The following is a 57,671-nucleotide window of genomic DNA, read 5'->3' on the forward strand; positions in this document are numbered from 1 at the left end:
ACACAAATTCATTTACGGAATCCTTACATTATTGCTTGGTGGAGTGCGGCATTCCCGGGATTTGGTCATCTGCTTTTTTCGAAATATCTCCGGGGATTCGCTCTGTTTATATGGGAAGTACTGGTTAACCTGAAGGCAAACGTTAACTTGGCAATCATTTATTCTTTTCAGGGTAACATTGATATGGCAATTGATGTGTTGGATACAAGATGGCTGTTGATATATACCCCTGTTTATTTTTTTGGCATCTGGGACAGCTATCGAACAACAGTGGATATGAATAAAATATATTTGCTGGCAGAACGGGAAGCGCATCGTTTCAATTCATTTAGTATAGGCGCGTTGGAGATTAACTACCTTGATAAAAGAAATCCTTTGATTGCAGTGCTTTGGTCACTATTTGTCCCGGGCCTGGGGCAGCTTTATATACATCGATTAGGAACAGCATTCTTTGTCATTGCCTCTGCTATAACGATATTCTATTATTCCCATGCCTTGGAGGCCCTCACACTGTTGATCTTGGTACAAGTTCAACAAGCAACTTCTGTTCTGAATGCTCAATGGTTTTTATTTTTACCTTCCGTTTACGGATTTTCCATGTATGATGCCTATATGAATACTGTCGAAAATAATAAGCTGTTCGAAAAAGAACAACGACGATTTTTAAAGGGTAATTATCAAAAACCTGGATTTGAACTGCTAAAAAGCCAAAAAGTGAAGTGATGATGTGCAGCTTTTTTCAACGTTTGATAATAATATTTTCTTGGAAATGGCGATCTCAACATTGGAAAAAAACAATATCAAACAAGACCGGATATATGCAGTGCCACTTGATAATCGGAAAGAATCACGCAAATTATTTGATAGCATTCATAAATCAGACGGTGTATCACTTATTGATTTGGGAATGGCCTTGGCAACGGCGTTTTCGGTTATTGGTGTCAGTGTAGGTTTCAAAATGGCATGGGGACCTATTTGGGTGGGAATCATTAGCGCATTAATAGGATTGATTATAGGGGTTGCCATTCGTTTGATTACGAACGTCATTCTTAAAAAAAGAAAACGATTGTTAAAAGGAAAACAATCGGAAGTTATCCTAATTGTAGATTGTGCGGAAGATCAAGGGGAACTGGTCGAAAATATTCTATGGGAACACTATGCTATAGGTGTAGCGAAAGTCAAATAAACGGATTAGCTTTGGGAACCCGTGAACGAAAAGGGCGTGCAGTTAAGTGCTTTTTATTATAATTTCGATCATCTTGTTCAGTATTATCATTTATTTTATGCCGAAACGTATGACATTTATGGAAATGTACACAACTGCCTGGTTTGCCTTAACTTTTGTACTGGCGGTTGATACATACCTTTCTATAAAACTTGGTCTTTATGGTTATTTTGAGAAAGGAATCGAATGGAAAACGTTAATTATTCATTTTGGTGTATTTCCAACATACAATGCCATTTATTTGAACTTTTTTCCAAGGAAACATCGGTATAAACTGGTGTACATTCTGGGACATTCACTCATATTAGTTGCCTATGAAAGCGCGACCGTTCTGGCAGGGGCGTTTTATTACAATCAATGGAATATCGTTTATTCCGCTATGCTTTATCCATTCATTTTGTTGATTCTTTATTCCAATTTGAAGATAATCAGAGCACTGAAAAAACGTGCGAAATAAGGGGTGTGAATGAGCCCGCCGAACAAAATCCGAAATGCGCCGAACACTAGCCCATAGCCGCCGAACAAAATCCGAAATGCGCCGAACACTAGCCCGCCACCGCTGAACAAAATCCGAAATGCGCCGAACATTAGCCCGCACCCGCCGAACAAAAGCCGAAGTGCGCTGAACATTGTCCCGCAGCCGCCGAACCCTGGCCTGTTTTCTTTTCCACGTTGGTCAGATTGATTAAAAATTTTTTGCCCACGATATTGACTTTTATTTTCACCGGCACTAAAATTCTAAAAGTATTATTTCAACGTTCGGATTGGAGGGTCATGCAATGCATCATCTTTATAAATATGCTGTGCTTTTTGTGTTTTCGATTGTTTTGGGATTTGCATTTAATATGTTTCTGCTGCCTCATGAAGTTTTATCAGGCGGTGTAACAGGTCTCGCGATGATTTTTGGGCTGCTTACTCCGATAAACTCCGGTATTTGGCTTGTTATCTTCAATATTCCGGTATTCATTATGGGATGGATGAGATTAGGCAAGGAATTTATTGCGAACAGTATATTTTCTGTTTTTATCACTTCTGTGTCCATGCAGTATATTCCCGTACTGAAGGTAACTGACGATGCATTGCTGTCTGCGGTATTTGGCGGAGTTATTGTAGGTATTTCCATCGGGTTTATTGTGCGATTTTACGGATCAACCGGCGGTGCTGATATCATTGGATTGGTTGTCACCCAAAAACGTGACATTCCGCTGGGGGTTTTAATTTTCGGTTTAAACAGTATTGTCGTATTTATATCCGGGTTTTTCTTCTCCTGGGACCTCGCATTATATACGATGGCTTCCATATACATTACCGGGGTTGTCGTTGATCGTGTGCACACCCGTCATGTGAAATTAAGTTTAATGGTCGTAACACAGCGGGGAGACCAGCTTAAGAATGAGCTTATCGCAAATTTGATTCGTGGAATCACCGTAATGAACGGGTATGGCGCCTATTCCAATCATGAAACAAAAGTTCTGTATACCGTAATTACCCGCTATGAACTGGCATTGGTAAAATCGCTGATCAAAAGTGTTGATCCGAAAGCGTTTGTCAGCATTAGTGAAACTGCTGAAGTGATGGGTAATTTTAGGAAATCATAGATAATAACAACTGTTATCGATAAAAGCGCCTGCCATCCGATTCCTATAACCTCGGACGACAGGCACTTGTGGTTAAGAAGGCTTTTTCTTTAATGCCAGTATAAAAATCATCCCTATAATACAAGCTGTACCAATCCACTGAAAGAATCCAAATGATTCATTCAACCAAAAAACTGTTGTTAAAACAGCTGATAACGGCTCTAAACTGCCCAACAGACTTGTTTCCTTTGGTGAAAGACTTTGTAAACTTTCGATATAAAACCAAAATGCTATCATTGTCCCTAAGATAATGACGAATATTAAGTATCCAACTACCTCTAGTGACAGGCTGGCAGCATCCACTTGCCAGGGCGGGTGGATGAAGCTTAATGCCAGGCCGCCGATGAACATAGCCCAGCCCACAATGACAAGGGAATCGTATTCCTTCAGCAAAGGAACAGCATATAACGTATAGAATGCCAGGGCTGCACCGGATAGAACACCCCAAACAATACCGAGTGCCGGCACAGACAGCCCGGAGATTGAGCCGTTTGTTAACAGGAAAAAAGTACCTGTTAAAGCAAGAAATACTGTTAGTAAATCATGTCCTGTTAGAATTGTTTGCCTGCGTAACAGCAAGTAAATAATAATCATAGCAGGTGCTAAATATTGTAATAGTGTTGCAACAGCAGCATTACCATGATTAATGGATGCCATGTACGTGTATTGAACCCCCAGCATGCCGAGCATCCCGAAGATGATCAGCTGAACAGCTGTCTTTCGTTTTTTCCAAACCCCAAGTATTTGCGAACGATCTTTTCCAAAAAATTGAACAGTTAAGAGTAAAAAACCAGAAATGAGCAAGCGTGTCGTGACAAGCCAGTCTACACTAATGGCGTATTCCTGAAAGAGCTTCTGTGCAACTGTTCCGCCTACACCCCAAAAGGTTGCTCCCGTTATAACGAGGAATAATCCTGTTCTTCTCGTGGGCTTATTCATGGTTACCCTCCATCTTTAAATATAATAATAGTGTTATAATAGTGGAGAATTCAATGAAATAATACGTGAATTAAATAAAAAAATATAACGATATTGAGGTGATCATGTGCAAATAGAAAGTATTGAGATTGATCATAACTTAAAGGAACTTACCCAGCATCGGACTGTCGTGTTGCCGATTGCATGTTATGAAACTAGGGTTAACCAAAATGTACTTGGCTATATACCCCTTCATTGGCATGATGAACTTCAATTTGTTTTTATTAAGAAAGGTGAAGCAACTTTTCAACTAAATGGAGAAAATGTCGTCGTTCGGGAAGGCGACGGGTTGTTTATCAATAGTGGAATACTGCACATGGCTGAAGAAAGGAATCAATCGGATTGTACATATATTTGTTTAAATGTTTCGCCTCATTTTGTTTTGTCACAGGAACTTTACACACGCTATGTAGCGCCTTATATTCAAGCGACTAATTTATCCTGTTTCCATGTTGATGCAAATGTGTCCTGGGGAAAATCCGTTTTGGATGCCATCGAACAAATCAATCAAAGCATTCAACAAAAAGCCCCATACTATGAAATGGACATCACGATACAGCTTACAGTTATTTGGAAAAACATTATCATGAACGGCTTTCCATTGAAATATGATCAAACGGCAATGTTAAAGGGGCAACGATTGAAACAAATGATAAATTGGATACATCTGCATTATTCGGAGAAAATCATGCTCGATGATATTGCAAGAGCTGGTCAATTAAGCCGTTCTGAGTGCTGTCGGTATTTCAAACGAATTTTAAAAACAACCCCGCTCAGCTATGTAATGGATTATCGCATTCAAAAAAGCCTAAGTCTGCTGCAACAAGCGGACTCCAATGTTACTGAAGTTGCCTATCAAGTAGGATTTAACAGTACAAGCTATTTTATTGAAAGGTTCAGAAACATGATGAATAGGACACCATTGGCATACAAAAAATTAAAAATGGATGAGGGTTATTAACAATGCAACATTGATTTTTAATAGGTATGCCGTTTATATTGGAAGTCATGTTTTATAAATTATCATGCAAGTAATCTTTGTGTTTTGATTATAAAAGGAAGATGATTGTTTTCGACCAGTAATCCCTATTTTTAAAGCAGTCCAAAAAGTTAATGCAGGAGTTGATTGTATATGTCAGGAACCCAAAGAAAAAATATAAAGCATGGACAAAAAGTACGTGTTGTACAAAAGCAGGACCAGCGCTCTGGAAAATTAACGGAAGGTGTGGTGTCAAAAATATTGACAAATTCTGCTTCTCATCCGCATGGCATCAAGGTTATGCTGGAGAACGGCACGGTAGGCAGAGTGAAAGAAATCGTTAACTAACTGAAACATAAGTGAATTACTCTTTTTTGCCACATTTATCATACATTTATTCCGGATTTTATGTGTATTATAACGGTGCAGGTGTATGAAGTAATGATATGCCTATAAAGAATAATATCTATCAGGTAACATAATATGATTAAAAAGGAAAGCTAATCGGAGAAGGAGCGGCATTCGATATGGAAAATAAGTGGGACATCGCAAGCGATTCGCTTTCCCAAATTACCGTTTTTTCAAATCCGGACAATAAGCCTGTCACTATATACGGTCATGCTGAAGAACTGAAGTGTGTTGGTGTTGGTACAGATGCAGCCGTTTTTCAGCATCTTTATGCCCCTTCATATGCATTTAAAGTTTATGCGGAAGATAAAGTATCCAAGATAGAGACAGAAAAAAATATTTATGACAAGTTGGATGGAACATCATATTTTCCGGCATGTTTTGCGGCAAATGATAGATACCTTGTTCTAAGCTATGAGGAAGGGATCACGCTCTTCGACTGCCTCTTGCAAGGTGTTCATGTTCCCGAACAGGTTGTAAAAGATGTGGAAGATGCGAGAGAACATGTGCGTGAAAAAGGTCTGAATCCCCGTGACATGCATTTGAAAAATATTATATTGCAGAACGGAAGGGCCAAAATCATTGATGTCTCTGAATATATACATCCGGGAAATGATTTTCGCTGGGAACATTTAAAAAAAGGATATCAAACATATTATCATTTAATTGATGGATATGCGATTCCGTTTTGGTTAATAGAAACAGTCCGTAAGTGGTACAATCAGCACCAAAAACGTTTTGCATCATTCGATGAGTTCATGAGAACCGTTATAAGGCTTACAACGTTTAAAAGTGAGAAAAAAACGAGGGAACATAATAAGGAAAGATAAAATAAGCAAATAATCTCTCACTGTCCAGATTGAACAGGTGGGGGATTATTTTTCTTGCTTGTTTTAGCAATACCGTACTATAAAATGTGGTAGAATAGTAATCTCTAAAACTATTCATTAAAGGAATTGAGCTATCATGATTAAACGTATAAAGTGGCCCGGTTGGATTATCATTATTTTGTTTCTTGCTGGAGTTGTTTTTGGAATAAATCAAGTTCTTGCCAAGGTTTTGGAAGAAACGTCTGAACCGGAAAAGAAGGTTGTAGATTCCAGTGTTTATCCGGGTTTGAACATCAAAACGGAGACGGAAAAAACAGACGTTTATACATTGTCGGTCAGTCAGCCATATACGAATAATAATCAGATTAATAAACCAATTGATACTTGGGTTGACAAGCAGAAAAAGGACTTTACTTCGGGGATTAAAGAATCGAAAAATATGCTTGAGAAGAATGGTTTCCGTGCGCACTTAAATATACAAGCGGAACCGGAAAAAATAGCTGATAAAATCTATACGCTTAAGTTCCAGGCGTATCAGATAACCGGCGGTGCAAACGGAATAACAAAAATGAAGTCATTCGTCATTGATCTGAATCAAAACAAATTGTTGCAAGCCGATGATGTTTTTCAGTTGGATAATGAAGCACAACAGGCTATCAGAAAGCTAATATTGGAAGAATTACATAGCAATAAAAAAATCAATACTTATCTCTTTGATGATATGGCCAAGAAAGCTTTAAAGGATCCGAAAAATTGGAAGTGGACTGTCAGCCGCAAGCATGTGACATTTTATTTTGACGAATATGAAATTGCAGCAGGTGCGGCTGGTGCGATAGAAGCAGAAATTCCCATGAAGCAAATGAAACCGTATCTTAATGAAACGTTTGCGAAAAAAATAGCTGTGAAGATTCCCGAAAAAGAAAAAAGCCGGAAAGAAGAACAGCATTCCGAGGATAACGCGAAACTTGATCCAGATGGAAAATATGTTGCCTTAACATTTGATGATGGTCCACTTCCGGAAGTTACGCCACGGGTTCTGGATGCACTGAAAAAGCATGATGCGAAAGCAACATTTTTCATGCTTGGAAGTCAGGTAAGGTATTACCCGACTCTTGCCAATGAGGTGGATGAGGCAGGCCATGAAATTGGAAACCATACGATGAATCATCAGGATTTAACTGTCCTGCCGCCGGATAAAATTAGGGAAGAAATCCAAAAATCCAGCCGTATCATTGAAAAAGCTATTGGCCGGACTCCAACATTATTGCGTCCGCCATATGGGGCGTCTAATGATGATGTTGAGCAGGTTGCCACCGATTTAGGGGTTCCTATTGTCATGTGGTCTGTTGATTCACTTGACTGGAAAAGTCTCAATGCAACAGCGGTAAACAAGGAAGTAATGTCCAATGTAGCACCGGGATCTATTGTGTTAATGCATGATATCCATCCCTCAACAGCTGACGCACTGCCACAATTGTTGACCTCACTGGAGGAGCGTGGCTACCAGATGGTAACTGTCTCACAGCTTCTTGAATTATGGGACGAAAATGGTGTTGGACCACATTATGGTAAATTAGGGTAAACAGAAGGGTTTGAACAGATCTTGCAAAAAGGAACTACACCAGTAATAAACCCTCGCTGAACAGCTCAGCGAGGGTTTATTTTTTCATATACTGATAAACTTTATCAATCTTTTCATCCAAAAGATCCAAATGTACAATCCGTGCATTCCGAATATATTCTTTTCCATCAACAAATAGCAACAAAACAGGTGCTGTAAAAATGGAAAGCATGCCGGCAATTTCGGTAACCTCATGGGCATTGACTAATCCGAGTGCGATATCAGGATATTTTTCCATTAAATCTTGAACCTGAGGCTTTAACCCGTGACAGACACTGCAATTAGGTGTTGTTATATACAAAAATGATAATGGCTGCTCATTAATGAATTCTTTTACTGCATCTATGCTTGTCAATTCGTTAAAATTTCTCATTGTCATCCCCGCTTAGTGAATCAATTTGGGTTAACTGTTTCAAGTTTGGTTAAGCTTAAACGATTTTATTCGTTTTGGATAGTCATATGCTTAAGCGGCTATTTAAGGGGGAGCAAACTGGTCAATATTTATTATGGCTGGGGAACCCCTTCCGTCATATATAAATCAAAGAAGGAATTTTAAGTTAAAATGTCGAATAATTGTGTAGTGAAAATTCCTGCTAACTTATCTTAATAAGGAGGGCAATTCGTGGCTGATCATAATAAAAAGTATTCAAAGATTGAGACGGAACAATTAAATATTGTTGATAAAAATGGGAAAGTAAAGCTTTCTCTATTTAACGAAGATAATATACCACCTGCTATAATGGATGGGATTGATATACTTCCGGGGCACCGGCAGGACCAGCCAATTTCCGGATTAATGTTTTATAACCGGGAAGGTGATGAATGCGGCGGTTTGATCTATGGGAATGAAGTGGATGAAGAAGGCAACTACAATGCCTTCGCTTCGTTAACATTTGATCAATATAAACAGGACCAGGTTGTTCAAATGCGGTATGAAGATGACAACGGTAAGCGCGGTTATGGTTTTGCTCTTTTTGACAGACCCAGTAAAAACCTTCGAAAAATGGTGAAGAACACAAATCAGATTAAAGATTCCAATCTGTCATCGGAGGAAAAAGATGCAGCAATTAAGAAAGAACTTGAGGGAAGCGTTCAACGTGCATATATGGGTAAAACTGAACAAGGCGATGTTTCCGTTCAGCTCATGGATAGTGCCGGGAACCAGCGCATTCGAATGGTCGTTGATGAAAATGATGTACCAAAGATGGAATTCCTTGATGAAAAAGGACATGTTACATATCGGCTTCCGCCTGAATAAAATGACATGCTTATATCCGCTGCCAATGCTCTTATTTTGGTAAAAAATGCAGTGAGGATTGGGGGGATTAAAATGGGTAATATTGATAAACGGAATCGATTGGATGATGCACCTTTCAGTTATCGGGTTAATAAGAAGAATACCGTTTTTTTGGAATATAAGGGAAAACAAGTGAAGATTTTAAAAGGGCAAGAAGCGGAAAAATTTATACGGAAAATCGAGGCGACAGTAACTGAAAAAGAATCGCAATTAATTATGGCTAAAGGTACCGGCAATTTTAAACCGGGAAATGAGCGGATATAACATAAAGGGACTAAGTTTACATGCAGTCTATAATTTCTTTAAGATTACCCGCTCCAACCATCTCCACGGCAGTAAATTTTTAAAACGAATTTGATTTTTAACGCCTTTACCAACAGGGTATCTTAGGTCGGGGTGATCATCTTGCGCCACTCTGGCAATCATTCGGATTACTTCTTCAGGGTCGCCGGCTGTTTTTGCGATGTGATTAACAATCTTCAGCAATCGTTCGTTTTTGTCTTTATATGGTGAGGAAGGGTCAGCTGTGAAATCCCCCATCCCTTTTGCCCAAATATCGGTTTGATAGGACCCGGGCTCTATTAATACGACATGCACACCATACGGCAGCATTTCCAGCCGTAACGATTCACTGAATCCTTCAACAGCATGTTTGGATGCAGAATATGGTCCCAGACCGGGAAGTGCCATTCGGCCGCTGATACTGGAAAGATTGATAATGGTTCCTTTTAGCCGCTTGCGCATGTGCGGCAGAACTTCCTTTGTCACGGCGACAAGTCCAAAAAAATTGGTTTCAAATTGCTGGCGCCATGCTTTAAGGGATACTTCTTCTGTATAACCGCCTGCAGCATAGCCCGCATTGTTAATAAGCACATCAATCCGCCCGTATAGATTGATAACCTCCGACATCACATCCTCAATTTCATCCTGTTTGGTCACATCCAATTGGATACATTTGATGGATGTTTCCACTTCTTTTACCTGTGCCAATTCGACCAATTTTTCTTTTTTTGCCAGGTTTCGCATTGAGGCCACAACAAAATAGCCAGCCTTTGCTAGGGCTATACTTGTCAAAAGACCAAATCCGCCTGAGGCTCCTGTTATGAATGCGATGGGTTGATTTTTTTTTGGTGGATTCATTTTATCATCACCTCAAGATTTTCTGGATATTATCAATACTGTGTGCTGGGTTCATGATAGCACATTTGGTATTGGAATGAGAGGCAGTTTGCATAAAAAAACCGGGAATCCAATTCCCGGTTTTTGCTGGTTTAATCCTTTTTTGATGTTTCAACAGATCTTGTTACTTCCTTTTCTTCGTCCTCGTCACTCATAAGTTTCGTGGCAGAGCCTTTGAATTCCGAAAGTGTCTGTCCAAGGGCACGTCCGATTTCGGGTAATTTTCTAGGTCCAAAAATAATTAGTGTAACTCCTAAAATAAGAATTAACCCGGGAATGCCGATATTGGTAAAACCCATTGGAATCTCTCCTTTCAATTAAAGGTTAGACTGTCTTGCTGTTATTTTTTCGCTTTACCAATTGTCCTTTTTCTTTCCGATATTTTAAAATACCTTCCGCAGCCCGATAGGCAAGGGCACCCACTGTTCCGGTCGGGTTGTAGCCGCCGTTATGGGCGAATGCGGATGCGCCGATAACGAATACATTATCGACATCCCACATTTGCAAATAGTTGTTCAATGCAGAGGTTTCAGGGTCTTTACCCATGATGACCCCACCGGTAATATGATCATTCTGGGCAGGAACAATGTTAAAGTGTTCCGTCAGTTCTTTCGGTTCAACAATCTCAGCACCCATTTCTTCCAAAATATCGGCGCATCTTGCCGTGATGTAATCGTATAACGCATGATCCTGTTCGGTAAAATCATAGGTCATGCGGAGCAGCGGTTTTCCGTAGCTGTCCTTGTATGTCGGATCAAGACTCAAATAGTTGTATCTGTGCGGCATGGAAGCGCCTTGGGATGTTACCGGAATAGAACGGTTGAACCATTTAATCGATTCTTTCTTAAATTCTTTGCCCCATCTCGGTGTACCTTCTGGCGCACCATTTTCATTGATCGGTCTTTTTCCGAGCTGCTTCATGGTAATAGAACCGCCATGGATAAAGTCCAGATCCGAATGGTCAAAGTTGTCATTGTTGTAGTCATCCAGTGTGGTGCCAAGTGCTCCTGCGCCCATCGCAGCATTAAACCTGTCTTTGAAAAATCCGGTTGCGACAGCGGTAATCTGATAACAGTAATTTTTTCCGATGACACCTTTTCCGGTTTTCGGGTCATACGGGCGGCCAAGCTCCGATTGAAGAAGCAGTTTACAGTTATTTATTGTATAACTTGTCAGCACAACGACATCTGCCGGCTGCTCAAATTCCTCACCGGTCTGGACGTCGACATACCGGACCCCTGTCGCTTTATTTCCATCATGGGTAATTCCTGTCACATTTGAATTGGTCCGCAGTTCAAAATTTCCCGTTTTTTGTGCGGTTGGAATTACTGTAACCGTTGGGGATGACTTGGCGTTATATTCGCAGCCGAACTTTTCACAGAAACCACAGTATTGACACTGGTTCAATGTTTCACCATCCGGGTTTGTATACTGTTCTGAGATATTGGCGGATGGCTGACGAAATGGGTGCAGACCCAGCTTTTTAGCCGCATCCATGTATTTATCCAGGATTGGTGTGCTTTTCATTGGCGGCGTTGGGTATTTCTCTTTCCGCTCTGGTCTGAGTGGATTAAGTTCTCCGCTGGTGCCGGCCATGCGCTCAAATTTGTGGTAATAAGGTGCCAGCTCTTTGTATGTAATCCCCCAATCCTGGAGCGTATACTCTTCAGGAAGCTTATTTTTGCCATATTTTTTATCGGTCATCGTTTTAATTTGAAAATCATATGGCGAAAAAAACCATGTGTCACCATTCCAATGAACCCCTGCACCGCCGACACCGGTTCCAATCAGAAATGCTCCGAATTGGCGCATCGGTAATGCGCGTTCGTCGATGTTGTTTCGAAAAGTAATGGTTTCTTTGGATAAATCCTGCATTAATTCGTATCGAATGGCATAACGATATTCATCATGAACCATTTGAAAATCTTCCACGTTGCGGTCATCGCCCCGTTCAAGACCAACGATTTTCAGTCCCGCTTTCGCAATTTCAGCAGCAATGATTCCGCCTGCCCAGCCGACACCGACCGTAACAACATCAACTTTGTCCAACTTTTTAACCATCTTAATCCTCCTTCGGCCATTGTTATTTTAAGAGTAATGATCACCTAATGACTTTGGTTTGATTTTGATAAACTTTTTGCTTCCGATTCGGTTCAGGTAACTCATCTGACTGCCTGGAAAGTCTTTCATCTTCCAGCCTTCCATATCAGCATTTCCGCCATAAAGGGGATCTGCGTATGTTCCGGAAATGGTTGCAGAGCGGAGCAGCTCGAAGAAATAAGCAGAACTGACATGTTTCAGTTTGATCTTGTCATCCTCGAATTTTGTCAAGATTTTATCCTGCTGCTCGCCGTCCAATTCAACAAAGCCTTTATTATGCGCAGACTGGCTTTCTTTTTCCAGTGCTCTGATTCCCGCCATGAAAACAGCGTTGCGTTTTAATGGTGTCTGGTATCCCTGATAATCAGTACCTTCAGAAAAAGGGCCTTTCATGTACTCCCGCTCGTTATTTCCATAGGCACCAGCCAGTTCATGATCGATAAAAAATGGAGCACCCAGTTCAATTGCACCCGGTCCGAGATCATCTTTTGGATAGATTCGCTCACATGCAGCACTTAATATTTGAAAATCAGCTTGTCTCGTAAAAAACTTCAATGCGCGGTTAAAATTAGTAGGTTGATTATTATTTTGTGATTTATTTGCGGTTTCTTCATCAAGGAAATTGGTACCGATAAACGTACCAAGAACAGTTCCGCCGATTGCACCGCCGGCTAAATAGCTTGAATTTCGTATGAATTTTCGCCGCGATATTTTGTCATCTGATTTTTCCTCATCAGCCATTGCAGTTCCACCTTTCCACAATTTATCCATTATAGTTGCGTAGCATAACCAAGTTTTGTCATTTCTATTATTGAATAAACATGCAAAAGTGTTTTTGGAATTTAATATTGTTTTTCAATTTATCTGATTTCTAATCACAACAAAAAATGGCCAGTACTTCATGGCATGTGAAGTACTGGCCAATTTGAAGACCAGCGGTTATTCAGCTTTTCTCCAATACTGTTTTTTCTTCTCATCTCGAACTATAATACCAAGTTTAACTAGTTCATTTCGTAAATCGTTTATCTCATCTTTGTCATCTTTTTGCAGTGCTTTATCCCTGGCTCGCATCAAAGCATTAACGGCAGGGGAGAGATCAGGGTTCCCTTCGACCCACCTTTGAAAAGAATCTGCATATGGATCATCATCTGACCATGGGTATCCATGATCATTAAAGGCAGTACGAAGATCTTTTTGTTTTTCATCGGTTTCCGAACGCAGCAGTTCATAGCCGTTATTTCCGACGATGACAAGCTGTTTGTTATCTGGATAAATATACTGGATTGTATTTTGTTGAAAGGACTGGTTAGTTCCTCCTTGTTTGATGTTGATTTCACGGTCATTTACAGTGATATGCAATGTATCGTTAATAATCAGAAGTGCCCCGAACAGTCCTGCACAAAATCCAAGGGCAGTGCAAATAATCCTCAGCCATATTCCGTCAAGTGAAAGAATGTATTTAATAAGGTCCTGAAACGGAATGATGGGAATGTTAATCAACCATCCAACAATTACAGGAAGGAAATAGCCAATAACCGTTCCAGCGATGGCTAAAAATATAAAAATAATTGAAGTATCTTTTTTGGTTAACCCAACCATAGTTGCATCATGATAAGGATCTTTGGTTAAAGACAAGCTGCACCACACCTTTTAACGTTTTTAGCCCCACTTATTATACCAAAAAAAGAGAAAGATGCGAGATAGGAACCGCAAAATGTTTTCGATAAAATTCGGGTGGTGCCAGGCATCTCTGTTCATATTTTTCAGAATATATTTATGCTATAATACATTTGTAATAGAAATACACCATGAGTGGTTACCCCTTGGATTCGTTGTATCGGTCAAAGGGGATATTTTTATTTTAAGCTGGGGGGAACTGTAGATATGACCATTGAGTTTAAACCTATGATTGAAGAAAAGTTTGATAGTTACCTAAAATGGATGGTGGAAGACTATGCAGGTGAACATGTGAAGGCCGGAAATTGGAGTGAAGAAGAAGCTCTCGAAAAAGCGAACAAGCAATTGGAGCAACTGCTGCCGGATGGTCTGGATACCAAAGAAAATTTTCTTTATTCAGTTTGCCAGGATAATGATCCGATTGGGATTTTGTGGCTGAATGTGCGACTAATGCCACAGGGTAAACATGCTTTTATCTATGACATCAGAATCGACGATGAGCAGCAGGGAAAAGGCCTTGGAAAAGCTGCAATGCAGGAATTGGACAATTATGCTGATAAGCATGGTATTCAGAAAGTCGCATTGCATGTTTTTGAACATAACCACCGCGCGATTGCACTGTATAAAAAAATGGGATATGAAATGACGAGCCATCAGATGGCAAAAGTTTTTTAAACCAATAGGGATTGGAGCTGCTGTTGAACCATGTATTCACAGCATTTTTTAGTTGTGAACTTTAGCATTTACATTGTGAACTTTAGCACTTCTACCGTGAACTTTATCACTTTACCTGTGAACTTTAGCGAAACCACCCGGAACTTTAGCATTTCCACGCATTAAAGTGGATTGGGGATTTGGATATGTCGCTGTTAATGGCGCGGGAGAAAATGGAGGCAGATTATGAAAATAAATAAAGTAACCTTACAGAGTAATAACCTTATTGAAGTGAAAGATTTTTATGTTAATAGGTTTGGATTTGTATTGCTTGATAGTGATGAAAAGAGGTTTTCCATAAAGGTCGGGGAAAGTATACTGGAGTTTCAGGAAAACAGCCGGGACAGTGAGCCGTTTTATCACTTTGCTTTTAACATTCCCCGGAATCTCTTTCGGGAGGCAAAAGAATGGACGCGGAGCAAAGTGGAACTTAATACCGATGATGGGGAAGATGAGGCGCATTTTGCTTTTCTAAACGCAAATGCATGTTATTTTTACGATCCAGCAGGGAACATTGTGGAATTTATTGCGAGGGCATCATCCCCCGCCTCTGAAAACAATTTCACCGTGAAGGAAATTTTGAATATCAGTGAAATTAATGTAACCACCAGTGACGTTAAACGGGCTGCGGACCAGCTGAAGGAAGCAGGGGTTCCGGTGCGGGAAAATGAATCACTTGATGAGAATAGTTTGAATTTCATGGGAGAAGCGGATGGAGGTGCATTTATACTGCTTGGACCGGCCGGCAGACGATGGATTTTCTCGGATAAGTATTCGGAGGTTCATCCGCTGAAGATTTTGGTGAATGATGACTTGATTATTGAGCAGTTTGCTGATGGATTGAAACTGTTCCAAGGGGGGCTGTCATGAGTTGTGAAATTAGGGAGAACCTGTCAGAAATCCAGCAACAGATAAATTTCTCCGGTTCCATTCTGGTTCAACTGGAAAATGACATTTTGCTGAAGCAGGGTTATGGTTATGCCAATCGGTCAGAGGAACTGGAAAATAACGAAGCAACCCGTTTTGGGATTGCTTCAGGGTGTAAGTTGTTTACAGCGATCGCAGTAAGTCAGCTTGAACAGAATGGGCAGCTTTCATTCGATGATAGGCTGATAGATTGTTTGGACGTTGATTTTCCGCATTTTGATAATGATATTACTGTTCATCATCTGCTGAGTCATACATCGGGGATTCCTGACTATTTTGATGAAGAGGTAATGGATGACTTTGAAGAACTTTGGGTGAAATATCCGATGTACAATCTGCGGGAATTACGTGAATTTTTGCCGCTTTTTCAACATGGCCGCATGATGTCCCGGCCAGGAGAAAAGTTCCATTATAATAATGCAGGCTATATATTGCTTGGAATGATTGTGGAGCATGTAAGCAAGCTTCGGTTTACGGATTATGTACAGAAGCATATTTTCAATAAAGCTGGTATGAGGCGTTCCGGATATTTTTCATTTGATTCCCTGCCAGCGAATACAGCCCTTGGCTATATTGATAATCCGGATGGAACCTGGCGTACGAATATCTATTCACTACCGGTTAAAGGCGGATCCGATGGTGGGGCATTTGTCACTGTTCAAGATATGGCAAACCTTTGGCATGTATTGCTAAACGGGGAGCTGTTGGATAAGAAGCATACAGATTTACTGATGGAAACCCACTGTATGGTGAAAGGAAATAGTTATTACGGATATGGAGTGTGGATTCGTAAGGAAGGTTTGGAGAAATATCATGTGATGGGCTATGACCCGGGCGTCAGCTTTCATTCGGCGTATTATCCCGAAATATCAGCAACAGTGGTTGTATGTTCCAACAAATCGGATGGTGCATTTGATATGATGCAGGCAATTGAAGAAGCACTTGAAGCGCAGTGGGATCGGGGTTATTAAAGTAAATATAAATCTGGAAAAGGGTGTTTTGCGGGATGGTAAAAACGAAAGTGGTTTCAATTGTGTTTGTTTTCCTGCTGGGGTTCATATTTTTCCCGGAAATGAAGGCGCATGCACAGAAACAGCATTCATCGGACCATAATGATTATCCTATTATTCTGGTTCATGGTCTGGCAGGGTGGGGAGAAAATGAACTCGGCGGTTATAAGTATTGGGGCGGCTACAATGACATCAAAGCTAATCTGGACCTGAATGGATATGAAACGTATACCGCGGCAGTTGGGCCGTTCTCCAGTAATTATGATAGAGCCGTAGAATTATATTATCGGATAAAAGGTGGAAAAGTTGATTACGGGGCGGCACATGCGAAGAAGCACGGACATTTACAGTTCGGTGAATATTATCCTGGTTTTTATAAAAAATGGAATGCAACACACAAGGTACATCTGGTGGGCCATAGTATGGGCGGCCAGACAATCCGTGTGCTGGAAGAGCTGCTGCGTAATGGAAGTCCGTTGGAGCAAGGCTATCATGAAAAACATCCATCCGAAAAAATCTCTCCACTCTATCAAGGCGGCAATGATTGGGTGCATAGTATCACAACGATAGCAACGCCGCACAATGGTACCACGTTTGCAAATGGGGTTAAAAAATTTCTTCCTTTCGTAAAAGATACGGTTATTCATTTGGCTGCAACATCCGGTTATACGCGCAAATCGTTCGTCTATGATTTTAAACTGGATCAATGGGGGTTATCCCGCAAACCAGGGGAATCATTTATGCACTACACCAACAGGGTTTTGGAAAGTGATATTTGGGAGACAAAGGACATTAGTCTGTATGATCTCTCAACCACCGGGGCACAAGATATAAATGAGTGGGCTGACATTAAATCGGATGTGTATTATTTTTCTTATTCTGGAAATGCAACATACCGGTCAATCGTAACCGGGCATTATCTGCCGTTGGTATTTATGAATCCAACGATGATGGGTCCATCTATCTACATCGGACAATATGAACAGCCTAACGGTTCACCTCCTATTGACGCTTCCTGGTGGCCGAATGATGGTCTTGTCAGCGTTGTATCTGCCAAGCATCCGTTCGGGCAGCCGGCAAAATTGTACTCCGGAAATGGTGAGGCGGAGACAGGTGTATGGAATTTCTATCCGACAAAATACCGGTGGGATCACCAGGACTTTATCGGATTAGACTTGGCGGATACGCTTGGCATTACAAATATTTATGCATTTTATCAATCCTTGGCAAGTGAGTTGACTGAACTTCCTAAAGAGTAGGTGGCAGACTAAGTTCGCTGGATCGTCATGATACTGAAATTATAAAAAAACAGGAGCTTCATTCCTTTATTGGACTGAAGCTCCTGTTTTTTCTAAATGCATGCTTGACAGGTTCATGAAAAGTAATTATTTGTCAAACAGCTTCGCGAAGGATTCCTTTTTCATTTCGTATTCCTTTGCAAGGGGAGGTTCTTGTTTTAATGATTCAATCTCTTGTTTTAACAGTTCAATTTCTTGTTTTAATTCACTGATTTCTTCCATTTGCTTTTCCGTGTTTTTGATTCGCTTCTTATGTTGATTTTGTTGTTCCTGTATGTCCATTATGGACTCTTTCTGGTCTGAAACATTTGTTACAGTTTTTCCAAGTGTCTGCATAACGGTTAAAATATTTTCTCTGTAATTTTCACTATTCAATGTCTGTTGTTCACCCTCAACTGTTTTCTTTACTGGGATTGGAAAAACACTGTTCTCCAGCATGTACATAATTTGTGTCTTTTGATATCCTTTATCTTTATATCGTTTTATGAATTTTAATACATCAATCGCATCTGTGTGATAGTACGTGACATTTTGAAAATGTGTTTCAGGTATATAGAAATTAAAATCTTCTATCCAATGTATTACAGTGTTTTGTGGAACGCCAACTGTATGGCATAAGCCATTAATACTCAAAAGTCCCAATGTTTCCCACCGTCTTTCTTTGAATGTTATGGTGCACGCTATTTTAATTTCCAATCACAGTAATGATAGTAAAAGATATTGGAATTGATACGTAATAAATGTGGGAAAAATAAGTAATTAATGGAGAGGGAGAAAAGTTTCGGGACAGGCAGATATTTTTAATCGGAATAATCCGCCTGTCCCGTGTTAACCGTAAATCTTACCGTGTGATTTGGCTTGATTCCAGTATCTCCATGCCGTATACAAGAAAGAGTGCCAATACAACAGCAAGTCCGAGGTAAAGTATTAATGCTCGGATTTTTGTTCCAATCGATGTTTGGTAATAGGTTTTTGCTCGATCCATTTCCGCTCTGATAGTTGTTAATTTCTTTTCATTTTCAATGATTACGCTATTCAAATCTGTGTTGATTGGTGTGTTTTCATAAAATGATAATTCATAATTTCTTATTTGGTTTAACATATTGGTCAAAATGTCTTTTTCTGCCTTACGTTTTTTAAAAGCAGTCCGTTTCTTTTCCTGAATAACAGGGAGGACGGACCCGGAATCTGCTGAAAGATGTTTGCTGATTTCATTTAATCGGTAGTTGATTTTGTTTTTTATGGAGATGAAATTACTCGTATTCATCTCTTCCGAATGAGGTGTAAATGCAACTAAGTGCTTCAGTTCATCGTTCACTTCTGTCAAAACTTTTTCTTCATGTTTCATTATTTCAACTTTTGCATTGTCTTTGAATCGGTCCCACCAGGTGAAAATACCAAAAATGAAAATGAGGATTATGATTGGATCGGGTGATATGAAAATAATCGGAATCATCACCAGCAGTCCAATGAACCATATTTTTGTCGACAGAACCGTAACGATCCGCCCGCCATCAAGTGGAGAGACCGGAAAAAGGTTAAACAAATTAATCAGGCCGCCAAGCTGGATAACAAGTCCCCAGTATGGATCTTGTGTAAGCGTGTATAATCCGGCTGCAGGCAGAATGGATACTAAACCTGCCAAGGGACCGCCATAGGCTACGAAAAATTCTGTCTCGGCATCTTTTATTTTTTTTGGATCAATACCAATTGCCGCACCCATAAATGGAATGAAAATAGCAGGACTAGTCGGGATTTTCTTTATTTTTGCTGCTGCGAGATGTCCCATTTCGTGGACAAAAATAAGGTATACAATGGCAAAAGCAAATTTCCAGCCGAAAATTATTGCATATCCGCCCAATGAAACGAACATGGAGGCAAGTGTTGCAAATTTGCCGATTTTGAACAGGGCAAATACCCATTTCATTTTTGCCAGCAGGAATATGCCGATTGCTGCAATCCATCCCCACATTCCCTTATTTGACTTGTTTCTTGCATCTGTTGCCATATTTACCGCAACTCTCCTTTATACCGTTCATTGGATATTCATTTATTTTATCATAAAAAAGGGGCGTACCGGATAGGATTGGTATATTTGATTCTGTGGGTCGGTTAATCACTCCTTCACCTTTTCTGAAGTTTTTGCTATTCTTAAATTAAAAAGAGAGAAAGGATCAGCTACAGTGCAACTAGACTATGAAAATGGCATACCATTACATGTGCAATTAAAAAGTATCATTGAAAGTCAGGTAACGGAAGGGGCGCTTACAGGACAAATTCCAAGTGAGCGTGAATTCATGGAAAACTTTAATGTCAGCAGGAGTACTGTCCGGGAAGCTATCAATCTTCTGGTACGGGACGGGGTGCTTGAGAAAGTGCATGGAAAAGGGACATTTGTCTTGTATAAGCCGATTGGTGAATGGCTTGGGAATCTTACCAGTACAACGGAAACAATCAAACAAATGGGAATGAAGCCCGGTGCAAAATTAATTAACCACTGCAAAATAGAAGCATCATCATATATACAAGAATTGACCGGTTTTGATTATGTTTATTTCATTAAACGGGTCCGTTATGCGGATGATGTTCCAATCGGTGTGGAGTGTCATTATTATCCTGTACAAATCGGAGAAGAGCTTGTTCGATATGATTTGAATGATACAACCCTTTATGAAGTGGAGCAAAATGAATTGGGGATCTGGTTTGCTGAAGCGAGTCAAACAATTGGTATCGGCAGTTTATCTGAGGAAGATGCAGCACATTTAAATTTGGATCCGGACACCATTGTTTTAGTCGCCGAACGTATCATTAAGGGAGCGGATGGGGACGTTATTGAACTCGAAAAGGCTTATTACCGTAGTGATATGTACAATTTTAAGATTAATTTGTCCCGTAAATTTGGTTAGGATCACGTGGGGAAATTCACCGTAAATCGTCTGCCGGCATAAAATTTTCCCGCACCTCAGCCGGCTTGTCCGATTCTGAATTTAACTAGAGAAATGCGCTTCAAAACAGTGTCACATGGCGTGTATAAGTAAATCAAATAGCAGCTATTATTTTTTTAAATTATTGAATTGACAAAAAATATTGAAATTACTTGCGATCATGATATATACTCATAATGAATCAAGTAACTGGTACGGACGTCATGATGTTGTTCGGGAGGTTATTGGTTATGATCATATGATTGGAGTGATTTCATGATTGTAGGAGTTCCCAAAGAAGTGAAAAACAATGAAAATCGTGTTGCAATGACACCCTCTGGAGTTACATTGTTTGTCAATGCAGGACACGAGGTGCTTATTCAAGCTTCGGCTGGAAGTGGAAGCGGTTTCCTTGATGAAGAATACAAGGCTGCCGGGGCTGAAATTGTAAATGGCGCTAGCGAAGCATGGTCGGCGGAAATGGTAATGAAAGTGAAAGAGCCACAGCCGGAAGAATATAAGTTTTTATATGAAGGGCTTATTTTGTTCACGTATCTGCATCTCGCTGCCGAACCGGAATTAACCGCACAGCTTACGGAGAAAAAAGTTACCGCTATTGCCTATGAAACGGTTCAGGAAGCGAATGGTGCACTGCCGCTTCTTGCTCCAATGAGCGAAATCGCCGGCCGGATGTCTGTTCAGATAGGAGCGCAATTTCTGGAAAACACAAAAGGTGGAAAAGGGGTCCTGCTCAGCGGTGTACCAGGCGTGAATCCAGCCAATGTGGTCATAGTCGGAGGAGGTGCTGTCGGGACCAATGCTGCTAAAATGGCTGCCGGGTTTCGTGCAAATGTAACGATTTTGGATATCAACACGAATCGACTGCGTGAGTTGGATGACTTATTCGGTGGAAATGTCAATACACTAATGTCCAATCCGCTTAATATTCAAGAATCTGTGAAAAAAGCGGATCTGCTAATCGGAGCTGTGCTGATTCCGGGGGCAAAAACTCCGAAACTCGTTAAAGAAGAAATGGTCAAAGAAATGTCGCCTGGCTCAGTCATTATTGATGTGGCAGTGGATCAAGGCGGGGTAATTGAAACGGCTGACCGGGTGACGACGCATGATAATCCAGCATACACGAAACATGGTGTCTTGCATTATGCAGTTGCCAACATCCCTGGGGCTGTTGCAAGGACATCCACACTATCTCTGACCAATGACGCCAGTAAATATGGTCTGTTTTTGGCAAATAAAGGGTTTGAAGAGGCTGTTAAATCAAATGAGGCATTTGCAAAAGGTGTCAATACCCATAAAGGACATATAACGTTCAAGAGTGTTGCAAAAGAATATAACAAACCATTTAAACCAATTGCATCTGTTTTGGAGAATGAACCGGTTGTTTTGTAATTTATTTTGTTTCCACAAAAAATTTATGTGAAATGAGGGAGGAAAATGAAAACAAAAGCGGAGTTGAACAGTGTAACTGTTGAACAGGAGTCTCATCTTTGGAATGCAATGCATAAATACAATCCGGCGGCAAAAGCAATGGTGGCTGAATCAGGGCAAGGCTCATGGTTTACCGACAAGGATGGGAAACAGTATCTTGACGGGGTATCTGGTCTATGGTGTCTGAATCTTGGCTATGGCCGGGAAGAAATAGTTGAAGCTGCTGCAGAACAGATGCGGAAACTATCTTATTTCCCTTTAACAATGAACCATCAGCCGGCGATTGACCTGGCAAATAAACTTAGTCAATTGCTTGGTGAGGAATACCAGACATTCTTTTCCAACAGTGGATCCGAAGCAAATGAAACAGCCTTTAAAATTGCACGTCAGTATCATATTCAAACGGGGAATCCTGGGAAATTTAAATTTATTTCCCGCTATCGTGCTTATCATGGGTCAACACTTGGTGCAATGAGTGCGACCGCCCAGGCCAACAGACGTTTTAAATATGATCCGGCAGCACCCGGATTTCTGCATGTATCACCACCATACAGCTACAGATCCCTGTATTCCGGTACAAAGGAAGAAAAAGATCTTCGGGCTGCAGATCAATTGGAAGAAACAATCAAATGGGAAGGTGAGGAGACAGTAGCCGCCGTTATTATGGAACCATTTATTTCAGGTGGCGGTGTCATCATACCATCTGTCCGATACATTCAGCGTGTTGCGGAGATTTGCCGGGAGTACAATGTATTACTCATTATGGATGAGGTGGTATCCGGCTTTGGACGAACCGGAAAAATGTTCGGATTCAAACATGCAGCAGGTGTCCAGCCAGATATTGTCACGATGGCAAAAGGGCTGACAAGTGGTTATTTGCCGCTTGGGGCTACTGCGGTAAAAGAGGATATTCACAATGTATTCAAGGAAGAAGGAAAAGACAATCATCTTCGTCACGTCTCAACGTATGGAGGGCATCCTGCAGCATGTGCTGTTGCACTGAAAAATATTGAAATTATCGAAAACGAAAATATTGTGGGACGCGTCGATGAACTGGCCAATTCCAAACTGATTGAATTACACAGTCTGAGCAACCACGAAAACGTCGGGGAAGTCAGGCAGGTTGGTTTTCTGGTCGGCCTGGAAATGGTTAAAGACAAGTTGACCAAAGAACCGCTCGATGAAGCAACCGTTGCCAACATTGTCGGCAAGTGCAGAGAAAGCGGACTGATCATCGGCAGTAACGGTCAAACCGTTCCAGGCGGCAATAACATTATCATTATTGCTCCTCCGCTTTCCAGTACAGAGGGCGACCTGGATTTCATCATTGAAACTGTTAAATCCGTCATTAGCAGTATTTAGACAGACGCTATTTCGATCGTGATTGGATACGAAGGTAAGATTATTTATTACTATATTTTTTGAGGAGGATTAACGTATGGTAAAACAAAAAGAAGAAATGAAGCAGACGGTTAATAAGAAGCAGCGGATGACACCGAGTGAGGCAATCGTGGAAACACTTGTGGCGGAAAATGTGAAGGAGGTATACGGAATTGTCGGATCAGCATTTATGGATATGCTGGATTTATTCCCGACCGCCGATATCCGTTTCATACCGGTACGCCATGAGCAAAGTGCAGGTCATATGGCAGATGCCTATGAGCGTGTGTCCGGTACAGCAGGGGTGATTGTCGGGCAGAATGGTCCCGGAATAACGAACATGGTTACCTCTGTAGCGGCAGCAAATCAGGCGCATAGTCCAATGGTTGTTATTTCACCATCCGCTGGCACCGCTTCTATCGGTCTTGATGGTTTCCAGGAAGCAAACCAGGTTTCCATTTTTGAAGATATAACAAAAGAAACAGTCCGGGTTACCAATAAAAACCGGGTGGCAGATTGCCTGCGCACCGCATTTCGGATTGCATACGCCGAACGGGGGCCTGTACTGTATGATATTCCACGTGATTTATTCTATGGTGAAATGGAAGATTATATTTTGGAACCCAAACAGTACCGTGCAGAAAAACGCGGCTTTGGTGATGTTGCATCTATTCAACGTGCGGTTGATTTGCTGAAAAATGCAAAAAAGCCGGCAATTATTTCCGGCCGCGGTTCAGTTGATGCAGACGGTGTGGATTCCGTGGTGAAAATCGCAGAACACCTTACAGCCCCGGCGGCATGTGCTTATATGCATAATGATGCATTCCCGGCCGATCATCCATTAGGAGTTGGACCAATTGGGTATATGGGTGCTAAATCTGCCATGTATGCTTTGAAGGAAGCAGATGTCGTTTTGGCAGTCGGCACAAGGCTGTCCCAGTTTGGAACATTACCAAGTTATGATATTGACTACTTCCCGAAAAATGCCAAGATTATTCAAGTTGATATTAACCCGCGCCAAATTGGGCGCACACACCCGGTAGAAGTGGGGATCATCGGGGATGCCAAAGCTGCAAGTGATGAAATTTACCAAAGACTGCAGGAGGTGCTCCCTTCTCCTGAAAAAGACGATGCACGACTGAAGCAAATAGGCGAATGGAAGGAAGCGTGGGAAAAAGAGTTGGTTGATACAGCAATGGAAGATGGCACACCAATCAATCCGCGCCGTGCCCTGCTTGAAATGACTAAAGCATTGCCGGAGAATGCGATTGTTTCATCTGATATTGGTAATGTTTCATCCACTGCAAATGCGTATTTGCGCTTTAATCAGACACGGCGCCATATTGCAGCATTAACTTTTGGCAACACTGGATTCGCGTATCCTGCAGCACTTGGTGCACAGCTTGCCGAACCGGATGCACCTGTTTTTGCGATTATCGGTGATGGTGCATGGGGGATGAGTCTGCATGAAGTAAGTACAGCCGTTGAGCAAAATATTCCTGTAGTGGCGTGTGTCTTCAACAACAAGTCATGGGCAGCAGAGAAAAAGAACCAGGTTGATTACTATGATGACCGTTATGTCGGATCGAATATTTCCGCACCGGAGTTTGCGGAAGTGGCGAAATCCATGGGTGCACTTGGTTACACGATTGATAAGCCGGAAGATATTGCACCGGCCATTGAAGATGCACTGGCCAAGCGCAAACCTGCTGTACTAAACATTTATGTTGACGGTACTCAGCTTGCACCGCCATTCCGTAAAGACGCTCTGAAAATGCCAACCCGTCTTCTGGATAAGTATAAGCATCTGGACTTCGATGTTTGGGGAAAATAAGGTCATATGCAAAACTCTCCGCCGGTTTTCCGGTGGAGAGTTTGTTTGGTCAGGTTGATAATTGCGCAGATAAGGGTTACGGTGTAAGCGATACCAAATGTGAGGTGATAAGTGCCCATTGAAATGAAAGATTTTGCTGGCCTCGGGAATATTGTTGAATCTTTAAAACTGAAGGGAGTATATTCATGAAAGAAAGAGAACAATTGAAAAGGACGTTGAAGCCGCAGTGGGTATGGGCAATTGCTTTTGGATCCGCCATAGGGTGGGGAAGTTTTGTTCAACCAGCAATCTGGATGGGTCAAGGTGGTCCGCTTGGGGTTATTATCGGCTTTCTGATTGGTGCATTGATTATGCTTGTAATTGGAGTCAGTTACGGGTTTTTAATTAAGGAATTACCTGTATCCGGGGGAGATGTTGCTTTCGTTTATGCCAAATTCGGAAGAACGCACGCTTTTATTTGTGGTTGGGCATTGGCTTTAGCATATATTTGTATTGTTGCCTTGAATGCCTCTGCACTGGCATTATTAGCAAAGTTTTTAATGCCAGGCTTGGTGGAATGGGGTTATTTGTACAGTATTGCGGGATGGGACGTTTATTTTGGTCAAATTTTAGTGGCAAGTATTGCATTAATTGTTTTTGCCTATATGAATGTCCGGGGCACAACTTTAACCGGAAGGACGCAATACGTATTTTGCATTCTGCTGCTTGTCGGAGTAGCATTACTGTTTTTAGGGATGATCTTCAATTCTGATACATCCTTCAGCAATTTGCAGCCGGGTTTTAAACCTGGTATATCGCCCTGGTCATCTGTTATTGCCATTGTCGCCATTGCTCCATGGGCTTATGTAGGGTTTGCCAGTATACCTCAAGTAGCTGAGGAGTTTGATTTTCCGCCTAAAAAGGCTTTTTCCCTTATTTTATTCGCCCTTATTTTTGCGGCGTTGGAATATTCCGTAATGATTATGGTTACAGCATTGCCAATGCCATGGCAGGAACTTGCGGCAACAAATGATATTTGGGGAACCGGCACAGTGGTGGCTGGAACACTGGGAAATGCAGGTATGTTGATTTTAGCAGTATCTTTATGTATGGGTGTTTTCACAGGGCTGAACGGTTTTTATCTGGCTGCAAGCCGTGTGCTTGTTGCAATGGGTAGAGCACAGTTTTTACCGAAAGTATTCGCCAAGTTACATTCGAAAAATAATACGCCATATTTCGGCATCATTATTGCTTGTTTATTATGTTTAATTGCTCCATGGTTCGGCAGATCTGTTTTGTCATGGGTAGTTAACATGTCCTCGACGGGTATAGCCATCGTCTTCTTTTATTGTTGTTTAGTTGCATATAAAAGTTTCAAATGGTCCAGTCAAGGCAATCAAAGCATAAAAAAAACCGCACCAGTAAAAAAATTCATGTCATTGCTTGGCTCCTTATTCGGTCTGGGGATACTTGCTTTGCTGCTTGTTCCAGGATCACCCGGATTTCTGAGCATGCCTTCATTAGTCGCGCTTGTTATTTGGGTCTTAATCGGTACGGTATTTTATTTTATACGAAAACCGGTATTTCAAAAGATCCCAAGAAAAGAAATGGATTATATGATTCTTGGTAAGGTAAATGATGCCAAGGAAGAACAAGAGACTGCCTTATAGGAACAGCATGACACTGCAGTAAATAGTGGTGGAGCAGCAACAAGGTTATAAACGAATGGAAACGGTATGTGAATTTTGGGTTTGCATACCGCTTTTCATGTTAGATTCGAGTGTATATTGACCTCAAACGTGCGAACACTTGCCTTAAACGCGCGCCTTGCATACGAACGAACACACTGTTGAAAAATCTGTCCGGTTTTATTTTTTAAACGTTGACACGCGTGAAAAGTACGATTATAGTAATAATTGTTATGAAATTGATAATCATTATCAATTAAAACGTGTGTATAATACATATTTTTCAGGGAGGTAACCGATGAAGAAGTGGACAGTTTTTGCTTTGGTGATGCTGCTTTCAGTATTATCGGCTTGCAGTGGGGATGATTCAAAATCAGATCAGACCAGCAACGCACCGGACAAATCATCCGATAGAACAATTAAAATTCAAGATGCAATGGGGACGCAGACCATTGAGGGAACTCCAAAAAAGATTGTTGTCCTGGAATGGTGGTATGCGGAACATTTACTTGCGCTGGGGATTCAGCCGGCTGGGGTTCCGGATATAGACAGTTACAACGATTGGATTAACCTGGATACTGATCTGGCTGGTAGTGTACAAGATGTTGGGACCAGACAAGAACCGAATCTGGAAGCAATCTCGCGACTTAATCCCGATCTGATAATTGCAGCGAAGTTCCGTCATGAGAAAATTTTGGATAAATTAAATCAGATCGCGCCAACTGTGACATTTGCCCCGTACAGTAAAGAAAACTCGCAAAATCTGTATCAGGAAATGATGGATGAATTCAAAACGGTCGCAAAAATCGTGGATAAAGAAGATGTTGCAAATCAAAAAATCAATGAACTGAATGGATATTTTGACAAACAGAAGCAGCGGCTAGCTGATGCCGGGCTTGCAGGAAAAGAGTATATTGCAACACTCGCTTTTTCCTCGCAAAATTCACCAACATTACGGATGTATACCGAAAACTCCATCGTTTCACAAGTAATGAAGCGGCTTGGGTTTGAAAATGCCTTTGAGTCTGAGAAGCACCAGCCTTATGGTTTTGCCACAGCGGGGGTAGAGGCACTGCAGAACTATCAGAAGAAAGATATGCAGTTCCTGTACTTTGTTCAGAAGGATGATAACATTTTTGAAAATCAGCTGAAAGGAAACCCGGTATGGGAAGAGCTCAGTTTTGTAAAAGCAGGCCACACACACCAGATTCCCGGTGATACGCCGGTTTTTGGCGGAGTGCTTTCAGCGAAGGTATTGGCTGAAGAATTGATGAAAGCAATGCTTGAAGAAGAACGCTGATTTATAAGCACTTTCCAGGTTGTAATGTCGGGTGGGGTTTTTAAAAAACAAAATTTGAATTTCAGAGACAGGAAATTCGGCCTCGCTTAATGTTTGGGAAGTTGCAGGCAGGGTATATACGTATACAATCGATGTTATGCTGGGGACAAGCTATAAAAGGGAGGGATGCGGATTGAAAGGACTAGAAGGGAAAATTGCCTTGGTTGCCGGCGGAACACGGGGTGCGGGTCGCGGTATCGCAATGGAATTAGGCGCTGCCGGTGCAACGGTCATTGTAACCGGAAGAACGACTCGGGAAGAAATCTCCGAATATGGCAGACCGGAAACGATTGAAGAGACAGCTGAATTGGTGAATGAACTTGGTGGTGTTGGAATCGCACGTCAGGTAGATCATCTGGAACATAATCAGGTTCAGATACTGATGAAGGAGATTGAGCGGGAGTATGGCAGACTCGATATTTTGGTGAATGATATTTGGGGCAGTGAATATCTGGTGGAATGGGGAAAGAAGGTCTGGGAGCACTCTCTTGAAAAAGGACTGCGAATGCTGCGGCTTGCGATTGATACACATCTTGTGACCAGTCACCATGCACTGCCTTTGTTGGTGAAAAATCATGGCGGGCTTGTCGTCGAAATGACGGATGGTACGGAAGAGTATAACAATAATCATTATCGCGAGCCGTTATTTTACGATTTGGCAAAAAGTTCGGTGACCCGTATGGCAAAAGGGCTTGCAAAGGAAGTTTCAGCTTATGGATGTACGGCTGTTTCACTTACACCAGGTTGGATGCGTTCGGAAATTATGCTTGAGGAGTTTGGGGTGACAGAAGAAAACTGGATGGACGGCACAAAAGTTGATCAGCATTTTATCATCTCGGAAACACCGCGGTTTGTTGGACGTGCAGTCGCGGCTTTGGCGCAAGATCCGGAGCAGGGCAAATGGAATGGAAAATCTCTTTCCAGCGGACAGCTTGCGAAAGAATATGGATTTTATGATGTCGATGGATCACAGCCTGAAGCGTTCCGGTATCTGGTTGAAGTGCAGGAAAAAGGGAAACCGGCAATTGCGGATGGGTACAGGTAAGGGACATGCATGTCTTTTGTATGCTGTTTGGACAGGACAGTGGATACGTATCTTCTGCTATTTTTCTCAATTTCATCAAAGTTGAATCTTTTGTCCAATACGATTTTTCTGTTCGTCCATATGATGGTATTGCAATATCATTTTAAACGAGGGGAGAAAATATCATGAAACTTTATTTGGACCCGGGACACGGGGGATCAGATCCTGGTGCACAGGGGAATGGTTTGGATGAAAAGGATATCACGCTGGATATTGCGTTGCGAATTCGTAATCTTTTGAACAATAATTACAAAGATGCTGATGTGCGAATGAGCCGCACGGGCGACAGCAGTGTAAGTTTGGATGAACGGACAAACGAGGCAAATGCCTGGGGCGCGGATTACTTTTTATCGATTCACTGCAATGCTTTTAATGGAGATGCACAAGGATATGAAGACTATATTCACAGTAGTTTGTCCGATTCATCGAAAACAGCGGAATACCGGGATGTTATGCATGAAGAGGTCACAAAGGTCAATCGGCTTCGGGATCGCGGGAAGAAAAAAGCCAATTTTCATGTTCTGCGTGAATCTGTGATGCCGGCAATGCTGTCAGAAAACGGATTTATTACGAATGATCATGATGCTGCATTGATGCGTGATGCATCGTGGCGCCAAACAGTGGCGCAGGGTCATGTGAATGGACTTGAGCGGGCTTTCGGTTTAAAGCCAAAAGAGGAGTCCGACGTACTTTATAAAGTGATTGCCGGTTCGTTTCAGTCGAGGAAAAATGCTGAACAGCGGGCCGATTACCTGAAATCAAAAGGAATTGAAGCTTTTGTCAGTCCGGCAACAATTTCCGGTGAGCAATGGTATCGTGTTCAGGCAGGTGCATTTTCAAAACGGAAAAATGCGGAGCAGCGATTGGAAAAAGTACGGAATGCCGGAATTAAGGACGCATATATTTTGAAAGAAGGGAAAGGGGCTGACAGTGGAGGCGGTTCGGATGGATACGCTATTAAGGGAAAAACTTTTCTATCCCCGGAATTGATGGATCAGTTTGTTAAGGAAGTAAACGCGGACGCAATTAAAATCGGGATCCATTATTTAATTTTTGGTGAATATTACGGGATTCGAGGGGATGTTGCTTTTGCCCAGGCGATGCATGAGACAGATTATTTAAGATTTACGGGTGTTGTACAGCCGGAGCAAAATAATTTTTGCGGATTGGGTGCTACCGGACCGGATAATCCAGGAGCCAGTTTTGATACACCCCGTGAAGGCGTGCTGGCACATATTCAGCATTTGTTTGCATATGCAACGACAGATTCACTGCCGGACAAATACCCATTGGTTGATCCGCGCTTTGATTTGGTAGCCCGGGGATCTGCCCCAACTTGGGTTAAGTTAAACGGTAAATGGGCAGTACCAGGTGACAATTATGGACAGTCCATTCTGAAACTGTATGAGCGAATGCTGACCAGCTCCATCGAGCAATTCCAGCAACTCAAGCAAAAAATAACCTAATAAAAAGAACGACAGATATGGTGCCCTCCACAACGCGCATCATATTTTTTTCGATAAAATTCGGGTGATGTCAGACACCTCTGTAGTGTAGTGCGGTATACTAGATTTAGATGAGCTAAAACGCTCTTTATATGGAGGTGTTCAGATGAAAAAGGGAAATCCATTCTATAAAAATATGCTGTTTTGGTTGTTTGTTTTCCTGCTGATCATTGGTGTTGTAGGCTTTTTCGGGTCCGGCAACTAATATGACAAATTGCAACATAATTCGGGTGACGCCGGGTACCTAACATCCCTGCTGCCGGATTCTCAGCAAATTCTCATTTTCTTCAAAGCTTTTTCTTAAAGTGGTGGTCTATTATGGAGGCAGATAGAAAGTGAGAAGGAGAGATACTTAGTATGAAAACACTTTTGGTCACAACAGCGGCAGGAGCGATGATTTTAACAGCAGGCGGCTTTGCCGGAACAGGTGTATTTGATCCGGATGAAGCAGAACAGTCGGATGCAGAAGCGGGAACAAATCATATGAAACAGCAGGAGATAAAAGCGGATATAAAGATGTTACCGGAATTTGAAGTGCTGGAAGAGCAGGTGAATTTGAGAAGTTTTTCAGCAGAGGTCGTGGAAAATAATCAACATGAGCGGATTATTCTGTTTAAGAGTGATTCGGGACAGGCACAATATAAGAGTATTTTTGTAAAGAATACAAACCGGCTAAAAATGATTGCGTTTGACCAAGGAATGATTTTTAACACGATTTTACCTGAAGTGGATGTTCACCAAGAGGACACGGAAGACAACGATGGTAACCGTGAATTTCCGGAATTCACAGTGTTGGATGAGCATATTGATGCCGACGATTATGAAATGCAAATCGTTAAAGACAATGCGCATAAACGTGTGATTATTTTAAACAATGATAATGGGGATGGCCAATTTAAAAGCATTTATATGAAGGATACAAATGTACTTAAAATAATTGATTTCAAGCAGGGCATGGTTTTTAAAGGAACAATCGGATAATTTACAAAAAGGTGCAGCATTGGGGGAAATACCCATTAATGCTGCACCTTTTTTTACCTTGAAACGATTCAGATATGGTATGATAACGGTAAAGAAGGTGAATGTAATGAAGAGCCAACTGATGACCGAATATTTTCAACAGATGGAGCGGCAGCGCGAAGCATTTTATCATGATCAGGATGTGGATTTCTCGCGGGCATTTATTAGACCTTTTCCGGATAAGTGGTCAATTGGTGAAACGTTGTACCACCTTGTGTTGATATCCCGTTTTTTTCGAAGGCTTTCAAGTGTTTATATTCCTGTATTACAACCTGTTGCCTATTTGCGACGAAAAAATCCTTATCCAACGGAAATCCATAATATTTATCGTGAATATAATATAAAGAAACAAAGGCCGATGAACGCCCCGAAATTGATTGTGCCTCCTCCAGGATTGGCAGAGAAATACAATTTTGAAGAAATTAAAGAGATGCTTTCGTTTGAAACTGTTAAACTGCGAATGGATCTTCATCATATTAAACAGGATATCGCCGGACAAATTTATTATCCGGATCCTGTTGCCCATTGCCCGAATGTCATTCAAAGTGTACAGTTACTTGCAATTCACGAACAGCATCATTTTAATCTGGTCAGAAAATATGAATCTATGACTTAGCGCCAGCGCAGCGCAATCCGTAATCTGCAGCAGTCAAGTTCATTAATCTTTGAGTTGAAAGAAATGTTCAGTCCATCAGGATTGTAGTCAACATCGGTGGAAGATGTGATACCGAGCGTATGGATGAGCCGTCTCACTTCATCAATGTCGGATGCTTGTGCTGCATACATAAGCTCTGTATCAAATTCTTCGGAATCAGCAAGTTTATCGAGAACGATACTGGCATCTTCCATTAGTGATTTCGTTTCTTTCGCGGATTCAAATAACAACGAAGCATCAACATCAGGCAGCTGCTGTCTCCTATGAAAGTTCGGGCTGTTCGGGCAATATGGGTTCTGACAGTAGATTGGCATATATGAATAATACATGTGGAATCACTCCTTTTACATTATCCATTATATATATGCGGCTGTGCTTGTTTGAGCGAATATCATGTTCAGGAGGGAAGATTTTGTTATCATTTGAACTTATTATTTTCTTAGGCATCTTATTTGTTCTGGCCCTTGGCGGTACTGCTTTGGTTTTTAGGCAGGAAGAAAAGAAGATGAAAAAATATGAAGAAGAAGGGGACGGCTTCGAAAATGAGCTGCAGCGTTCCCGCGAGTACGAGACACAGTCTATAAGGTCAAATGTCCCGCGGTTGTTATGGATTTATATCATAACAATTGCGCTGTCATTAACAGTCTTTTTTATTTACGTGTATTAAAGTCGGGGGTGCAACACATGAAAAAAGCAATTATGTTCGATTTGGATGATACACTGCTCTGGGATGAAAAAAGTGTTAAAACAGCCTTTCGGAAAACATGTAATGCGGCTCGGGAAAAATATGATATCAATCCGGCAGAACTGGAAGAGCGGGTCCGTGAACAGGCACGTTCGCTTTATGCCGCTTATGATACATTTCCATTCACAAAAATGATTGGTATCAATCCGTTCGAAGGTTTGTGGGCCGATTTTTCCGATGAGGGAAAGGAATTTCAAAAATTGAAAGCACTTGCTCCTGCGTATCGCAGACAAAGCTGGACACGCGGCCTGAGCGAATTGGGGATTGCCGACCCGGAATTTGGTGCGGAATTGGCGGAAACATTCCCGGTAATGCGTAAAAATAGTGCATTTGTATATGATGATACATTTTCCGTTCTGGATCAGATGGGAAAAAAATATAAACTGCTGCTGCTTACGAACGGTTCACCGTCCCTCCAGCAAACCAAACTGGATTTAACTCCTGAATTGAAGCAGTACTTTAACCATATCGTGATTTCCGGTTCGTTTGGAAAAGGAAAACCGGACACATCGATTTTTGAATATGCGGTGGGGCGATTGGGGCTTGAGTCAAATGAAGTGCTGATGGTTGGCGATAATTTGCGGACCGATATTTTAGGTGCTGTAAGAAGCGGAATTGATTCTGTTTGGATTAACAGACGTGAAATGAAGGCGGACGACGTGAAACCGGCGTATGAGATTGAAAGACTGGAAGAGCTTCTTCCATTGCTGGAGTCGTTGGGGGAAACGTAACGGGTGTTTGGGGGTTGCAGTTGCGCCGGAGTGGGAGGAATATCGGCTGCATTAGGTAGTATGCAATCGCACAGTATATATCAACAGTAGCAGTAACTTATCAACCTTCATTAACACGGAATCGACTTTTGAATGAAATTATCAACCAACAATGGAAAGAAATAAACCTTCAGTGGAAAGAAATCAACTTTCATGCAGGTGGTATCAACTTTTATATAGAGTTATCGACCTTGCCATGGGATAAGCAAGTTCCATGCAGGCAACTATACCTGCTGTCAAAACAATATATCGTCTGACGAGCGGATTATATTCTTTCTATCATAAATATAGTATCCTACAACTGAATATATATTATCTCACACGAAAAAAACGGCGAATCAGAGGGATCTTCCTTCTGATTCGCCGGTATCATTTATTAAAGAACTACTATAAATCGATCGGGGTAACATCTTTGATTTCATCAAGTTCGTACAGCTGGTCAAGGATTTCTTTTTCCGGGTGTCTGTCAACGGTGAGCATCATGATTGCGTCGCCTCCGATGTCGGATCGATCAACTTGCATGGTGGCGATGTTAACCTGGTTGTCTGCGAGCAGGCTGCCCATTTTACCGATAACACCTGGCTGGTCCTGATGATGGATGACAACAAGGTGTCCGGCTGGTGTGAAGTCAACACTGTAGTGGTCGACCTTAACGATACGTGCGCCGAGACCGTTCAGCAATGTGCCGGCAACGCTTCGTGTGGCTGATTTCGTTTTGACTTCGACAGTCAGTAAATTGGTGAAGCCGCGTGCACGGGATGTTTTATTTTCATTAATGGAAATTCCTTTTTGTTCAGCCAGAAACAGGGCGTTGACGTCATTGATATGATCTCCGAGATGTCGCTGGAGCAGCCCTTTTACCGTGTTTCTCGTAATGGGGGCGGCTTCAATTTCGGATAAATCGCCACTGTAATATATATTTATTTCTTCGATTACTTCATCTGTTAAATGGGTTAGGAAGTTCCCAAGTTTTTCTGCCAGGTTAAAGTATGGCTCGATTTTGCTCATGATTTCCTGTGGTACTGCTGGCAAATTAACCGGATTTCGTACTGAATCGCCTGTTAAAAAGCGGATGACATCCTGACAAACGTCGATTGCAACATTTTCCTGCGCCTCTACCGTACTTGCGCCAAGGTGCGGGGTGGCGATTACTTCCGGGAGTTCCAAGAGTTTATTGTCCAAAAATGGTTCTTCTTCAAACACATCCATCGCAGCACCGGCAACTTTACCGGATTGAATAGCCCTGTACATTGCATCTTCATCAATTATTCCGCCGCGGGCACAATTAATGATTTGAACGCCCTGTTTCATTTGATCAAAAGCTTCTGCATTAAGCATATGTTTGGTTTCTTTTAAAAGCGGTGTATGTACCGTGATAAAATCTGCCGCACGCAGTACATCCTCAACAGAACCGAAGCGAATGCCAAGCTGTTCGGCTTTTTCTTCAGTTAAAAAAGGATCATAGGCGATAATATCCATTCGTTGCCCCTTTGCACGTGATGCTACTTCCGTTCCGATTCTTCCAAGACCAATGATGCCCAATGTCTTATTCTTCAGTTCAACACCGACATATTTTTTCCGATTCCATTCGTTATTTTTCAGGGAAAGATATGCCTGAGGGATGTTTCTGGACAATGACATCAGCATGGCCATTGTATGTTCAGCTGCTGAGTTTGTATTGCCATTTGGTGCGTTTACGATAATTATTCCATGTTCGGTTGCCGCATCAAGATCGATGTTGTCAACACCAACACCGGCGCGGCCGACAATTTTTAAATTATCTGCATGCTGAATGATATTCCGGGTTACCTTTGTTTGGCTGCGTACAATCAGTGCGTCATATTCAGAAATCCGCTCTGTCAGTTCCTCCTCTGTAAAATCCGTTTTCACTGTTATGTTCACTTGATCTGAATCACGCAGGGGGTGAATGCCATCCTCACTTAACGGGTCTGCAATCAGTATATTGAAAGTCATGTGATCACGTCCATTCCAGGTAGATTTTCTGTGCTTCCATTGTTCCTTTTCCAATAACGTCTCGCTTGCTCAGTTTTTGAATACCGATTTCGAGCAGGCTGATTGTTTGCAGGACATCGGCCGGGGAGCAGTATCCCATATGTCCAATTCGAAAAATTTTACCTTTCAAATGCTGCTGTCCGCCTGCCAAATCAAGACCAAAATCAGACTTAACCTGTTTTCGCAGTTGTTCCGGATTGAAATCAGCCGGTGCAACCGAAGTGACTGTAGGTGATGAATCACTTTCGTTTGTAAGAAGGGGGATGTCCATTGCGTGAAATGCCGCCCTGGTCATTTCTTTCATTAAATGGTGGCGGTTGAACACCTTTGTTAACCCTTCCTCTTCCACAAGATTCAGTACCTGTTCCAAGCCCATGAATAAAGAAAGTCCCGGGGTAAATGGTGTCGAGTCATCCGCCAGTTTATCCCGGTATTTAACAAGGTCCAAATAAAAAGGACGATTCCTGTTTTTTTCAATAATCCGCCATGCGAGTTCGCTCACTGCAAGGAATGTAAGCCCGGGCGGAAGCATCATGGCTTTTTGGGAGCCGGTGACAAGGACGTCAATACCCCATTCATCCATTTTCACTTCCGTTCCGCCAACTGCCGAAACTCCATCTGCTATAAATAATGCATCGGTATGGGAATGAACTGCTTCAGCAAGTTCTTTTACCGGATTCAGTACACCTGTTGAGGTTTCGCAAAATGTAGCGAATACCGCTTTTATACCGGGATTTTTTGATGCATATTCCTGAATGACATCCGGCGAAACGGCTTTCCCCCATTCAATATCATGACGAATGACATGTAATCGATGATTTTCGCATATCTTTGCAAATCGTTCACCAAATGCGCCGGTAACGAGCACCAATACTGTATCTCCAGGGCTTGTGCTGTTGACGACAGCAGCCTCCAGTCCTGCTGTACCGCTCGCTGTCACCATTAAAACATCCTGACCAGTCCCGAAAATGGTTTTTAGCTTTGGCTTAATACGCTGTAATAATGCTTTCGTTTCTGTACCCCGGTGCCCAATCATTGGTTTGCTCATGGCTTGTTGTACACTTGAAGGAATAGGGGTTGGACCGGGTATTCGAAGCAAATGATCCTCAACTGACATTTTTTCACCTGATTTCCTGAGTGTTATTTATCCGTTCAATATACGTAATGTTAAGAATATTGTCAACCCAGGAAAACGCTTACTTCACATTTTTTTCACTTTCTTTTATAGCTTATTTATGATAATATTTTCTCTTGTATCGAAAAATTAAAATCTGTGTGGAATGTGTACTTCTGAATGGATTTGAAAGAAGAAAGAAGGTTTTTTTCTATGACTGCTGAACAACAATCAGAGGTTACGTTTAATAAAATTCCAATTATTGCTGTATTATTATCCGGTGCGTTTGCCGCTATTTTAAACCAAACGCTTTTGGCAACGGCATTGCCCCATATCATGCGTGATCTTCATCTTGAAGCTAATTTGGCGCAATGGCTGACATCAATTTTTATGCTTGTAAATGGTATTATGATTCCGATTACTGCATTTTTGATAGGACGGTATACGACCAGGGCATTGTTTTTAACAGCAATGGGGCTGTTTGCGGCTGGTACACTGATATGTGCAGTTTCGCCAAACTTTGCCATTCTGATGGTGGGAAGAATTATCCAGGCATCCGGTGCAGGTATTATCATGCCGCTTATGCAAACGATTCTGTTTCTTATTTTCCCGCCTGATAAGCGTGGTACTGCAATGGGGATGTTTGGGCTTGTTATTGCATTTGCACCAGCCATTGGACCGACTTTATCTGGTTGGTTAGTTGAAAGTTATCCGTGGAGAAGTTTGTTTTATGTAATTTTCCCAATTGTTGTAGTGGACTTTATCATTGCGTATTTTATCCTTAAAAATGTTACAAAACAGACATTTCCAAAGGTGGATATCCTGTCTATTATCCTGTCTTCACTCGGGTTTGGCGGATTATTGTACGGTTTCAGTGTAGCGGGAAGCGGCTGGTCAAAGCCTGAGGTTGTACTGCCGCTGGTACTTGGTGCGGTAACATTGACATGGTTTATTCTTCGCCAGCTGAAGCTCCAGGAGCCAATTTTGGAATTCCGGGTCTTTAAAATTAAAATGTTTACGCTGACTACCGTACTTGGGATGGTCGTATTCATTGCAATGATCGGAGCGGCAACGGTACTTCCGCTGCTTATGCAGAATATGCTTGGGTTCTCCGCGTTTGAATCCGGTCTAATGCTTCTTCCCGGAGCACTTGTGATGGGATTCATGAACCCGATTACGGGAAGGCTGTTCGATAAGTTTGGTGCCCGGTGGCTCGCGATTATCGGATTGGTTATTGTAACGGTAACAACTTTTATGTTCTCAAATCTGACACCTGAAACAACTTTTACGTATTTGGCAGTTGTTAATGCGGCCAGGATGTTCGGGGTGGCGATGGTAATGATGCCTGTTACCACAGCTGGTCTGAATCAATTGCCGATGGATCTTATTCCACACGGTACCGCAATGAACAATACAATGCGCCAGGTGTCCGGTGCAGTAGGGACGGCATTGCTTGTAACTGTAATGACGAACAATATAATTCCGGATGAAGGTGTGGCAGGCTTGGTGCATGGTGTTAACGTGTCATTTATTGTGGCTGGAATCTCAGCGATTATCGGCCTGGTGCTTTCCTTCTTCATCCGTAATTCACGACCGGAAAGTAGTGCTGCTGAAGGTTAATCCCAAAATTATGAGGCTGGGACAAAAGTGTATTATTCAATGTAAAATCCGAACAACCTATTGGAAAATGGAGCTAATAACCGCTCCGGAAATATACTTCGCTTTCACTGCCAGCATAAGTGCGACATCTGCTCAAGCAAGCTGTCGCAGTGTCTTCTTTACCGCGGGCGGCTGATGAGCCTCCTCGTGCTTGGTGCTCGTCGTGTTGCAAGTGATTTCAGAGAAGCAGCACTCCTCGCAACTCGAAGCATACTCGGTGGAAGTACCGCTCGTCGCACTGCGGGGTCTCATCTAGGCCTTCCCTCCCGCAGGACAAGGAAAGCTGCGCAGTGTTACATCGCACGAAGAAAAAGTGCTTTCCTTTTTCGAGGAGTCTCCGTATACTTCCTCCGCTAAATTCCCAATTGTTCGTCTTTTGATTACACGTTTTGATATTCCCCAGCCTCATTTCTGTACGTTCTTCTACAACAAAGGCTTGTTGCCAAGGTGCATGGCAACAAGCCCATTTTGTCTAATCATTTTCCAGGTATACGGATTCTTCCAGTGGACCGGAATCTTGTCCTGATATTCGATCGTTTGAGGCATCATGTCCTAAACGCAATTCATCGTTTGCAATCACAAGAATCTGTCCGGATTCAATGCCTTCAACATATTTTTCTGCTTGTGCTTCCGACATGCCAAGTGCTGTCAGCCGTTCAGAAAAGGTCGGTTCGGATTCCTCTTCATCCTTAAACAACCCTTTAATTCTGTTCAAAATGGATGTTTCACTTTCATCCGCTTCACTGCTTTCCACATTGGCGTCCGTCTGGTTTTCCAACTTACTGGATAGTCTTTTATTTGCCAGGATGGTGATGTTTTCTGCCTTGAATCCCTTCAAAGTCATGATGTCTACTGCCTTTATGACCTCTTCTTTCGAATGATAAGGTCCATAAATCTCATTAGCCATCGTTACACCTCCAATCGGAAAAATTGTACACTTATTATACACTTATGAAACTTTTCCCAAGAAAATGTTTTTTCAAACAATTAATTGCGATGTTCTACATGCTGCCATAAGATTTTGTATACACGTTCAATAACTGTTCAAATTTCTCCAAAACAGCAAGTGCAACAAGACCATTTCCTTCTGCTGATTTCGGGTAGCCGAGCGGGATGGTGCGGCGGACAAGCTGGGCATACAATTCTGCTTCCGTCAGCCGGCGGTCAAATTGCTTTTCAGCGATATTAGTAATTAGTGCCAATGATCCCGATATATGCGGGGTGGCCATTGATGTGCCGGAAAGCTTGGCGAATTTGCCATCTTTATAGGTTGATAGAATATTGACCCCTGGTGCAACAAGGTCGATTTCATCGTTTGTATTGCTGAAAGGGGCAATTTTACGGTCATAGTTGATGGCACCAACCTGGATGACTTCATTATAAGAACCGGGGTATGCATACTCATCGGTTTTGGCCCGGCCATCACCACTGTTACCGGCTGCACATACAACAGGGATGCCTGCATCAATGGCTTTTTTAACTGCCTTATAAAGTTCGGGGACATCTTCAGGCCCGCCAAGTGACATGGAAATGGCGCGGGTTTTTTCACCATTTGGACCTTCCCAGTTTACCGCATAATTAATACCGTCAATGATCCACTGGTATTCACCGCTTCCTTTTCCAGTTAATACTTTAACAACGAGCAGGTTTGCTTCAGGTGCAACTCCGGCAATTCCTTTGTCTGATTGAGAATATGCAGCAATCGTACCGGATACGTGTGTGCCATGCCCATTGTTGTCATCGTATTTTTTGGCATCGCCACCGTAATCTGAGGTGAAATTCTTTCCATCAATGATCCGTTTTTTCAAATTTGGATGGTCCATCTGACAGCCGGTGTCAATTACTGCAACGACATTACCTTTTCCTTTGTCTGCCTCTTTCCAGATATCCGGTGCCTGAATCATTTTTACACCCTCCGGAATATCTTCTGCCGTTTCAAAGACTTTGTCCACCTTGTGGGGGATTAAATGAATTTTGCTCATGAAAATTGCCTCCTCCTCTTAGTATATGATATGCATGCATGTTAAAATTCTCGCCGTTAACTTGATAATTCCCCTTCCGCAAGATGTAAAACGAACAAAAATACCTATCTTTATCTGATAAGTGAGGGTATTTCGAAGTAGGACAGCAAACTGGTATAGATATGAAAAAATTGTACAAAAAAGGTATGCAAAAGGTGATAAAGCTAAACTTCATCATGGGCATTTTTGGTTATATCATGCATTGGAATACTTGTTCATATTTTTTACGATTGAAATGATATCACGTATAATCACACATATAATGCATCACGGCAATCTAAACAATCGGCAGGCGTCAGGAAGAAATTTTTGCTAAAATTGGTTTATGAAGAATTAGTGGATGGGAGGTTAAGCATGGAATTTGTATCGATAGACTTTGAAACTGCTAATGAAAAGCGGAACAGCCCCTGTGCAATTGGAATTGTCACGGCCAATGAAAATGGGGTTACCGATGAATATTACAGTTTGATTAACCCGATGATGCACTTTAGCCCGTTCAATAAACGCATCCATGGGATTACGGAAGATGACGTCCGGGATGCGCCGACATTTGCGGAGTTGTGGCCGACACTTGAAGCTTATCTATCCAACAAAATGGTAGTTGCACATAATGCCAGTTTCGACATGAGTGTGATTCGTGCGACACTAGATTACTTTGACATCATCTATCCGACTTTGGACTATTTGTGTACTGCAAATATATCGAGAAATGTCTGGCCCCAATTATTCAACCATAAATTAAATACGGTTGCCGCATATCATGGCATCACATTTGAACATCACCATGCCTTAGAAGACGCTCGAGTTGCTGCTAAAATTTTAATCAAAGCTTTTGAGACATATGCGACAGCAGAACTGGATATATTTCTAAAGAAGTGTAATATGTCTAAAGGGAAAATTTATGAGCGGGGGTATGTTCCGCCAAGGTCGAAGCGGAAGAAGCGGAGTACCAGGCTTTATTTAAAATAACAGAAGGGACTGTTGTGGCAATGAAAATACTTATTGTTGGTGCAAGTGGAACCATTGGCAAGGAAATTACGTATGAATTGGAGAAGGATCATGAAATCATTCGTGCCGGCAGAAATGGCGCCGATGTTCAGGTCGATAATACATCTGTTGAAAGTATCCGGAACATGTATGAAAAGGTAGGTATGGTGGATGCTGTTATAAATGCATCAGGCGGGGCCAATTTTAAACCGGTTGATGAACTCACACCTGAGCTGAATGAAAAAGGAATTGAAAGCAAGCTAAAAGGACAAATTAATCTGGTGCTGACTGGGATGGATTATGTTAATGATGGCGGCAGCTTTACCCTGACTACCGGCGTGATGATGGATGACCCTATTCCAATGGGCGCATCGGCTGCCATGGCAAATGGCGGAGTGAAAGCTTTTGTGAAGGCGTCCGCGATTGAGATGCCGCGTGGAATCAGGATAAACTGTGTCAGTCCGAATATTGTTCAGGAATCGTGGGAACGGATTGGCCATTTATTTGCCGGTTTCAACCCGGTTCCAGCGGGCAAAGTAGCGCGTGCATTTGTGAAAAGCGTGGAAGGTGCCCAGACGGGACAGAACTACGAAGTATATTAAGGAGGGAAAATTGTGGCAGCGATTCAATATGAAATAATCGAAACCATTGCAGTACTTTCCGAATCACCAAAAGGCTGGACAAAGGAACTGAGCTTGATCAGCTGGAATGGCCGTGATCCAAAGTATGATTTGCGTGATTGGGCTCCTGACAAAGAAAAGATGGGAAAAGGAGTTACGCTGACAGCAGATGAATTGAATAGCTTAAAAGAAGCATTGCATGCAATGGGTTAATCGGAATCCGTAATCCGCGGAATCCGTATGCATCCTGTGTAGTACATTTGTAGCAGGTTATAGGTAACATTTAGTTATAAATTATTGTATGATAATAGTAATACATATCATCAGGAATGAAATGGAGGATGTGGAATTGAATACAAAACGATGGATCGCACTAGGAGTCGCGGTCGCTTTATTTGTTGTGTCAGCAGGTTTTCAGTTTGTAACAAGTTTAGCAACGGCTGATTTTGAATCTATGTTTGAAATGCCAACCAATCAGGAGTTTGCCGAGAAGGTCATTGAACCCGGTTCCGGGAACAAAATCGCTGTACTTGAACTGCAAGGTGTTATCCAGGACAGTTCCGGGAATTCACTGTTAAATTCCAGCGCCTATAATCATGATCAGTTTATGAAAATGCTGGAGAATGCCGGCGAAGATAAGCGTGTTGACGGGATTATTTTACGTGTGAATACACCTGGCGGCGGAGTTGTTGAGAGTGACGAAATTCATGATCTCGTAGTGGAAATTAAGAAAAAACACGCTAAGCCGATATACGTATCAATGGGCAATACGGCGGCATCAGGCGGCTATTATGTTTCCGCTGCAGCTGATAAAATTGTCGCACATCCTGCAACATTGACCGGCTCAATTGGTGTCATTATGCAAAGTATCAATTATGCGGAATTTGCCCACAATCATGGGATAAAATTTAATACGATAAAATCCGGTGAATTCAAGGATATTATGTCACCAAGTCGAAAAATGACAAAAGAAGAACGCAAAATTTTGCAGACCATGATCGATGGATTGTATTCTGATTTTGTGGAAGTCATTGTCAACGGGCGCGATATGCCCGAGGAAAAGGTCCGTGAATTGGGTGATGGTCGTGTGTATACAGGGCAGCAGGCGAAAAACAACGGATTGGTTGATGCGCTTGGTTCACTTGACGACACGATTGCAATGATGGAAAAGGACAATAACTGGTCGAATGCTAAAGTGGTCAAATATACGAGCGGTTTCCAGTTCAATGAATTTTTGGGTGGAACGATGCAAAGTATGTTCGGAGCCAAAACAGATCTATTCGGGCTGAGGGAAATATTACGTGAATCGGATGGTCCGCGTGCGATGTATCTATATTCCAAGTAAAGGGGGTGCCGTTTGATGAGTGAAGAACAAGTGAATGTTGAAAAAATTGAAGAAGCCGATTGGGATTATGCCGGTTTCTGGATGCGTTTCTGGGCATACCTGGCCGATCTGATCATCGTATTCAGTATAAACGGCATCCTGCTTCTGCCGTTTAAATTCATGAATAATGGAGAGGCAATTGATGTTGGATTTTGGACTGCTGCAGGGATTGTCGGTGTAATCGTGCTTTACCTGTACTTCCTGCTGATGACCAAATGGTTCGGCCAAACACTTGGCAAGATGATTTTTGGACTGCGGGTAGTACGTAAAGATGGCGGGCCATTGGGCTGGAGTGACCTCATTTTCCGTGAAATTGTCGGGCGCTTTATCCATCGTGTTTTCTTTATTACCAATCTGTTGTATCTTTTTGTGGCTTTTGCCCCGGAGAAACAGGGGATTCACGATATAATCGCAGGCACACGGGTTATTTTTGACAGATAAATAAGGAGGCTGGGACATAGAGGGGAAAACACCCTTGTCCCAGTCTCTTATATAAAAGCTCTTTTCGCGATTGTTGTATCCAATGCATTATGATAAAGGATATAATCAACAAACCTAATTGCAGTGCGTCACAGTTTATATTAAGTTCATCAACAATCTGTTTGAAAACAGCTGAAAAAATATAAATTAGGGGAGGAATGTTTTGATGAGCAATGAAGAAGGCTTTCTTGTCGCGTTGTTTGCCGGTTTGTTTGTTTTTGCATTGATCATGTTTGTAGTTGGAATCGTTCTTTACATTTTAATGGGAATCGGTTTATTCAAGATTGCCAAACGGGAAGGAAAAGGGGATGTCGCCTGGATGGCCTGGGTGCCGATTGTGAACATGTTTTTGCTGACACAGCTGGTTGAAAATGATGTCCACGAATCAATGCGCGGAAAATTCACGCTGATTTATGGCCTGACACTGGCAGCCACATTCTTTTTGTCTGCTTTCATCCCATTCATAGGTGTTGTTTCAAGCATCTTGATTATTTACGGTTTTTATTTCATCATTCAACGATATTCCAGAAATGTTACACTGCATCTTGTTCTGGTTATTCTTACAGGTATGATAGCAATGCCGATTCAGTTGTTTATGTTCCGTAATAGAGAGCCGATTGATATCAATGATAACATCGTATTCACGGAGTAAACCATTTGTTTCGAATCGAAAGTCATGGTATAATTATAATTGAAAATAATAGGAAATCACATGTTACTGACATGATCAGGCATGGTGGTATTAAAAGAGGGGAAACGACCGTCTTTATACTGCCATGTCTTTTTTGTTTTCATAGTTAAAAGGAGCTGATACGATGTTTAAAAAAATGTTCGGAAAAAAAGAAGTATCCATTGTTGCCCCGCTGAATGGCGAATTGGTTCCATTAGAAGAGGTTCCGGACCCTGTGTTTAATCAGAAAATGATGGGGGATGGGATTGCAATAAAACCCGCCGATGGGAAGGTGTGTGCCCCTGCAGATGGCAAAATAATTCAGATTCCGGAAACAAAACACGCGATTGGTCTTCGAACAGCAGATGGCGTGGAAATTTTAATCCATATCGGGCTTGAAACGGTATCCTTGAAAGGTGAGGGATTCACTGTTAAAACCGAAGTTGGTAAACAAGTAACCGCTGGCGATGCGCTTCTCGAATTTGATCTGGAATATGTTCGTGAAAATGCATCGGATACTGTTACACCAATTGTTATTACAAATGGTAAGGAGTCCGGGAAACACTTTTCTATCAGTGAAGAAAAAGAATGTCAGGCTGGTGAAACAGTCATTATCAGCTATAAATAATTAGACTGGGCCGTTCTGTCAAAGGATGTGAAAGCAGATGAAAATCAAAAAAGTATTAAATAATAATGCCGTGATTGCAGTTGATAATGGGGAAGAGAAAATAGCCATTGGCAATGGTGTCGGTTTTAATAAAGGCAAAAATGACATATTAAACCAGCAAAAGGTCGAGAAGCTGTTTATTTTAAATGAAAACGAAAAACTGCAGCAGCTGCTGTTACGGATTCCTGAGGAGCATTTTGCGGTTTCTGAGGAAATCATGAAGCATGCTGAAGAACGGCTTGGCACTGAGTTGAATGAACACATCCGGGTCCAGCTCGCTGATCATATTTCATTTGCAATCGAGCGGGAGCAGAACGGCATCCACCTCAAAAACAAATTGCTTCAGGAAATAAAAATACTTTACACGGAGGAATTTGAAATAGGGAAGTGGGCAATTAGGCATATTAAAGAAAAATGCGGTGTTCAAATGGCCGATGATGAGGCTGCATTTATCGCATTGTATGTCCACACGATGAAAATGCAAGGAAATGATGTACACGAAACAGTCCGGCAGACAACCATGATTCAGGATATGGTGCAGACAATCAAGGAATATTTGGACATTGATATCCAGGAATCTGATATATCGTTTGAACGCCTGGTGACACATTTACAATTTGCTGTGACGCGGGCGAAAAGCTATGACAGTCATGTGATGGATCAGGAAATGTTTGAGATGATTAAAATGAAATACAATTTTTCATATCAATGTGCACAAAACGTGGCAAGCCAATTGCAAAGCACTTATAATGTCATACTTCCGGAAGAGGAACTTGGCTATATTACACTGCACATTGAACGTCTTCGAAAATATTGATTAACTTTGAAAACGATTGCGTAGGAGAATGAACTTATCGGTGAAAAACTATATCAACAAATGGAGGAATACGACATGATGAAATATCTGCAGAATCTCGGCCGTTCCCTTATGCTGCCGGTTGCTGTGCTTCCTGCAGCGGCGGTCCTTGTCGGGATTGGCAACTATATATTGGTATTTGCGGAAGGTAATATAATAGGGATATTTATAAAAAATGGCGGTCTTGCCATTCTGGATAATTTAGCAATTATTTTCGCAGTCGGTGTCGCTATTGGGATGTCAAAAAATAAAGACGGCGCCGCTGCATTGAGTGGGCTTGTCGGTTATCTGGTTGTAACCACATTATTGAGTACTGAAAAAGTAGCCAGTTTACAAGGGATTAAAGAAGCAAGTGTCAATCCCGCCTTTGAAAATATTGAGAATGTGTTTATTGGTATTTTATCAGCTTTAATTGCTGCAGCTATGTATAATCGTTTTAGTGATGTCCGGCTGCCTGATGCTTTTGCATTCTTCAGTGGGAAACGGCTTGTGCCGATTGTGACGGCAGCTGTTATGTTTGTAGTTTCTGGCATCTTATTTTTCGTATGGCCTTTTGTATATGATGCGCTTGTATCATTTGGGGAGGTCATCAGTGGATTGGGAGCTGTCGGAGCAGGCTTGTATGGATTCTTTAACCGTCTGTTGATCCCAACCGGATTGCACCATGCACTTAATTCTGTGTTCTGGTTTGATGTTGCAGGAATTAATGATATTGCCAACTTCTGGTCCGGAGAAGGTGAAAAAGGAATTACCGGCCGTTATCTGGCAGGATTTTTCCCAATTATGATGTTTGGACTTCCTGCCGCTGCATTGGCAATGTATCATACCGCAAAAACAAAACGGAAAAAACAGACAGCGTCATTGATGCTTGCTGCCGGGTTTGCGGCATTTTTCACAGGTGTTACAGAGCCACTCGAGTTCTCGTTCATGTTCCTTGCACCTGCATTGTATGTTGTTCACGCAATTTTAACGGGATTATCATTGTTCATTGCGGCATCATTCCAATGGATTGCGGGATTCAGTTTTAGTGCCGGTCTTGTTGACTATACGTTAAGCTTTGTCGCACCAATGGCTCAACAGCCTTATATGCTAATCGTACAAGGACTTGTGTTTGCAGTCATCTATTACTTCCTGTTCCGTTTCCTGATTGTAAAATTCAATTTGAAAACACCAGGACGGGAAGATGATGAAGATCTGGAAGCGAATGATGCCGAAGATACTTCTGATGAGGAGTCAGCCCCCGAAAAAAGTGAGACATCTGTTATGGCAGAAAAGATTTATGAAGGCCTGGGCGGTGACGAAAACGTGCTTACCGTTGATAATTGTGTGTCACGTTTACGGCTTGAAGTGAATGATATGGACAAAGTGAATCAGGAAAAAATCAAAGCAACAGGTGTACCGGGTGTGAATGTAGTCGGGAAGCACAATATTCAAGTAGTTGTTGGCACACAGGTACAGTTTGTTGCCGATGAAATCAGGAAAATGCGAAAAGAAGATTGATTATGAAACCGGGGGAAGGTGTGCAGCACCTTATCCCGGTTTTTACTTTAGTTGCTTTATCCACCTTTCTGAATTAAAATAAAAAAAAAGAAAATTCGGCACTTAAGTCATCAAAAACTCATTTGAGGGGTGGAGTAATGAACACGGATACAAATGTACATGATGATCTGAACAGGATGTTGGAGCGGGCGCGGCGTAACACATTGGGAGATCTGCTGGCAAGGACACGTGATCGGATGCCGGAAAAGTTCGCGTTGGCGTATGGCGGACAGCGGCTCAATTATGCGGAACTGGATGACCTTGTCAATCAGACAGCACATGCTTTTTTGGATGATGGGATGCAAAAAGGTGACATGATTACGGTTATGTCCAAAAACAGTCTGGATTTTGTTGTGGTGAATTTCGCCCTGGCTCGGATTGGTGCGGTAATGATTCCAATCAATTATATGCTGACCGGGGAAGACATCCAATATATTTTGGAACATGCGGAAGTAAGTGGTTATGTGGCGTCAGAGGAATATGCCGGAGTATTGGATGAATCTGCAGGCAGGTTGGAAATTAAGTTCCGTTATTTGATGGATGCAATTGGCACATATGATGGAGAACTTGCGAAATGGACGGCTTTGTCGGAAGCGCGGGAAGGACAGCCTGTGGATTTTGCCGATGCAGATCTGCGTGATGATGATTTGGCACATGTGCTGTATACGAGTGGAACGGAATCACGGCCCAAGGGTGTTATGCTTTCCCATAAAAGTTTAATCAGTGAATATGTAAGCTGTATTGTTGATGGGCACATGGCGGCTGAAGATGTGGCGGTTCATGCGCTTCCGCTTTATCATAGTGCACAGCTGCATGTGTTTTTGGGACCAAGTGTTTATGTTGGATCAAGTGGGATTGTATTGGGAGCTGCAAGCCCCGAACTTATTTTGAAAACAATCGAGGAAGAAGGTGCAACACAGTTGTTTGCCCCGCCGACAGTTTGGATAGCACTTCTGCGGAATCCCGATTTTGATAAGCGTGACCTGTCAACACTTGAAAAATGTTACTATGGTGCTGCCATTATGCCGCGTGAAATTTTGAAAGAACTGGCGGAGCGTCTGCCGAATGCGAAGTTCTGGAATTTTTACGGCCAGACGGAAGTTGCACCATTGGCAACAGCACTGCAGCCTGAGGATCAGCTGCGCAAACTTGGATCAGCCGGTGTCCCTACGTTGAATATGCAGACAAAAATCGTGGACGAACAGGATCAGGAAGTTGACCGCGGTGAAATAGGTGAGATTGTACACCGGACTCCGCATACGATGAAAGGATATTTACACGATCCGGATAAAACCGCCGAGGTGTTTCGCGGCGGCTGGTTCCACAGCGGTGATCTTGGTGTGATGGACGAGGAAGGCTACGTAACCATCATCGATCGGAAAAAAGATATGATTAACACAGGCGGCGTAAATGTTTCCAGCAGAGAGGTCGAAGAAACGCTTTACCAGCTTGATGGTGTATCAGAGGTTGCCATTATCGGAATTCCGGATGCCTACTGGATTGAAGCTGTAACTGCGGTGATAGTTCCAAAAGAGGGTGCCCGGCTGACGAAGGACAGTGTTATGGAATTTTGTCAGGGGCGGTTGTCGAAATTTAAGGTGCCGAAATATGTTGATTTTGCGGATGAATTGCCGAAGAACCCAAGCGGAAAAGTACTCAAACGATCGTTGAGGGATCAGTATGAGCATTTGGCTGAGAAGTAGGCCGCATGCCAGGTTTCGCTTAAGATTGTGCCGATTTCGCTCAAGTTCACATTTGTATGCACAGACGTGAAATTTAGCAACATTTTCATAAGGATTTAGTATTCTGTCCCAGGGAATTGCTGAAGCCGGCATAAAATTTCTTTCTCCTGAAATACTATCAACTGGAGGTGTTTCAGATGACTGATAAAGATAAAATCAGAAGTGATCGCAAGGTGAAATCAAGTGTAAATCGGCAGGGCATGACAGAAGATGAAGCGAATCAGCGGCCAGAGTCACAATTAGAACAACGTGCAAAGAAGAAGAACACAAAAATATAAGGGTGAGCAACATCGATACAACTTTAAAGTATTTACGCGAGTCCCTGGCCAATTATGACGGGAACAAATTGAGCCAGCAAATAAGTGAAAAGCTTGGGTCGAATGAATTTTCCGGTGAAGGTGATTTTGTGAAGTCACTGACGGATGAGGAAATGGCATATTTAATTGATGTATTGGAGCAGGAAATCAGCTATGCCAGAAGTGTTCAGAACGACCAGCGGGTAACGGAATTGAATGAAGTGTTTGAGCTGCTTCACTGAAAACGTTTACAAAAATAGGATTTTATTCCCATTGTAATTTGCGGTGAATCGGTATATGATAATAGTAAGCTGCAATGTTCGTATTTGATTAAGTTTTAACCTCTAACATATGAATAGGGAGTTTTACATCGAAGCTCTAATGTCGCGCCTCGAACTATAGTGGAAGACAGGAAGGTTTCTGCAAACACCCACTTTGCGAAGTGGTGGTTTAAAACTTTTTATATGTAAAATACGGCAATTGTGGCTGTTATCTTTTTAAATGACAGGTCAGTTTCCCAAGCGGAAGCTGGCTTTTTATTTTTGATAAAAAACTTGCAGCTGCGATTTTATGGAATATTTCTTTTATTTATTCTATAATTTGGATATTGAGGAAAGGAGGTTCGGGATGAAAAGTTCAGACAGATTTATTAAGTTTATTGGCGGTCGTGATTTGCTGTTTAGCTTAATTTTGATAATTCTAATCGGCATCACCATTTTTATTTTCAATCAGGTGAAATTTATTTTTGATCCGCTGATTATCGTGTTATCAACAGTAGTTCCGCCAATCATTCTTGCGTTTGTTACATATTATTTGCTGAATCCAATCGTTGACCTCCTGGAACGCTTGCATATTAAACGAATCTGGGGAATCCTGATTCTTATCCTGGGAATTAGTGGATTAATTACGGGACTAGTATTGCTGATTGCTCCGGCAGTGGAGGCACAGGTAAAGGATTTGACTGAGAATTTCCCAACTTACATCAAGCAGATGAGTGAAGGGTTGCAAACATGGGTTCAAAATTCATTTTTAGCCCCTTACTATGACCAGGGCTACACATGGCTGACAACTCATTTAAATGATATAACAAGCAAAATTGGCGATTATCTTGGCGGTGCGGTTGAAGGAATACGGAGTGTTGCCAGTGCGCTGACAAGTATCGTCGTAGCCATTATTACATTTCCGTTCATTTTATTCTTTCTGCTTAAGGACGGAGACGAATTTAAGCGTTACTGTTTGAAACTGTTGCCGCCGAAATACCGGAAAGACGCGGATCAGATTCTTCACAATATGGATGTTCAGGTCGGTTCCTATATTCAGGGACAAATTATTGTAGCGCTCTGTATCGGTACATTGCTGTTCATCGGTTATTTGATAATTGGACTAGATTACGCGATTACGCTTGCAATAATAGCAGCGGTTACAAGTGTTGTTCCATACTTAGGGCCAATCATTGCAATAACACCGGCAATTATTATTGCATTGGTTGCTTCGCCAATTATGCTGTTGAAACTGGGCATTGTCTGGGCAGCGGTGCAATTTCTTGAGGGAAATTTCATATCGCCGAATATAATGGGAAGAACCCTAAGTATTCATCCGCTTACTATCATCATTGTTCTGCTCTCTGCAGGGAATTTGTTTGGTATTACAGGTGTTATTCTCGGTATACCGGGATATGCGATTATTAAAGTCATTACCGTCTACATCTTTGGAAAATTCAAAGCGCGGTACAACTGTTTTTATGGTGAAGAATATGGTTATTATGAAAAAAAATAACTACAGAAAACATGCATCCGGTCAAGTATGACGGGTGCATTTTTTTCCGAAAGCTCGTATTTCGGTGTGAAGGCCTGTAATTTCTTCTGAAAACTCGTATTTCGGTGTGAAGGCCTGTAATTTCTTCTGAAGGCTCGTATTTCAGTGTGAAAGCCCGTAAATTTTTTTGAAAGACAGTATTCTGTGTAAAAAAACAGTTTATCATTTCAAGTTAGGAACCGCTCATGAATAAAAGCACTCAGTGGTTTCACCAGGATGTGAACGATCACCTGCAAAATCCCCTCTATGCTTGCACACTCACCTTCCACCATTTTGACTGCCATTCCTTCTCTTTAGTCCGCTTCTTAAAAACCTTCATCAATTTATGTGATCCGGCGAAAAGTGGAGTTGGACGTACTACCATATCCAAAACGTCCTGAACGCCATGCGGGGCAATTAACTTAAGCTGATTATCCTGAACCAGCTTAACGCCGAGTGCGGTGGCTGTTTCAGGAAACTTTGCAATTGCATCTTCCGTATTCACATATGCTTCCAAGTCATTAATCAGGTGCATCCTTGCTTGGTTTTTAACAGACCAAGGGATATTAGGCATTTGATGGGAAAGCTCATTTTCCAACTGCTTCTCCACCGTCTCATTTAAATTAGTTTTGTCAAAATAAACAACGTCCACATCTGTCAATGGGGTGCGTTCTTCATACCTGTGCAGTGCATCCCATATTTTTGAACGGACAAATCCGGCACAGATACACCAGTCCGGGAGATCCAATGATTTTGCGGTCTTTAATATTTCCAGCATCTGTTTATCCTTGTATATCAGTTGAATAACATCCTTTTTACCCTGCAATTGCAACCGTCCTCTCGTTTCATGTTATTGGTATATTGATATTATCCTTTCAACTTCTATATAATTCAATTGTTAAAAATTCCGGTTCCATATGGCTCCAGGGATAGAATAAAAGCTTTCCGAAAAAAATAGTTCTGCCTGGCTGTCATGAAAATAAAGCGATGAAACATATAGTAAAAGAAAACGTTTATCAGCATGGATGTTTTTCCTTTAAAAGAAGGAATATGTCAATTTGTGTAGAAATAAAGATACAAGAAGGAAAAAGGGGGTGGATGATTGGTATGGAAATTCGATTATTGGAACCGGAGGATGCGAGTACATATCGAAAATTAAGGCTTGAGGCACTGCTGAATAGTCCGGAAGCATTTCTTACGAGTTATGAGGAAGCAGAAAGCCAAACGGAAGAAGATTACAGAGTCAAACTGCAATCGGATGGTGTATACAATTTCGGGGCTTTTGAGGGAGATACCTTGATTGGCATGGTTGCGCTCGTACCTGAAACAAAGGAAAAAATCAATCATCGGTCCAATGTTTTTGCGATGTATGTAACCCCCGCAAGCCGGGGAAAGGGCATTGGCAAAAAGCTTATGCAGTCCGCGATTGAATATGCCAAGTCACTTGGCGGTGTTGAACAAATATCAATCTCCGTCGTCACGCAAAATACGAAAGCAAAAAGTATGTACTATGCATTGGGGTTTGTACCGTTTGGAACACATAAAAAAGCGGTGAAATTTGGGGATGGGTTTCTGGATGAAGAATATATGGTAATGGTTTTATAAATATCATACCGGGAAAATTTATAATGAACACCCTGTTAGCTGAAAAAAAATCGAATAGTTGTAATGAAAGCAATATTGGACGATTTTATATATGTCATGATACTATTGATTTAAGACAAAAGTATTGGGAAATTAAGCTATGCAAATGTATGCAGGAACTTATGGACTAGTTGGAATTTACCTGAAATAAAATGATGAATATTTTCGGGTGGAAGTAAATAGAATTACATTGGTTGTAATTTTCCGGAGTCAGTAGGCGGGCCGCAAGCAGCAACTTGCGACCCGGACAGTTATCCGCAAGGCACGGCGACTCCGAATCGGGATTTCGAAAAGAGTAATTACCCCACGTTTACGGAGACGACAGGGTGATTACTTTTTTTCATGGCTGCCAACAAGTAAAACTACGAGTGTTCCAAACATTAACATCAACTCGAGAGTCTTGTCAATTTCAATCACTCGCTCACCCCTTTCCTAGGGGATTCGGAGCCGCCAAGTAAAAAGAGTAATCTTTTTACCGCTTCCCAATAGAAGCCTCACCCTGTATAACATGTCTACTTTAGTATACTACAAAAGCATCGATTCATGTGGTAATTTTTAGGAAATGGTCCGATATCCCCATGCTGACGGGTTATTTGATGGCAATATGCATACTTCTGTCATGCTTATACATCCGGTAAAACTGAATCATTGGTTCTATAGTATCCCTTAAATCGGGACATGTGATGCCGGAACCTTTTAAATCGTTTTGTGCCAAGGTACTGTCAAAGGATGCGTGAATTGTAAAATAGTCCATTGCCTGCATTTCTACCTGGAGCCACTTGCGAATAAACGGAACAATCAGCATGTTTTTAGTCAGGTTGACCGGTATTTTTCCGATTGGTGTTTTACCGAGGTATGCTTTTGCAAACAGATTATACAGTTCATCCATTGTATACGGATTCGGATCTGTCAGATGATATGTTTTTCCAACCCCGGCTGAAGCGTGTGCCAAATAGCTTGTCGCCTGTAATACATAGTCATATGGAACAAAGTTTCCTTCCGGTGTACCGTTTCCGAAGTATGGCAAAATCGGTGACATGTTTAGATTTTCCATCAAATTCAACATAAAATATAACCCATCGAATTTGGTTGTGAATCCTGTTTTGGAATGTCCCTTCACAATACCGGGCCGAATGATGGTTACCGGAAGCGTCTGCTTCAATTTATCCACAAGAACTTCTGCATGATACTTTGTTTCTTCATAGTGATTTTTGAACGGTTGGTTCATTGATAATTCCGTTTCATAAATTTTACCCTCGCGCGTTCCGGATACGTAAGCGGTACTGAAATAGATGTATCTTTCCAGCTTGAGCAATGTTTTTACCCAGTCATTCATGTTTCCTGTTCCGTTAACATTAACCCTATACGCGATATCTTTCGGGACGGCAAGGTCATAGATTGCTGCAAGGTGGAAAACGTGGGTGACAGATTCCTGCAATTTCCGGTTGATTTGCGGGTCAAGATCCAAAGCAGGTTGTGTAATGTCCCCCGTTACTACGGAAAATAATGTATGGTCTGTGTTGGTGTTTTGTGCCAGCAGGGAAATCTCTTCAGCAGCTTTTTCTTCAAGGGATGGGAGTGACAGAACGTAAATCTGATTGATTTCGTTCCTGTCATAGAGCAGTTGTTTGATAAGGTTGGATGCAAGAAATCCGGGAAAACCGGTGATGAAATATGTTTTCACAAAATCTCTCCTTTGCCTTATGTGATACTTATTATATTATAGAATTGTAAGAGCATTTGCAAAATTATAAGGTTGGGTGGCTGGTTGTGAAGATATTTTGGATACGGTTTATGATATTCACTGCTCTCTGGATCTTCATGATATTCCGGGAAAGTGAACAGACGGCAATTAGTATTTGTTTTGCCGCGGCTGCGCTGGCATTTCTTTTCTTTTTGTCCATAGATAAAGAGATGTTTTACACAAGTATCAGTCTGTCCATTACTATATTTGTTCACGGATTGCTTGTAACAGATGGTTCTGTTTTTACGGTGTTGTTGTTGATTTTTGTAACAATTGTTTCGCTTTTTCGCTTACAAGAAAAAAGGTTGCTTATTTATGCTGCTGTTAACTTTTTATTGACGGTTACGACGGCTATGCTGTTCGGGGAATTCGTATTTGAACTGATTATTTTGAGTGCGCTATTTTACTTCATGGTATTCGTATTGAATCGGCAAAGGCTCGAACGAATAGAACAGGTGGAAGTCTATGACCAGATTCTTGGCGAGTACCGGAAACTGAAACGGATGAATCTGATGGCTGAAAATAATGCACGGCTTGAAGAGCGGACGAAAATTGCCCGGGATATCCATGATTCTGTTGGTCATCGGCTGACAGCATTGATTATGAAATTGGAAATGCTTTCAATCGAGCAACGCAAGCCGGAATATCAGGATTTGAAAGAAATGGCGCAGGAAAGTCTTGATGAAATCAGGCAGGCGGTGCAAACACTGAAAACGGAGGAACTTGAAGGAATATCTACCGTTGTGCACTTGATCAGGAAGCTCGAAGCGGAAAGTCATATTCTTGTGCAATTTACCATGAAGCAAGGAGTACTTTCGGTAAAACTTTCGAATGAAAAAAGTATTGTACTGTACCGGGTTATCCAGGAGGCATTGACAAATGCGATGCGTCACGCACAGTCAAGAGAAGTACGGGTCGTTCTCGGTAAATCTGCAAATGGCGGTGTTTCCTTTGAAGTAATTAACCAAATTTTTAATGTGATACCTTTTGAATATGGATTTGGACTGACGAATATGAAAGCGCGTGTGGAAGAAACGCAGGGGACTTTGCAAATTTATCAGACGGATAACGCTTTTATCGTGCAAGGAACAATTCCAGGTGATTAGGGGGATGGCAGTATGTGGCGTGTCATGATAGCAGAAGATCAGGAAATCGTCAGACAGGGCTTGAAAGTAATTTTGGAGCAGGATGCAAATTTGAAAGTGGAACATGATGTGGATAATGGCCAGCAGGCATTACAAGTAATGGAGAAATTTATGATTGATTTTATTTTGATGGATGTCCGGATGCCGGTGATGAATGGAATTGAGGCAACAAGGCAAATCAAAAAGCGGTGGCCGGATGTAAAGATATTGATTCTGACAACCTTTAATGATGATGAATATGCAGTGCAGGCATTGCGTGAAGGTGCCAATGGATTTTTACTGAAAACCTCTGATTCAAAAAAGTTACTTGAAGCAGTGTACAGCTGTATGAACGGCGGACTGACAATTCATGAGGAGGTGGCTGCTAAAGTTATGCCGCGGCTGCTGGGGAACTCATCTGGAAAAACATCCACTGATGTAGACCTTTCACCAAGAGAAGGCAAGATTACGTATCTGGTTGGGCAAGGGAAAACCAATAGGGAGATTGCTGAAGAGCTGTACCTGTCCATTGGAACGGTTAAAAATAACTTAACCCGAATTTTGCAAAAAACAGGACTTCGCGACCGGACGCAGCTGGCTATATTTGCTGTGAAACATGATATAGGTGAATAATGCACTGGAACCTTCCAATTGGAGGGTTTTTTACATAGAGCAAATTTTGCCGTTCATGTGATGACCACCGTCACTGGACTTTAAAAAAATCAGTGACCTGCGATAGTGTTCTGCAGCTTATTTTGACAGTACACTAAGTTTAGAGGAGGCGGGGATAATGCTCGAACTTGTTGATCTGTCCAAGAAATTTAAACAGTTTTATGCAGTGAAGAACATTAATATGTTTATTGAAGAAGGTGAGATTGTCGGTTTACTCGGGCCAAACGGGGCTGGTAAATCGACTGCAATATCAATGTTGTCATCATTGACAGAACCGACAACCGGTGATGTCCGGTTCCGGAATGACAGCATTATTAACCATCCTGCCCCGATTCGAAAAGTAATCGGGATGGTGCCGCAGGAAATCGCTTTGTATGACGATTTGACTGCACA

Annotated in this window: 60 protein-coding genes and 1 other RNA gene (2 of these 61 running past the window's edge); 45 read left to right on the forward strand and 16 right to left on the reverse strand. The window is 41.8% G+C overall.

Going from position 1 to position 57,671, the window contains the following annotated elements:
- From B1K71_RS04830 to B1K71_RS04845, 4 genes are all read left to right on the forward strand, one after another.
- On the forward strand, positions 1-723 hold the 3' portion of the coding sequence (locus B1K71_RS04830) for a hypothetical protein (protein WP_077324862.1). It extends 66 nt beyond the left edge of the window; the window shows 723 of its 789 coding nt (coding positions 67-789); its start codon lies beyond the left edge, outside the window; it ends in the stop codon at positions 721-723.
- Positions 724-727: 4 nt separating this feature from the next.
- Positions 728-1,186, forward strand: a complete 459-nt coding sequence (locus B1K71_RS04835; RefSeq protein ID WP_077324863.1) for a hypothetical protein — start codon at positions 728-730, stop codon at positions 1,184-1,186.
- A 46-nt stretch (positions 1,187-1,232) separates the two neighbouring features.
- The gene (locus B1K71_RS04840) at positions 1,233-1,682 is read left to right on the forward strand and encodes a hypothetical protein (protein ID WP_077324864.1); all 450 of its coding nucleotides are present in this window, start codon (positions 1,233-1,235) and stop codon (positions 1,680-1,682) included.
- A gap of 322 nt (positions 1,683-2,004) precedes the next feature.
- A complete protein-coding gene (locus B1K71_RS04845; RefSeq protein ID WP_077324865.1) occupies positions 2,005-2,823 on the forward strand; it encodes a YitT family protein in 819 nt (272 codons plus the stop codon).
- Positions 2,824-2,895: 72 nt separating this feature from the next.
- On the opposite strand, the gene B1K71_RS04850 is transcribed toward B1K71_RS04845, so the two are convergent.
- Positions 2,896-3,801: an EamA family transporter gene (locus B1K71_RS04850; protein ID WP_077324866.1), complete on the reverse strand. Its 906-nt coding sequence runs from the start codon at positions 3,799-3,801 to the stop codon at positions 2,896-2,898.
- 112 nt (positions 3,802-3,913) lie between these two features.
- Between B1K71_RS04850 and B1K71_RS04855 the strand changes: the two genes are divergently transcribed.
- The 4 genes from B1K71_RS04855 (at position 3,914) to B1K71_RS04870 (ending at position 7,639) form a co-directional block, all read left to right on the forward strand.
- Entirely contained in the window at positions 3,914-4,801 is an 888-nt protein-coding gene (locus B1K71_RS04855) for an AraC family transcriptional regulator (RefSeq protein WP_428848866.1), read from the forward strand.
- A gap of 171 nt (positions 4,802-4,972) precedes the next feature.
- A complete protein-coding gene (locus tag B1K71_RS04860) occupies positions 4,973-5,167 on the forward strand; it encodes a YwbE family protein (RefSeq protein WP_077324868.1) in 195 nt (64 codons plus the stop codon).
- Between the two features lie 179 nt (positions 5,168-5,346).
- Positions 5,347-6,057 (forward strand): serine/threonine protein kinase, encoded by a 711-nt coding sequence (locus B1K71_RS04865; protein WP_077324869.1) that lies wholly within the window; start codon positions 5,347-5,349, stop codon positions 6,055-6,057.
- A gap of 136 nt (positions 6,058-6,193) precedes the next feature.
- Complete coding sequence (locus B1K71_RS04870) at positions 6,194-7,639, forward strand: polysaccharide deacetylase family protein (protein WP_077324870.1); 1,446 nt, start codon at positions 6,194-6,196, stop codon at positions 7,637-7,639.
- Positions 7,640-7,715: 76 nt separating this feature from the next.
- Here B1K71_RS04870 and B1K71_RS04875 read toward each other — a convergent pair whose 3' ends face one another.
- Positions 7,716-8,051: a thioredoxin family protein gene (locus tag B1K71_RS04875; RefSeq protein ID WP_077324871.1), complete on the reverse strand. Its 336-nt coding sequence runs from the start codon at positions 8,049-8,051 to the stop codon at positions 7,716-7,718.
- A 249-nt stretch (positions 8,052-8,300) separates the two neighbouring features.
- On the opposite strand from B1K71_RS04875, the gene B1K71_RS04880 reads away from it, so the two are divergent.
- Together B1K71_RS04880 and B1K71_RS04885 are read left to right on the forward strand one after the other, a co-directional pair.
- Positions 8,301-8,936: a hypothetical protein gene (locus B1K71_RS04880; RefSeq protein ID WP_077324872.1), complete on the forward strand. Its 636-nt coding sequence runs from the start codon at positions 8,301-8,303 to the stop codon at positions 8,934-8,936.
- A 72-nt stretch (positions 8,937-9,008) separates the two neighbouring features.
- Positions 9,009-9,239, forward strand: coding sequence for a hypothetical protein (locus B1K71_RS04885; protein ID WP_077324873.1), 231 nt, complete (start codon positions 9,009-9,011; stop codon positions 9,237-9,239).
- Positions 9,240-9,266: 27 nt separating this feature from the next.
- Here B1K71_RS04885 and B1K71_RS04890 read toward each other — a convergent pair whose 3' ends face one another.
- The 5 genes from B1K71_RS04890 to B1K71_RS04910 form a co-directional block, all read right to left on the reverse strand.
- Positions 9,267-10,115, reverse strand: a complete 849-nt coding sequence (locus B1K71_RS04890) for an oxidoreductase (RefSeq protein ID WP_077324874.1) — start codon at positions 10,113-10,115, stop codon at positions 9,267-9,269.
- A gap of 131 nt (positions 10,116-10,246) precedes the next feature.
- Complete coding sequence (locus B1K71_RS04895) at positions 10,247-10,453, reverse strand: twin-arginine translocase TatA/TatE family subunit (protein ID WP_077324875.1); 207 nt, start codon at positions 10,451-10,453, stop codon at positions 10,247-10,249.
- Positions 10,454-10,478: 25 nt separating this feature from the next.
- Positions 10,479-12,215 carry a GMC family oxidoreductase gene (locus B1K71_RS04900; protein WP_077324876.1) on the reverse strand — a complete coding sequence of 579 codons (1,737 nt, stop codon included), beginning with the start codon at positions 12,213-12,215 and terminating at the stop codon, positions 10,479-10,481.
- 27 nt (positions 12,216-12,242) lie between these two features.
- Positions 12,243-12,995, reverse strand: a complete 753-nt coding sequence (locus B1K71_RS04905; protein ID WP_077324877.1) for a gluconate 2-dehydrogenase subunit 3 family protein — start codon at positions 12,993-12,995, stop codon at positions 12,243-12,245.
- 198 nt (positions 12,996-13,193) lie between these two features.
- A complete protein-coding gene (locus B1K71_RS04910) occupies positions 13,194-13,889 on the reverse strand; it encodes a YqeB family protein (RefSeq protein WP_077324878.1) in 696 nt (231 codons plus the stop codon).
- Positions 13,890-14,138: 249 nt separating this feature from the next.
- On the opposite strand from B1K71_RS04910, the gene B1K71_RS04915 reads away from it, so the two are divergent.
- From B1K71_RS04915 to B1K71_RS04930, 4 genes are all read left to right on the forward strand, one after another.
- On the forward strand, positions 14,139-14,606 hold the full coding sequence (locus B1K71_RS04915) for a GNAT family N-acetyltransferase (RefSeq protein ID WP_077324879.1): 468 nt from the start codon (positions 14,139-14,141) through the stop codon (positions 14,604-14,606).
- Positions 14,607-14,831: 225 nt separating this feature from the next.
- Positions 14,832-15,515 (forward strand): glyoxalase, encoded by a 684-nt coding sequence (locus tag B1K71_RS04920; RefSeq protein ID WP_077324880.1) that lies wholly within the window; start codon positions 14,832-14,834, stop codon positions 15,513-15,515.
- Positions 15,512-16,543: a serine hydrolase domain-containing protein gene (locus tag B1K71_RS04925; protein WP_077324881.1), complete on the forward strand. Its 1,032-nt coding sequence runs from the start codon at positions 15,512-15,514 to the stop codon at positions 16,541-16,543. The genes B1K71_RS04920 and B1K71_RS04925 overlap by 4 nt, the downstream gene beginning before the upstream one ends.
- 35 nt (positions 16,544-16,578) lie before the next feature.
- The gene (locus B1K71_RS04930) at positions 16,579-17,841 is read left to right on the forward strand and encodes an esterase/lipase family protein (protein WP_077324882.1); all 1,263 of its coding nucleotides are present in this window, start codon (positions 16,579-16,581) and stop codon (positions 17,839-17,841) included.
- A 126-nt stretch (positions 17,842-17,967) separates the two neighbouring features.
- Here the strand turns inward: B1K71_RS04930 and B1K71_RS04935 are convergent, their stop codons facing one another.
- Both B1K71_RS04935 and B1K71_RS04940 read right to left on the reverse strand, forming a co-directional pair.
- Positions 17,968-18,522 carry a MerR family transcriptional regulator gene (locus B1K71_RS04935; protein WP_175631837.1) on the reverse strand — a complete coding sequence of 185 codons (555 nt, stop codon included), beginning with the start codon at positions 18,520-18,522 and terminating at the stop codon, positions 17,968-17,970.
- Between the two features lie 199 nt (positions 18,523-18,721).
- Entirely contained in the window at positions 18,722-19,888 is a 1,167-nt protein-coding gene (locus tag B1K71_RS04940) for a site-2 protease family protein (RefSeq protein WP_077324884.1), read from the reverse strand.
- 175 nt (positions 19,889-20,063) lie between these two features.
- On the opposite strand from B1K71_RS04940, the gene B1K71_RS04945 reads away from it, so the two are divergent.
- The 10 genes from B1K71_RS04945 (at position 20,064) to B1K71_RS04990 (ending at position 32,698) form a co-directional block, all read left to right on the forward strand.
- Positions 20,064-20,786: a GntR family transcriptional regulator gene (locus B1K71_RS04945; RefSeq protein WP_077324885.1), complete on the forward strand. Its 723-nt coding sequence runs from the start codon at positions 20,064-20,066 to the stop codon at positions 20,784-20,786.
- Between the two features lie 294 nt (positions 20,787-21,080).
- Positions 21,081-22,214 (forward strand): alanine dehydrogenase, encoded by a 1,134-nt coding sequence (gene ald, locus B1K71_RS04950; RefSeq protein ID WP_077324886.1) that lies wholly within the window; start codon positions 21,081-21,083, stop codon positions 22,212-22,214.
- A 45-nt stretch (positions 22,215-22,259) separates the two neighbouring features.
- A complete protein-coding gene (locus B1K71_RS04955; RefSeq protein WP_077324887.1) occupies positions 22,260-23,615 on the forward strand; it encodes an aminotransferase in 1,356 nt (451 codons plus the stop codon).
- A 76-nt stretch (positions 23,616-23,691) separates the two neighbouring features.
- Positions 23,692-25,467 carry a sulfoacetaldehyde acetyltransferase gene (xsc, locus tag B1K71_RS04960; RefSeq protein WP_077324888.1) on the forward strand — a complete coding sequence of 592 codons (1,776 nt, stop codon included), beginning with the start codon at positions 23,692-23,694 and terminating at the stop codon, positions 25,465-25,467.
- Positions 25,468-25,652: 185 nt separating this feature from the next.
- Positions 25,653-27,116 carry an APC family permease gene (locus tag B1K71_RS04965; RefSeq protein WP_077324889.1) on the forward strand — a complete coding sequence of 488 codons (1,464 nt, stop codon included), beginning with the start codon at positions 25,653-25,655 and terminating at the stop codon, positions 27,114-27,116.
- Between the two features lie 316 nt (positions 27,117-27,432).
- Positions 27,433-28,434 (forward strand): ABC transporter substrate-binding protein, encoded by a 1,002-nt coding sequence (locus B1K71_RS04970; protein WP_077324890.1) that lies wholly within the window; start codon positions 27,433-27,435, stop codon positions 28,432-28,434.
- A 172-nt stretch (positions 28,435-28,606) separates the two neighbouring features.
- The gene (locus tag B1K71_RS04975; RefSeq protein WP_077324891.1) at positions 28,607-29,518 is read left to right on the forward strand and encodes an SDR family oxidoreductase; all 912 of its coding nucleotides are present in this window, start codon (positions 28,607-28,609) and stop codon (positions 29,516-29,518) included.
- Positions 29,519-29,682: 164 nt separating this feature from the next.
- Positions 29,683-31,023, forward strand: a complete 1,341-nt coding sequence (locus B1K71_RS04980) for an N-acetylmuramoyl-L-alanine amidase (protein ID WP_077324892.1) — start codon at positions 29,683-29,685, stop codon at positions 31,021-31,023.
- Positions 31,024-31,419: 396 nt separating this feature from the next.
- Entirely contained in the window at positions 31,420-32,043 is a 624-nt protein-coding gene (locus B1K71_RS04985) for a hypothetical protein (RefSeq protein ID WP_077324893.1), read from the forward strand.
- A gap of 106 nt (positions 32,044-32,149) precedes the next feature.
- On the forward strand, positions 32,150-32,698 hold the full coding sequence (locus tag B1K71_RS04990; RefSeq protein ID WP_175631838.1) for a DinB family protein: 549 nt from the start codon (positions 32,150-32,152) through the stop codon (positions 32,696-32,698).
- Here B1K71_RS04990 and B1K71_RS04995 read toward each other — a convergent pair.
- Complete coding sequence (locus B1K71_RS04995) at positions 32,695-33,066, reverse strand: hypothetical protein (RefSeq protein WP_077324895.1); 372 nt, start codon at positions 33,064-33,066, stop codon at positions 32,695-32,697. The two genes, B1K71_RS04990 and B1K71_RS04995, sit on opposite strands and share 4 nt — an antisense overlap.
- Positions 33,067-33,149: 83 nt before the next feature.
- On the opposite strand from B1K71_RS04995, the gene B1K71_RS05000 reads away from it, so the two are divergent.
- Complete coding sequence (locus B1K71_RS05000; protein WP_245799166.1) at positions 33,150-33,404, forward strand: hypothetical protein; 255 nt, start codon at positions 33,150-33,152, stop codon at positions 33,402-33,404.
- A 17-nt stretch (positions 33,405-33,421) separates the two neighbouring features.
- Positions 33,422-34,213 (forward strand): HAD family hydrolase, encoded by a 792-nt coding sequence (locus tag B1K71_RS05005; protein WP_077324896.1) that lies wholly within the window; start codon positions 33,422-33,424, stop codon positions 34,211-34,213.
- Between the two features lie 426 nt (positions 34,214-34,639).
- On the opposite strand, the gene serA is transcribed toward B1K71_RS05005, so the two are convergent.
- Both serA and B1K71_RS05015 read right to left on the reverse strand, forming a co-directional pair.
- Entirely contained in the window at positions 34,640-36,226 is a 1,587-nt protein-coding gene (gene serA / locus B1K71_RS05010) for a phosphoglycerate dehydrogenase (RefSeq protein WP_077324897.1), read from the reverse strand.
- A 4-nt stretch (positions 36,227-36,230) separates the two neighbouring features.
- Positions 36,231-37,382 (reverse strand): pyridoxal-phosphate-dependent aminotransferase family protein, encoded by a 1,152-nt coding sequence (locus tag B1K71_RS05015; RefSeq protein WP_077324898.1) that lies wholly within the window; start codon positions 37,380-37,382, stop codon positions 36,231-36,233.
- 210 nt (positions 37,383-37,592) lie between these two features.
- Between B1K71_RS05015 and B1K71_RS05020 the strand changes: the two genes are divergently transcribed.
- Positions 37,593-38,999 carry an MDR family MFS transporter gene (locus tag B1K71_RS05020; protein WP_077324899.1) on the forward strand — a complete coding sequence of 469 codons (1,407 nt, stop codon included), beginning with the start codon at positions 37,593-37,595 and terminating at the stop codon, positions 38,997-38,999.
- A 511-nt stretch (positions 39,000-39,510) separates the two neighbouring features.
- Here the strand turns inward: B1K71_RS05020 and B1K71_RS05025 are convergent.
- Entirely contained in the window at positions 39,511-39,945 is a 435-nt protein-coding gene (locus tag B1K71_RS05025; protein WP_077324900.1) for a general stress protein, read from the reverse strand.
- Positions 39,946-40,039: 94 nt separating this feature from the next.
- On the reverse strand, positions 40,040-41,020 hold the full coding sequence (locus B1K71_RS05030) for a S8 family peptidase (protein WP_077324901.1): 981 nt from the start codon (positions 41,018-41,020) through the stop codon (positions 40,040-40,042).
- Between the two features lie 393 nt (positions 41,021-41,413).
- Between B1K71_RS05030 and B1K71_RS05035 the strand changes: the two genes are divergently transcribed.
- The 14 genes from B1K71_RS05035 (at position 41,414) to B1K71_RS05100 (ending at position 52,076) form a co-directional block, all read left to right on the forward strand.
- Positions 41,414-42,028: a 3'-5' exonuclease gene (locus B1K71_RS05035; protein WP_077324902.1), complete on the forward strand. Its 615-nt coding sequence runs from the start codon at positions 41,414-41,416 to the stop codon at positions 42,026-42,028.
- A 20-nt stretch (positions 42,029-42,048) separates the two neighbouring features.
- On the forward strand, positions 42,049-42,648 hold the full coding sequence (locus tag B1K71_RS05040; protein ID WP_077330039.1) for a short chain dehydrogenase: 600 nt from the start codon (positions 42,049-42,051) through the stop codon (positions 42,646-42,648).
- A gap of 12 nt (positions 42,649-42,660) precedes the next feature.
- Positions 42,661-42,879 carry a YdbC family protein gene (locus B1K71_RS05045; RefSeq protein WP_077324903.1) on the forward strand — a complete coding sequence of 73 codons (219 nt, stop codon included), beginning with the start codon at positions 42,661-42,663 and terminating at the stop codon, positions 42,877-42,879.
- Between the two features lie 136 nt (positions 42,880-43,015).
- Positions 43,016-44,011, forward strand: a complete 996-nt coding sequence (gene sppA, locus B1K71_RS05050) for a signal peptide peptidase SppA (protein ID WP_077324904.1) — start codon at positions 43,016-43,018, stop codon at positions 44,009-44,011.
- A gap of 15 nt (positions 44,012-44,026) precedes the next feature.
- Positions 44,027-44,491: an RDD family protein gene (locus B1K71_RS05055; protein WP_077324905.1), complete on the forward strand. Its 465-nt coding sequence runs from the start codon at positions 44,027-44,029 to the stop codon at positions 44,489-44,491.
- A gap of 205 nt (positions 44,492-44,696) precedes the next feature.
- On the forward strand, positions 44,697-45,182 hold the full coding sequence (locus B1K71_RS05060; RefSeq protein WP_077324906.1) for a hypothetical protein: 486 nt from the start codon (positions 44,697-44,699) through the stop codon (positions 45,180-45,182).
- Positions 45,183-45,345: 163 nt separating this feature from the next.
- Positions 45,346-45,828 (forward strand): PTS sugar transporter subunit IIA, encoded by a 483-nt coding sequence (locus B1K71_RS05065; RefSeq protein WP_077324907.1) that lies wholly within the window; start codon positions 45,346-45,348, stop codon positions 45,826-45,828.
- Positions 45,829-45,865: 37 nt separating this feature from the next.
- Positions 45,866-46,684, forward strand: coding sequence for a PRD domain-containing protein (locus B1K71_RS05070; RefSeq protein WP_077324908.1), 819 nt, complete (start codon positions 45,866-45,868; stop codon positions 46,682-46,684).
- Positions 46,685-46,759: 75 nt separating this feature from the next.
- Positions 46,760-48,223, forward strand: coding sequence for an N-acetylglucosamine-specific PTS transporter subunit IIBC (gene nagE, locus B1K71_RS05075; protein WP_077324909.1), 1,464 nt, complete (start codon positions 46,760-46,762; stop codon positions 48,221-48,223).
- Between the two features lie 137 nt (positions 48,224-48,360).
- Positions 48,361-49,965: a fatty acyl-CoA synthetase gene (locus B1K71_RS05080; RefSeq protein ID WP_245799168.1), complete on the forward strand. Its 1,605-nt coding sequence runs from the start codon at positions 48,361-48,363 to the stop codon at positions 49,963-49,965.
- A gap of 176 nt (positions 49,966-50,141) precedes the next feature.
- On the forward strand, positions 50,142-50,282 hold the full coding sequence (gene sspL / locus B1K71_RS05085) for a small, acid-soluble spore protein L (RefSeq protein WP_077324910.1): 141 nt from the start codon (positions 50,142-50,144) through the stop codon (positions 50,280-50,282).
- A gap of 2 nt (positions 50,283-50,284) precedes the next feature.
- Positions 50,285-50,542 carry a sporulation protein gene (locus B1K71_RS05090; RefSeq protein ID WP_428848855.1) on the forward strand — a complete coding sequence of 86 codons (258 nt, stop codon included), beginning with the start codon at positions 50,285-50,287 and terminating at the stop codon, positions 50,540-50,542.
- A gap of 63 nt (positions 50,543-50,605) precedes the next feature.
- Positions 50,606-50,793: non-coding RNA, 6S RNA (gene ssrS, locus B1K71_RS05095), on the forward strand.
- Positions 50,794-50,927: 134 nt separating this feature from the next.
- Positions 50,928-52,076: an AI-2E family transporter gene (locus B1K71_RS05100; protein WP_077324911.1), complete on the forward strand. Its 1,149-nt coding sequence runs from the start codon at positions 50,928-50,930 to the stop codon at positions 52,074-52,076.
- Between the two features lie 283 nt (positions 52,077-52,359).
- On the opposite strand, the gene B1K71_RS05105 is transcribed toward B1K71_RS05100, so the two are convergent.
- A complete protein-coding gene (locus tag B1K71_RS05105; RefSeq protein ID WP_342742114.1) occupies positions 52,360-52,920 on the reverse strand; it encodes a nucleotidyltransferase family protein in 561 nt (186 codons plus the stop codon).
- Positions 52,921-53,201: 281 nt separating this feature from the next.
- Between B1K71_RS05105 and B1K71_RS05110 the strand changes: the two genes are divergently transcribed.
- A complete protein-coding gene (locus B1K71_RS05110) occupies positions 53,202-53,699 on the forward strand; it encodes a GNAT family N-acetyltransferase (RefSeq protein WP_077330045.1) in 498 nt (165 codons plus the stop codon).
- Positions 53,700-54,327: 628 nt separating this feature from the next.
- Here B1K71_RS05110 and B1K71_RS05115 read toward each other — a convergent pair.
- The gene (locus tag B1K71_RS05115; protein WP_077324913.1) at positions 54,328-55,422 is read right to left on the reverse strand and encodes an SDR family oxidoreductase; all 1,095 of its coding nucleotides are present in this window, start codon (positions 55,420-55,422) and stop codon (positions 54,328-54,330) included.
- 86 nt (positions 55,423-55,508) lie between these two features.
- Here B1K71_RS05115 and B1K71_RS05120 point away from each other — a divergent pair, with 86 nt between their 5' ends.
- The 3 genes from B1K71_RS05120 to B1K71_RS05130 form a co-directional block, all read left to right on the forward strand.
- Complete coding sequence (locus B1K71_RS05120) at positions 55,509-56,588, forward strand: sensor histidine kinase (RefSeq protein WP_077324914.1); 1,080 nt, start codon at positions 55,509-55,511, stop codon at positions 56,586-56,588.
- 12 nt (positions 56,589-56,600) lie between these two features.
- The gene (locus tag B1K71_RS05125) at positions 56,601-57,239 is read left to right on the forward strand and encodes a response regulator transcription factor (protein WP_077324915.1); all 639 of its coding nucleotides are present in this window, start codon (positions 56,601-56,603) and stop codon (positions 57,237-57,239) included.
- A 157-nt stretch (positions 57,240-57,396) separates the two neighbouring features.
- A protein-coding gene (locus B1K71_RS05130) for an ABC transporter ATP-binding protein (protein WP_077324916.1) crosses the window boundary here: on the forward strand, positions 57,397-57,671 show its 5' portion. 658 nt of this gene lie beyond the right edge of the window; the window shows 275 of its 933 coding nt (coding positions 1-275); it begins with the start codon at positions 57,397-57,399; its stop codon lies beyond the right edge, outside the window.

The sequence above is a fragment of the Virgibacillus siamensis genome (assembly GCF_900162695.1).
GTDB classification, from domain to species: Bacteria; Bacillota; Bacilli; order Bacillales; family Amphibacillaceae; genus Lentibacillus; species Lentibacillus siamensis_A.

What these genes read in the sequence shown, in the direction of transcription:
- B1K71_RS04845 (WP_077324865.1), top strand. Translation starts at nt 2,005, where the DNA reads ATGCATCATCTTTATAAATATGCTGTGCTTTTTGTGTTTTCGATTGTT.
- B1K71_RS04850 (WP_077324866.1), bottom strand. Translation starts at nt 3,801, where the DNA reads ATGAATAAGCCCACGAGAAGAACAGGATTATTCCTCGTTATAACGGGA.
- B1K71_RS04860 (WP_077324868.1), top strand. Translation starts at nt 4,973, where the DNA reads ATGTCAGGAACCCAAAGAAAAAATATAAAGCATGGACAAAAAGTACGT.
- B1K71_RS04865 (WP_077324869.1), top strand. Translation starts at nt 5,347, where the DNA reads ATGGAAAATAAGTGGGACATCGCAAGCGATTCGCTTTCCCAAATTACC.
- B1K71_RS04870 (WP_077324870.1), top strand. Translation starts at nt 6,194, where the DNA reads ATGATTAAACGTATAAAGTGGCCCGGTTGGATTATCATTATTTTGTTT.
- B1K71_RS04875 (WP_077324871.1), bottom strand. Translation starts at nt 8,051, where the DNA reads ATGAGAAATTTTAACGAATTGACAAGCATAGATGCAGTAAAAGAATTC.
- B1K71_RS04885 (WP_077324873.1), top strand. Translation starts at nt 9,009, where the DNA reads ATGGGTAATATTGATAAACGGAATCGATTGGATGATGCACCTTTCAGT.
- B1K71_RS04890 (WP_077324874.1), bottom strand. Translation starts at nt 10,115, where the DNA reads ATGAATCCACCAAAAAAAAATCAACCCATCGCATTCATAACAGGAGCC.
- B1K71_RS04895 (WP_077324875.1), bottom strand. Translation starts at nt 10,453, where the DNA reads ATGGGTTTTACCAATATCGGCATTCCCGGGTTAATTCTTATTTTAGGA.
- B1K71_RS04900 (WP_077324876.1), bottom strand. Translation starts at nt 12,215, where the DNA reads ATGGTTAAAAAGTTGGACAAAGTTGATGTTGTTACGGTCGGTGTCGGC.
- B1K71_RS04905 (WP_077324877.1), bottom strand. Translation starts at nt 12,995, where the DNA reads ATGGCTGATGAGGAAAAATCAGATGACAAAATATCGCGGCGAAAATTC.
- B1K71_RS04915 (WP_077324879.1), top strand. Translation starts at nt 14,139, where the DNA reads ATGACCATTGAGTTTAAACCTATGATTGAAGAAAAGTTTGATAGTTAC.
- B1K71_RS04920 (WP_077324880.1), top strand. Translation starts at nt 14,832, where the DNA reads ATGAAAATAAATAAAGTAACCTTACAGAGTAATAACCTTATTGAAGTG.
- B1K71_RS04925 (WP_077324881.1), top strand. Translation starts at nt 15,512, where the DNA reads ATGAGTTGTGAAATTAGGGAGAACCTGTCAGAAATCCAGCAACAGATA.
- B1K71_RS04930 (WP_077324882.1), top strand. Translation starts at nt 16,579, where the DNA reads ATGGTAAAAACGAAAGTGGTTTCAATTGTGTTTGTTTTCCTGCTGGGG.
- B1K71_RS04940 (WP_077324884.1), bottom strand. Translation starts at nt 19,888, where the DNA reads ATGGCAACAGATGCAAGAAACAAGTCAAATAAGGGAATGTGGGGATGG.
- ald (WP_077324886.1), top strand. Translation starts at nt 21,081, where the DNA reads ATGATTGTAGGAGTTCCCAAAGAAGTGAAAAACAATGAAAATCGTGTT.
- B1K71_RS04955 (WP_077324887.1), top strand. Translation starts at nt 22,260, where the DNA reads ATGAAAACAAAAGCGGAGTTGAACAGTGTAACTGTTGAACAGGAGTCT.
- xsc (WP_077324888.1), top strand. Translation starts at nt 23,692, where the DNA reads ATGGTAAAACAAAAAGAAGAAATGAAGCAGACGGTTAATAAGAAGCAG.
- B1K71_RS04965 (WP_077324889.1), top strand. Translation starts at nt 25,653, where the DNA reads ATGAAAGAAAGAGAACAATTGAAAAGGACGTTGAAGCCGCAGTGGGTA.
- B1K71_RS04970 (WP_077324890.1), top strand. Translation starts at nt 27,433, where the DNA reads ATGAAGAAGTGGACAGTTTTTGCTTTGGTGATGCTGCTTTCAGTATTA.
- B1K71_RS04980 (WP_077324892.1), top strand. Translation starts at nt 29,683, where the DNA reads ATGAAACTTTATTTGGACCCGGGACACGGGGGATCAGATCCTGGTGCA.
- B1K71_RS04985 (WP_077324893.1), top strand. Translation starts at nt 31,420, where the DNA reads ATGAAAACACTTTTGGTCACAACAGCGGCAGGAGCGATGATTTTAACA.
- B1K71_RS04990 (WP_175631838.1), top strand. Translation starts at nt 32,150, where the DNA reads ATGAAGAGCCAACTGATGACCGAATATTTTCAACAGATGGAGCGGCAG.
- B1K71_RS04995 (WP_077324895.1), bottom strand. Translation starts at nt 33,066, where the DNA reads ATGTATTATTCATATATGCCAATCTACTGTCAGAACCCATATTGCCCG.
- B1K71_RS05005 (WP_077324896.1), top strand. Translation starts at nt 33,422, where the DNA reads ATGAAAAAAGCAATTATGTTCGATTTGGATGATACACTGCTCTGGGAT.
- serA (WP_077324897.1), bottom strand. Translation starts at nt 36,226, where the DNA reads ATGACTTTCAATATACTGATTGCAGACCCGTTAAGTGAGGATGGCATT.
- B1K71_RS05015 (WP_077324898.1), bottom strand. Translation starts at nt 37,382, where the DNA reads ATGTCAGTTGAGGATCATTTGCTTCGAATACCCGGTCCAACCCCTATT.
- B1K71_RS05020 (WP_077324899.1), top strand. Translation starts at nt 37,593, where the DNA reads ATGACTGCTGAACAACAATCAGAGGTTACGTTTAATAAAATTCCAATT.
- B1K71_RS05025 (WP_077324900.1), bottom strand. Translation starts at nt 39,945, where the DNA reads ATGGCTAATGAGATTTATGGACCTTATCATTCGAAAGAAGAGGTCATA.
- B1K71_RS05030 (WP_077324901.1), bottom strand. Translation starts at nt 41,020, where the DNA reads ATGAGCAAAATTCATTTAATCCCCCACAAGGTGGACAAAGTCTTTGAA.
- B1K71_RS05035 (WP_077324902.1), top strand. Translation starts at nt 41,414, where the DNA reads ATGGAATTTGTATCGATAGACTTTGAAACTGCTAATGAAAAGCGGAAC.
- B1K71_RS05040 (WP_077330039.1), top strand. Translation starts at nt 42,049, where the DNA reads ATGAAAATACTTATTGTTGGTGCAAGTGGAACCATTGGCAAGGAAATT.
- B1K71_RS05055 (WP_077324905.1), top strand. Translation starts at nt 44,027, where the DNA reads ATGAGTGAAGAACAAGTGAATGTTGAAAAAATTGAAGAAGCCGATTGG.
- B1K71_RS05060 (WP_077324906.1), top strand. Translation starts at nt 44,697, where the DNA reads ATGAGCAATGAAGAAGGCTTTCTTGTCGCGTTGTTTGCCGGTTTGTTT.
- B1K71_RS05065 (WP_077324907.1), top strand. Translation starts at nt 45,346, where the DNA reads ATGTTTAAAAAAATGTTCGGAAAAAAAGAAGTATCCATTGTTGCCCCG.
- B1K71_RS05070 (WP_077324908.1), top strand. Translation starts at nt 45,866, where the DNA reads ATGAAAATCAAAAAAGTATTAAATAATAATGCCGTGATTGCAGTTGAT.
- nagE (WP_077324909.1), top strand. Translation starts at nt 46,760, where the DNA reads ATGATGAAATATCTGCAGAATCTCGGCCGTTCCCTTATGCTGCCGGTT.
- B1K71_RS05080 (WP_245799168.1), top strand. Translation starts at nt 48,361, where the DNA reads ATGAACACGGATACAAATGTACATGATGATCTGAACAGGATGTTGGAG.
- sspL (WP_077324910.1), top strand. Translation starts at nt 50,142, where the DNA reads ATGACTGATAAAGATAAAATCAGAAGTGATCGCAAGGTGAAATCAAGT.
- B1K71_RS05100 (WP_077324911.1), top strand. Translation starts at nt 50,928, where the DNA reads ATGAAAAGTTCAGACAGATTTATTAAGTTTATTGGCGGTCGTGATTTG.
- B1K71_RS05110 (WP_077330045.1), top strand. Translation starts at nt 53,202, where the DNA reads ATGGAAATTCGATTATTGGAACCGGAGGATGCGAGTACATATCGAAAA.
- B1K71_RS05125 (WP_077324915.1), top strand. Translation starts at nt 56,601, where the DNA reads ATGTGGCGTGTCATGATAGCAGAAGATCAGGAAATCGTCAGACAGGGC.